The sequence below is a fragment of the Ochrovirga pacifica genome (assembly GCF_000220525.1).
Taxonomy (GTDB): Bacteria; Bacteroidota; Bacteroidia; order Flavobacteriales; family Flavobacteriaceae; genus Ochrovirga; species Ochrovirga pacifica.
In genome coordinates this window covers 1-57,671 of sequence record NZ_AFPK01000062.1, presented here as the reverse complement: position 1 = coordinate 57,671, position 57,671 = coordinate 1, and the positions used below count along the sequence as shown (strand labels likewise).

At 31.8% G+C, this 57,671-nt stretch carries 35 protein-coding genes; all 35 read left to right on the top strand.

The genetic code is table 11. The annotated features are described in order from the left end of the window. Nucleotides 1-116 precede the first annotated feature (116 nt). On the top strand, nt 117-1,241 hold the full coding sequence (locus FS85_RS16165) for a hypothetical protein (RefSeq protein ID WP_139062200.1): 1,125 nt from the start codon (nt 117-119) through the stop codon (nt 1,239-1,241). A gap of 28 nt (nt 1,242-1,269) precedes the next feature. Further along, the gene (locus FS85_RS15565; RefSeq protein WP_010136362.1) at nt 1,270-2,808 is read left to right on the top strand and encodes a sulfatase-like hydrolase/transferase; all 1,539 of its coding nucleotides are present in this window, start codon (nt 1,270-1,272) and stop codon (nt 2,806-2,808) included. Between the two features lie 370 nt (nt 2,809-3,178). Beyond that, the gene (locus FS85_RS0111075; RefSeq protein WP_010136361.1) at nt 3,179-3,430 is read left to right on the top strand and encodes a hypothetical protein; all 252 of its coding nucleotides are present in this window, start codon (nt 3,179-3,181) and stop codon (nt 3,428-3,430) included. Between the two features lie 102 nt (nt 3,431-3,532). Further along, on the top strand, nt 3,533-5,449 hold the full coding sequence (locus FS85_RS0111070; RefSeq protein WP_010136360.1) for a DUF1565 domain-containing protein: 1,917 nt from the start codon (nt 3,533-3,535) through the stop codon (nt 5,447-5,449). Between the two features lie 33 nt (nt 5,450-5,482). Further along, complete coding sequence (locus tag FS85_RS0111065) at nt 5,483-5,665, top strand: hypothetical protein (protein ID WP_010136359.1); 183 nt, start codon at nt 5,483-5,485, stop codon at nt 5,663-5,665. Nucleotides 5,666-5,939: 274 nt separating this feature from the next. Beyond that, a complete protein-coding gene (locus FS85_RS0111055; RefSeq protein WP_010136358.1) occupies nt 5,940-6,278 on the top strand; it encodes a hypothetical protein in 339 nt (112 codons plus the stop codon). Nucleotides 6,279-6,281: 3 nt separating this feature from the next. Further along, nucleotides 6,282-7,448, top strand: a complete 1,167-nt coding sequence (locus FS85_RS0111050) for an alpha/beta hydrolase (RefSeq protein ID WP_010136357.1) — start codon at nt 6,282-6,284, stop codon at nt 7,446-7,448. Nucleotides 7,449-7,787: 339 nt separating this feature from the next. Next, on the top strand, nt 7,788-10,475 hold the full coding sequence (locus FS85_RS0111045) for a T9SS type A sorting domain-containing protein (protein ID WP_010136356.1): 2,688 nt from the start codon (nt 7,788-7,790) through the stop codon (nt 10,473-10,475). 239 nt (nt 10,476-10,714) lie between these two features. Beyond that, nucleotides 10,715-12,952 carry a GH92 family glycosyl hydrolase gene (locus FS85_RS0111040; protein ID WP_010136355.1) on the top strand — a complete coding sequence of 746 codons (2,238 nt, stop codon included), beginning with the start codon at nt 10,715-10,717 and terminating at the stop codon, nt 12,950-12,952. A gap of 24 nt (nt 12,953-12,976) precedes the next feature. Continuing rightward, nucleotides 12,977-15,562 (top strand): beta-glucosidase, encoded by a 2,586-nt coding sequence (locus tag FS85_RS0111035; protein ID WP_010136354.1) that lies wholly within the window; start codon nt 12,977-12,979, stop codon nt 15,560-15,562. Nucleotides 15,563-15,608: 46 nt separating this feature from the next. Next, nucleotides 15,609-17,933, top strand: coding sequence for a glycoside hydrolase family 95 protein (locus tag FS85_RS15560; protein ID WP_050809646.1), 2,325 nt, complete (start codon nt 15,609-15,611; stop codon nt 17,931-17,933). Between the two features lie 355 nt (nt 17,934-18,288). Then, nucleotides 18,289-19,872 (top strand): sulfatase family protein, encoded by a 1,584-nt coding sequence (locus FS85_RS15555; protein WP_033194706.1) that lies wholly within the window; start codon nt 18,289-18,291, stop codon nt 19,870-19,872. A 6-nt stretch (nt 19,873-19,878) separates the two neighbouring features. Then, nucleotides 19,879-21,171: a glycoside hydrolase family 71/99-like protein gene (locus tag FS85_RS0111020; RefSeq protein WP_010136349.1), complete on the top strand. Its 1,293-nt coding sequence runs from the start codon at nt 19,879-19,881 to the stop codon at nt 21,169-21,171. Nucleotides 21,172-21,493: 322 nt separating this feature from the next. Further along, entirely contained in the window at nt 21,494-22,807 is a 1,314-nt protein-coding gene (gene fucP / locus FS85_RS0111010; RefSeq protein ID WP_010136348.1) for an L-fucose:H+ symporter permease, read from the top strand. 12 nt (nt 22,808-22,819) lie between these two features. Further along, a complete protein-coding gene (locus tag FS85_RS0111005) occupies nt 22,820-24,271 on the top strand; it encodes a sulfatase family protein (protein WP_010136347.1) in 1,452 nt (483 codons plus the stop codon). 11 nt (nt 24,272-24,282) lie between these two features. Continuing rightward, nucleotides 24,283-25,917 (top strand): sulfatase family protein, encoded by a 1,635-nt coding sequence (locus tag FS85_RS0111000; RefSeq protein ID WP_010136343.1) that lies wholly within the window; start codon nt 24,283-24,285, stop codon nt 25,915-25,917. 5 nt (nt 25,918-25,922) lie between these two features. Next, nucleotides 25,923-27,503, top strand: coding sequence for a sulfatase-like hydrolase/transferase (locus tag FS85_RS0110995; protein WP_010136341.1), 1,581 nt, complete (start codon nt 25,923-25,925; stop codon nt 27,501-27,503). 9 nt (nt 27,504-27,512) lie between these two features. Continuing rightward, entirely contained in the window at nt 27,513-28,412 is a 900-nt protein-coding gene (locus tag FS85_RS0110990) for a sugar phosphate isomerase/epimerase family protein (RefSeq protein ID WP_010136340.1), read from the top strand. A gap of 6 nt (nt 28,413-28,418) precedes the next feature. Further along, a complete protein-coding gene (locus FS85_RS0110985) occupies nt 28,419-29,279 on the top strand; it encodes an NHL repeat-containing protein (RefSeq protein WP_010136338.1) in 861 nt (286 codons plus the stop codon). 5 nt (nt 29,280-29,284) lie between these two features. After that, a complete protein-coding gene (locus tag FS85_RS0110980; RefSeq protein ID WP_010136337.1) occupies nt 29,285-30,073 on the top strand; it encodes an SDR family NAD(P)-dependent oxidoreductase in 789 nt (262 codons plus the stop codon). Between the two features lie 10 nt (nt 30,074-30,083). Continuing rightward, nucleotides 30,084-31,055: a type I phosphomannose isomerase catalytic subunit gene (locus FS85_RS0110975; protein WP_010136336.1), complete on the top strand. Its 972-nt coding sequence runs from the start codon at nt 30,084-30,086 to the stop codon at nt 31,053-31,055. A gap of 134 nt (nt 31,056-31,189) precedes the next feature. Then, nucleotides 31,190-35,410, top strand: coding sequence for a T9SS type A sorting domain-containing protein (locus tag FS85_RS0110970; RefSeq protein WP_010136335.1), 4,221 nt, complete (start codon nt 31,190-31,192; stop codon nt 35,408-35,410). Between the two features lie 60 nt (nt 35,411-35,470). Then, complete coding sequence (locus FS85_RS0110965) at nt 35,471-38,755, top strand: T9SS type A sorting domain-containing protein (protein ID WP_139062199.1); 3,285 nt, start codon at nt 35,471-35,473, stop codon at nt 38,753-38,755. A gap of 5 nt (nt 38,756-38,760) precedes the next feature. Further along, nucleotides 38,761-40,710: a flavin reductase gene (locus FS85_RS16535; RefSeq protein ID WP_010136332.1), complete on the top strand. Its 1,950-nt coding sequence runs from the start codon at nt 38,761-38,763 to the stop codon at nt 40,708-40,710. A gap of 40 nt (nt 40,711-40,750) precedes the next feature. Next, nucleotides 40,751-42,994: a DUF7133 domain-containing protein gene (locus FS85_RS0110955; protein WP_010136331.1), complete on the top strand. Its 2,244-nt coding sequence runs from the start codon at nt 40,751-40,753 to the stop codon at nt 42,992-42,994. A 262-nt stretch (nt 42,995-43,256) separates the two neighbouring features. Continuing rightward, nucleotides 43,257-44,135 (top strand): TIGR02391 family protein, encoded by an 879-nt coding sequence (locus FS85_RS0110950; RefSeq protein WP_010136330.1) that lies wholly within the window; start codon nt 43,257-43,259, stop codon nt 44,133-44,135. Nucleotides 44,136-44,174: 39 nt separating this feature from the next. Next, nucleotides 44,175-45,122, top strand: a complete 948-nt coding sequence (locus FS85_RS0110945) for a hypothetical protein (protein ID WP_010136329.1) — start codon at nt 44,175-44,177, stop codon at nt 45,120-45,122. Between the two features lie 452 nt (nt 45,123-45,574). Beyond that, a complete protein-coding gene (locus FS85_RS0110940; RefSeq protein ID WP_010136328.1) occupies nt 45,575-47,302 on the top strand; it encodes a type I restriction-modification system subunit M in 1,728 nt (575 codons plus the stop codon). Then, the gene (locus FS85_RS16155) at nt 47,302-48,726 is read left to right on the top strand and encodes a restriction endonuclease subunit S (protein WP_010136327.1); all 1,425 of its coding nucleotides are present in this window, start codon (nt 47,302-47,304) and stop codon (nt 48,724-48,726) included. Before FS85_RS0110940 ends, FS85_RS16155 begins: the two co-directional genes overlap by 1 nt. Nucleotides 48,727-48,733: 7 nt before the next feature. Then, nucleotides 48,734-50,404, top strand: coding sequence for an RNA-binding domain-containing protein (locus FS85_RS0110930; protein ID WP_010136326.1), 1,671 nt, complete (start codon nt 48,734-48,736; stop codon nt 50,402-50,404). Between the two features lie 72 nt (nt 50,405-50,476). Then, complete coding sequence (locus FS85_RS0110925) at nt 50,477-53,488, top strand: type I restriction endonuclease subunit R (protein ID WP_010136325.1); 3,012 nt, start codon at nt 50,477-50,479, stop codon at nt 53,486-53,488. A 65-nt stretch (nt 53,489-53,553) separates the two neighbouring features. Beyond that, nucleotides 53,554-54,030 carry a hypothetical protein gene (locus FS85_RS0110920; RefSeq protein WP_010136324.1) on the top strand — a complete coding sequence of 159 codons (477 nt, stop codon included), beginning with the start codon at nt 53,554-53,556 and terminating at the stop codon, nt 54,028-54,030. Between the two features lie 37 nt (nt 54,031-54,067). Next, entirely contained in the window at nt 54,068-55,072 is a 1,005-nt protein-coding gene (locus FS85_RS0110915; RefSeq protein ID WP_010136322.1) for an IS30 family transposase, read from the top strand. A gap of 43 nt (nt 55,073-55,115) precedes the next feature. Further along, entirely contained in the window at nt 55,116-56,111 is a 996-nt protein-coding gene (locus FS85_RS0110910) for a reverse transcriptase domain-containing protein (protein ID WP_029489424.1), read from the top strand. 386 nt (nt 56,112-56,497) lie between these two features. Next, nucleotides 56,498-57,671: hypothetical protein (locus FS85_RS15545; RefSeq protein WP_139062198.1), on the top strand; the 1,174-nt coding region annotated here is incomplete at its 3' end.

Sequence of the window (57,671 nt, the reverse complement as noted above, 5' to 3'; positions counted from 1 at the left end):
CAATCTGTAGCAGGTTGCCTTTTTTAGTATAAAATCATTGATTTTAATTTAATTTTAATGAAATTTTAAAGCTGTGCTCCTTTTTTTGTTATTGTATTAATTAATAGCAGTTAAAGATGAATAAAATATTACGAGTTCTTACTTTTTTATGTTTGATGTTTTTTATAAACAGTTGTTCAAAAGATAGTGTTGAGAAAATAGATTTTGATAATGATGGAATAGAAGATTCAGTAGATACCGATGACGATAATGATGGGGTGTTAGATGTAGATGATGCTTTTCCTTTTAATAAGAATGAATCTGTAGATACAGATGGAGATGATATTGGTAATAATGAAGACACTGATGATGATAATGATGGAGTGTTAGATGTAAATGATGCTTTTCCATTAAATGAAAATGAGTCTTTAGATACAGATAATGATGGTATAGGTAATAATGAAGATACCGATGATGACGATGATGGAGTATTAGATGTAGACGATGCTTTTCCTTTGGATGCAACTGAGACAGAAGATAAAAACGGAAATGGAATAGGAGATAACGGAGAGTTGTTAGCTTGTACAGATATTCTTTATGTAGAGAAAGATGGTATTGTTAAGGGAGAAATGGAAAGTGCAAAGGATTTAAAAAAATGGACTTTTACAGATGTAACTAGGTTTGCAGAAGTTACTAGTAAATTCTCATCAGCTGCTAATTTATCGGGCTATTCTGGGCAAGGTTATATTTACAATAAAGATCAAGGGCAACATTTTGGGAATCCTGGAGTAAATGTACTGACTTATAAAATTAAAATATCAAATACTGGAGTATATCGTTTTCAATGGAAGTCTATTATCATCAATAATATAGATGGAAATAGTGAGCATAACGATAGTTGGTTACGTTTTAACGATGCAGATGATTTTTATGGTTATAACGCTGGTCAAAATCCAACAACTATCTATCCTAGAGGTAATAAAAATGGAAGTACTCCTTACCCTAAAGGCTCTAGTAAGGATGGTTGGATGAAAGTTTATATAAAAAACGTAGATATTTGGAAATATTCAGGAACTACAAACGATGGTCCTGGTTACGGAGTTTATGTAGTTTTTAATGCTCCGGGTATATATACAATGGAAGTTTCTATGAGGTCTACATATAACGGGTTGGATCAGTTTATATTGATGAAAGCTGGTGTAAATCAAAATATAGCTAAATCAGATATTATTCCTGTTAGTGAAATAGTATGTAATGAGTAAAAAATAAAATAATTTAAAAATAATAACAATGAGGAAGTATAAATTACTAATGATAAGTTTGGTTTTGACTTTACAAAGTCAAGCAACAGTTAAGCCTAAAAGTGAAAAAACAAATAAAAGCAAACCTAATGTAATATTTTTTGCGGTGGATGATATGAATGATTTCATAAATCCACTAGGCTATAACCAAGCTAAAACTCCAAATATGGACAGGTTGGCTAAAAAAGGGGTGCTTTTTACAAACGCACACTCACCAGCACCATATTGCGCTCCTTCTAGAACGGCAATATGGACAGGTTTACAGGCAACTACAACAGGCTGTTATAGAGATGAAGTTTATTTTTATGATTATCCAGATTTAGTATCTATGAATCAAGCTTTTCAAAAAGGAGGATATAAAACGTTTGGAGCGGGTAAATTATTTCACCATAGAGCAGGTTTTATTGATATGAAAGGATGGGATAAATACTATGCACGTAATAATGAAATAGTAGATGTAGGTTATGAAACAGGATATCATGGAGACGATCTACCTCTTCCTAAGCCTTACCCATACAGTCCGTATTATAGAAAGACAAACAAAAAAATAACAGGAGGGAAATTTTTAGAATGGGGACCTATAGAAGGGAAAGACGTAGATAAAATGATGGGAGTTAAGCGTACAAAGTGGATTTGTAAAATGTTACAAAAGAAACATAAAGATCCCTTTTTTATGGCACTAGGTTTATACACTCCTCACTTCCCTAATTACGCTCCCAAAAAGTTTTTTGACATGTATGATTTAGATAAAATTGTGGTTCCAGATTTAGGGAAAAATGATTTAGAGGATTTACCACAGGGTGTAAAAAGACGAATGACAAACAGAAGTAAAATTCAAAAAACCTTAGAAGACATTGGAGCGGTAAAAGAAGCTGTTAGAGCATATCTTGCGGCAGTGTCTTATGCAGATGAGTTGTTAGGAGAGGTTTTGGATGCTTTGGAACAAAGTAGATACAAAAATAACACGATTGTTATGTTGTGGAGTGATCAAGGGTATCATTTAGGGGAGAAAGGAAATTGGGGAAAGCATACCTTATGGAGTGAAACTTCTCGCGTACCATTCATTGTTTCGGGTCCGTCCATACCAAAAAATAAAAAAGTGAAAAATACAGTAGGGTTAATAGATATCTATCCCACATTTGTTGACTTATGTAACTTACCAAAGCAGCATAAATTAGATGGAGAGTCTTTAGTTCCTTTAATGCTTTCTTCAACCAAAAAAGATAGGGATTTATTTATACCGTCACATGAAAGAGGAAATTATTCAGTCGTTAATCAGAATTATAGATACATATATTATAAAAAAGATGGAGGTGAAGAGTTTTATAATATAAAAGAAGACCCTAATGAGTGGTACAATTTAGCAAGTAAAGAAGAATACAGGCCAATCATAAATAAAATGAAACAAGCAGTTCCTAAGCATTTTAGAAAATCGGCTACTCCAAAAAGATCTTTAAAATTAATTTTTGAAGGAACTTCGTATCATTGGGAGAGTAAAAAAGGAGGAAAACCACAAATGAATTTATAAGTTTTGATAATTAAGTCTAAAAATGGGAAAAATATTTTTTTACTATTTCTGTTTCATATAACTTTTCTTTACGCAAAAGAATACCAAGTATCAAAAAAAGGATATAACAAAAATAAAGAATAAAAAATAAAAGGTACATTAGAGCAACCCTTTCTTATCATTCAAAAAGCTGCAAATATTGCCAAAGCTGGCGATGTTATTATACTGTACATTCTGGAATCTATATAGAACAAATTACTCTTAAAAGAGGTGGATTAAATCATCTTTCACTAATTGTTTACAGAGCAGCACAAAACGAAAATGTAATTATAAAAGGTTCAGAAGTCATCAAAAAAAGAAAAAAAAGTAGAAGGAACTGTATGGAAAACTAATGCTAACAATAGCATATTTGGTAGATACAGTCCCTTATACTGATTTGGTTGCTGGAGAGTGGTTTAACCCAAATAAAATAAAACATCATACAAGGGAAATCTACATCAATAGAAAATCTTTGTTTGAACAAAATAGTTTGCAAGCAGTCATCAACGCTAAAGAACACAAACTCGCTTTTGACAAAAAAGCATCTACCTATGGATGGTATGCAGAAGTCAACGAAAAAACAACCGTGATTTTTATGAACTAAACAAAGACTGTTTTGGAACGCAAAGAAATCATCAAAAGCCCAAAGTAGGCTCTTATGAACTTTTATAAACAGGTACAAATACACTAATTTTTAAATAATATTATGAAATATTTTCGCAACTTTTTTTTAGTAGCTCTTACATTAACTACGCTTAATATTTTTGCTACCGAATATCACGTATCAAAAAAAGGAAAAGATAGTAACAACGGAAGCTTAAGTACTCCTTTTCTTACCATTCAAAAAGCAGCTACTATTGCCAAAGCAGGAGATCTTGTTATCGTACATGGAGGAACATACAGAGAAGAAGTTAACCCTATACATGGAGGGACCTCAAATACAAACAGAATTACGTATCAAGCGGCCTTAAACGAAAAGGTGTACATTAAAGGTTCAGAAATTATTAACAACTGGCAACCTTTAGAAAAAGGAGTTTGGAAGGCTGAGGTTCCAAATACATTCTTTGGTAAATTTAATCCTTATGCAGATGAAGTTATTGGGGATTGGTTTGATGGTAAAAAAAGAAAGCATCATACAGGAACCGTTTACTCTGAAGGGATATGGATGATAGAGGCAGAAAAAAAAGAAGATGTTTATTTACCCAAAAGCAAAACCAATAAGGAATATACTAGTTGGTTTGCTTCTGTAAATGATACAACTACTACTATTTGGGCTCAATTTGGAACCAAAAACCCTAACCAAACCCTAACAGAAATTAATGTAAGACAAACAGTATTCTACCCTAGAAAACCTTTTACCAATTACATTACCATAAGCGGCTTCCATTTGATGCATGCTGCTCCAAAATGGGCTCCTCCTACTGCAGAACAAATGGGATTAATTGGTACACACTGGAGCAAAGGATGGATTATTGAAAACAATACTATTACTCACTCTATAAACGCAGGGGTTTCTTTGGGTAAATATGGAGACAAATACGACAACTCTAGAAAAGCTTATAATAAAGTAAAAAGAAAAACTCCAGGTATGAAGTCTTACTATATTGCTTCTATTGAAAGAGCACGCAATGAGATGAAATGGAATGAAAAACATATTGGTTCTCATATTGTAAGAAATAACGAAATTGCTTATTGCGAACAAGTAGGTATAGTAGGTAGTATGGGAGCCTCTTTTAGCACTATTATTGGCAACCATATACATCACATACACACGCAAAGAAGATTTGCTGGAGCAGAAATGGCTGGAATTAAATTCCATGCCCCCGTAGATATGCTTATCAAAGGAAACAGGATTCATCACACGAGTTTGGCCTTGTGGTTGGATTGGATGACACAAGGAACAAGAGTTAGTGCAAACCTATTCTACAAAAATGGGATGGATTTGTACTTTGAGGTAAACCATGGTCCTTATTTAGTAGACAATAATATTTGCTTATCTCCAAAAAGCAGACACTTATCACAAGGAGGAGCATTTGTACACAATTTATTTGTAAACAAATGGGGGAATTGGATTGATTATAGAGAAACCCCTTATTTTAAACCTCACTCTACCATTAAAGTAGACGATCATAAAATAACTATTGGAGACGATAGATTTATGAACAATATTTTTGTAGGTAATGGAAATGCAAAAGACGTACTAGAAACTATAGAAAAACCTAAGAAAAAGAAAACCTTTTATTTTAGTTATGGCTTGCAATGTTACAACTTCAGACCTCAACTTGCCACAACTGAAGGGAATGTATATTTTAACAAAGCACTTCCTCAAGATAAAGAAAAAGCAATTGTTTTAGACGAAAATCCACAATACAAGTTAACAGAAGAAAAAGAAGGTGTCTATTTAACGTTTAACATTTCTCCAAAAAAACTTGATAATAATAAAATCGTCAATTCCAAAAAGCTTGGAAAAGCATCCGTTACTCAACAACGTTTTGAAAACAAAGATGGCAGCAATTTGGTGATTGATCAAGATTATCTAGGAAATAAAATCAGCAAAAAGCATGTGTATGCAGGGCCTTTTCAACACTTAAAAAAAGGAATACAAAAAATAAAAGTTTGGTAAAACTTCCAAATCCATTATAAAATGATATTATTTATGAACAAAACAAGCTATCTAAGAGCAATCGAATATGCTTTGATTTATTCACTTTCTTTTCAGAAATCGCATAGTCAGAACGAACAACAACCCAATGTAATTTTAATATTGGCAGATGATTTAGGAGTTGGTGATTTGCATGTTACAGGGCACCCTTATGCCAAAACACCTCATTATAGATAAATTGGCTGAGAATGGGGGGAGAATAAATTTAAAAAAAGAGCAGCCTAAATTATCTAAAAGTTTAAAAAAGCAATTAACGTCTTGGGTAAATAAAGTTTCTAAGAATTAGCAATCTTTTATTTTTTTTGACAAATTAATTGATAATTAGTTTGTGAAATAGGGGAATACTTGTGTAATTCATATGTTTTTAGAAGTTGTTAATTAAAAATTTAGATTTTATTAACGTAGAGGTCTTTAGTTTGTAGTTACTATTAACTAAAATTTTAATTAAATAATGAAAAAAATTATCATCACATTAACAGTTTTGTTGTGCGGAATTTTAAGTGCAAATGCTCAGGAGTTAAAACCTCATTTTGTAAAAAGAGCTAAAGCAATTATTGCAGAAAGAACAGAACATATGGACTTAAATAAAGAGCAGGTAAAAGCCTTAACTAAAAAACAGAATGAACATTTTATGAACATTCAAAAACTTCATGACAAATATGGAGCAGGTTCAGAGGAATTTAAAACAGAGATTAAAGTAATTCAAAAAAGTTACAATAAGTTTATTGTTGAGTTCTCTACACCAGAACAACGAAAAAAGTGGAATGAGTATACAAAATCAAAAAAATAAGTTATGTATAGTGGTAAGTATACTTTTGTTTTACTATTATTCTGTTTGAGTTTAAATACCTATGCATTCAAAATTGTAGAAGCTATTGCTTTAGAGGTAGATGGATATAAGATACCTATAAAGATATATTTGCCTGAAAACACATCTGATAAACATCCAATCCATTTTTATATACATGGTGGTGGTTGGAATGGAGGAACTAAAACAGAGGTTCCTCCTGCAACCATTTCAGGGGATGCAAATTACTTATGTGACAGGTTGGGGATTATCTATGTTGGTCTAGCGTATAGGTGCAAAGGGAATGATGGAACTTTTAAAAAAGCAATTTCAGATTTAGAGACTTCGGTAAAATGGTTTTTAGACAGAGCTGAATCCTTTGATGCAGATACAACTAGAATTGGTTTTGGAGGTTCTTCAGCAGGTTCTACCTTATCTTCTGTAATGGCACAGAAGTACAAAAATTGTAAGCTTTATATAGGAAATGAAGGAATGTATAATGTGGTAGATTTAGATGAAACGTTATCTCATTTTCCTGATGCAAAATCAAGAGCGGATTATGGGTTATCAGATCTTGTATCTAGAAAAGAAGCATCCGCTTATTATAATCTAAGGAAAAATCCACCAGCAACTTTATTGTTACAAGGAAAACAAGATTGGCTGTGTCATTATTCTCAAAGCAAAAAATTTGCAGATAAGATAAAGAACTCAGGAGGAAAAAGTAAAGTTGTTTATTACGATAGTATCAATCACACCTGCTTAAACCCCAATTACCCCGAGGTCTTTAAGAATAGTGTAATAGAAATTGCTCATCATTTTACAAATGAGTTTCATCTTAAGGGTATTGATTTTAAAGCGATTGAAAAACAGCTGTTCAATGCTCTTAAAAAGAATTATCCACATGAGAATTTTCCTTTAGAAATGATAGTAGGATCATGGAAAGATAAAAGAGGAACTTTTACATTTAAAGAAGATAACACTTGTTCTTATGTTAACAAGCAAGGGAAACAAAAACAAACTTTTACCTATACTAAAAAAGAGGGATGTTTGTTGTTAAAGGGAAAAAAGGGAGTAAGAGTTTTTTATATGAGGAAAAATAATAAAGTAATTTATGAGCAAATTTTACAACAGTCTCGTATAAAAGGAAGAAGATTTAATTATAGAAAAGTTTAAGTTGTTGTACAATCAATTTAAATATGTTTAAAGAGAATTAACAGAAATGTTTTTTCTCTTTTTTTATTAAAATAACTTTTTTCAAGACCTTAGAAATAAAAATAGCTCGTAACTAGAGGTTTAGTTCTATTATTTTTTTAAAAATAAACCCTAGTCTTTACTAAGGCTAAGTTTAGTTTTTAAATAGTTAAAAATGATTTTCCTATTGGAGTTAATTGTTTTTTAATCATGTGTTAATATAGTGTTCGTTTATTTGATGATACAGTATTTTTTGGGTGTTTTTATTAATAATCTTAAATGTGCTGTAACTAAAATTAACTAATCAAATATTAACCTATTATGAAAAAATTACATTTTCTATTACTGTTTGTTTTCTTACTGAAGGTAAATAGTGCTTTTTCACAAACAATTACATTGCCTATAGAGGTTTTAGGACCCGAAGGTTATGTAAAAGAAGTTCAGTTTAATTTGGATGCTAGTCAGCAAAGTCAAGCTGGGAGGCTATGGATTCAAGTTAACAATTTAAGCTATGAAAATAAAGCTTCTGTAAAGTTTAATACTACAGACTGGATTTCTTTAGAACATAGCAATACTAATATATTATACCCTGGTAAACAAAGGGGAGGAATGACTCATGGTGGGCACAATACAATTAGACTTTTGGTAGATGTTCCAACAAACGGATTAGTTGTGGGGCTAAATACCATTAAATTTAAGTTTAATGAGTCTGACGGAATTTCAAATGGTTACAGGGTGATTGCAATGAATCTTAGACCATCTTCTTCTGGAACTAATTTATTACCAAGCAGTACTTTTGTTAACGATGATCCTGCCTTATGGACTGGGGTTTTTAGTGATCCAAATGCAATTACTAAAGGGAAAAATCTTTGGGAGGGTAAAACAGAGGATGGATCAGCCAATAAAGTTTTGTTAAATAATTATTTACCACCAACTAGAAATGTTCATTGGTATGGACAGGATTTAAAAATAAAAGGGAGTCAACCAATAAATGCAAAATGTGCCTCTTGCCATACCAAAGATGGTAGAGATTTAGAAATATTTGCATACTCTAATTTTTCCATTGCACAGCGAGCTAAATTTCATGGTTTAACCCAACATGAAGGGAATTTAATAGCAACCTATATTCGTTCTCTTAAAGATGAAATGGATCCGGGTACAAATATTGGAAGGTTTGGTAGACCTTGGAACCCACCATATCAACCAGGTAAAAATTTAGAAACAAGAACTGTAGATAAGTGGGCAGCAGGAGCTGGTTTAGGAGCTGTTTTGGGGAGCGATAGTGCTATGAAAGAACATTTGTTTGAATTAACAAATAATAGTGAAACGATTACTCAAACAAAAGCTGCTCAAATAATTAATCCAACTAAAAAAGTAGACCAAACTACCATGCCGTTAGCAATTCAGTTACCAGACTGGAAACACTGGTTACCGATGATTCACCCAATGGATGCATTTACAAAAGATGATTATTGGAATAGTATGAGTAAAACATTTAACCCTAAACAAGCTTATGAAGATTTTAGAGACTTTTTAGAGTTAAATAAAACAGATCTTAGAAATGGAACAATTTCGTCTACACTAGCTACACAGTTTTTAGATGAAAGTAGAGAGTTTCATAGACATTTTAGATTTTTTCTAGCAGAAGGAGCACCTGTCAATAATCATTGGAGATCATTAAATGGAACGGCAGAGAGTAAGTTAATGGAGGTTAATGGACAGCCAAATTATGTAATGAGAGAATTTGCAGCTACAAGTTTGGCAAGGTTAATGGCTGTTAAGTATTTTGAAGTAATGCAAGAGTTTGCTTTGCAAGACAAGGCAGATAAGTTTACCAACACAGCAGCTGAAGGAAATAGATGGCAATGGCCTGGAGATGAATATCAAGTTTTTGAAGTTCCTGCACACTTTAACGCAAGTGTAACAAGTCCGGATGGAACTATTACTAAAACAGGAGATAGTAAAGGGCAGTATTTTGAAGGACAGCCTAAAGAAACTGGTCAGTTTGAATCTTCAAATTGGTATCAATTACAAGCAGTTTTAAATGATGGAGATGGTTTAATGAATCATAACTCGCCAGTAGATTATAATTACAGTCCAGAGTTTGTATTAAAAGCAAGTAAATCATCGGGTGTAGACGAGCCTTTACGTTATTATTATGTTTTAAATACTATGTATCAAACCAAGTCTGGTTCGTTTTCAGATTTAGGACCAAATAGCCAAAAAGCTTTTAGAATAAGGGTAATGGGGCCTTGGTACTTTTTTGGAAAAGAAGCAGATGCTGGTAGTTCACAGTTCCATAGTTTTGCTCCAAGAGAATGGCCTAACAAGTTAGAAAGTGTAGAGCCTGGGTTACGAAACAAAGTATTAAATGTATTTGTAGAACGTTTTTTAAATGCCGTAGAAGATGCACCGAGTATAGATACAGATACAAACAAGTATAACGAAGGAAAAAACAGGTTATATAATTTAGATGGAAGTAATTATTGGAAACGTTACGATAGTTCTTTACCAGACAATGGTGTAACCAATAACAAATCACAATTTTTAGATTTTAAAACCAAAAGCAGTGTGGTAGATGTTACAACAGGAGGAACAAGTGCAGATCCTTTGTACGCAGATCATATGTATTGGACTATTGGAGAGGCTATACATTTTAATATTAATAATAATAAAATTATAAGATTAATTAATTGGTCCAAAGCAGCTTGGCCAAATATAAATTGGGATGCATTAACTTCTACAAATGGTGCGGTAATCAATAATGAAGCTTTATTGAGTTTAAAAGCATTTTTAAATCAAGAAGGTGAAAATTTACATATTCAAGGGTTGACAAAGAATCAATATATTGTGAATGTATATGATATAACAGGAAAAAAATATATAACAACTCAATTTGAGGGAGATAGCGTAAAGGATATAGATATTTCAGAACTTCCTTATGGACTTTACATTATAACAGTAGAAGGTAATGGAGAGAGAGAGGTTATTAAGGTCTATAAAAAATAGAAGAGTTTTTAAGTTAGTTGTTTATAGAGAATTAATGATATTTTAATATGTCAAGATTCGTTAAGCCAAAGAGTAGTACTCTTTGGCTTTTTAATTGTCATCATAATTTAGTGGTATAATTTGCTGATTTGTAGTTTTTTTTGAGTTATTATTATAAATCATAGCTTTATTAACTCTTAATTAAGTCAATATTAAGCCTAGTCTCGTTACTTAGTTTTGTAATTAAACTAATTAAAGAGATGCCCTTTAAATTCCATAGAAAATTTTTTCTGTTATCAATTTTGTTTGTAGTTATTGCAAATAGAAGCTTGTATTCGCAAAAAGACTTTACGCAGTATATAGATCCTACTATAGGAAATGTGTCAAAGTTCTTGGTACCCACTTACCCCACTATGCATTTGCCAAACCAAATGTTAAGGATGTTTCCTGATAAGGTAGATTATATATCAGATCAGGTAAATTCTTTTCCCATGCAGGTGCATTCCCATAGAAGAACAGGACTTTTTAAAATAAAAGTAAAAGAAGGTAATATAACCGCTAGTTCTTGGAATTCTAAAATGGCAATAGATCATGATTTAGAAGATATAAAACCTTGGTTGTATAGTACCTACCTAATAGATGATGACATAACTGTAAGTTTTACTCCACATAAAAAGTCTGCAATTTATAAGTTCGAGTTTAACAATGATAAACAGCTAAAAAACATTTTAATTACTGGTAGTTCCAATTTAAAAGCGAATCAACTTAAAAAAGGAGGGTTTTCTTTTAAAGAAAAAGTTAGTTATACAACAAGAGGAACGGAACCTATTACTAGAGAAATGTACGTATATGTATTTGCAAAGTTTGTGGATGAAAATGATCATGAAATAGACTTATCACATTTAAAATTGAATGACGGACGTTTATTGTTTTCATTTAAGAACAAAAAGGTATTTCTAAAATATGCTGTCTCATACATAAACGTTGATAAAGCTAGGGATAATTTTAAGAAAGAACTAGCTAAGAATAGTTTTGAAGATTTGATCATTAATGGGAAGCAAACTTGGAAAGAGGTAATTAACCAAATACAGGTTAAAGGAGGTACTAGTACTCAATTAAGAACATTCTATACTTCTCTTTATCGTACTTACGAGCGGATGGTGGACATAAACGAATATGGTGAATACTATAGTGGTTATGATCAAAAAGTACATAAATCAAAAAGAGCCTTTTATGTAGATGATTGGATATGGGATACCTATAGAGCTCAACATCCTTTAAGGACTATATTAAGTCCTAAGATTGAAAATGATATATTGAATTCCTATGTAGAAATGTACAAACAAAGCGGATGGTTACCAACATTCCCTCAGGTTCATGGAAATCATATGTGTATGAATGCCTATCATTCTTCAGCTATTTTTATTGACGGTTACAGAAAAGGACTAAGAGATTATGATGTTAAAAATGCCTACGAAGGAATTAAAAAGAATTTAACTCAAGGAACTTTAATTCCATGGAGACAAGGATTACCTAAGGTGGCATTAGATAATTTTTATCATAAAGAAGGGTACTTTCCTTCTTTGGCTATTGGAGAAACTGAGAAAGTTAGTTTGGTGGATAGTTTTGAAAAAAGACAACCAGTTCCTGTAACCTTAGGAATGAGCTATGATTTTTGGACCTTGTCTGAATTTGCTTCTGAATTAGGTAAAGAACAAGAATCAAAAGCTTATAAAAAAGTAGCAGAGGGTTATAAGAAACTTTGGCATCCAGATAAATTGTTATTCATACCTAAGGATAGTCAAGGTAAGTGGTTGGATATTGATCCTAAATCTTCTGGAGGCAGAGGGTACAGAGAGTATTATGATGAAAATAATGGTTGGACCTATGCTTGGGATGTACAGCACGATATAGAGGGGTTAATTCAATTATTGGGAGGTAAAAAAAATGCTGAAAAAAGGTTAGATCAATTATTTAGAGAGCCTTTGGGGAAAAGAAAAAGTCAATTTTTTATAGATGGTTCTAATTCTACAGGAATGGTTGGGCAATTTTCTATGGGAAATGAGCCATCTTTTCATATTCCATATCTCTACAATTATTTTGGTGCACCCTGGAAAACACAAAAAAAGACTCGTTTTTTATTAGATGTATGGTTTCAGGATGATATTCATGGAATTCCCGGAGATGAAGATGGAGGAGGAATGAGTGCCTTTGTTGTCTTTACATCCTTAGGATTGTATCCGGTTACTCCTGGTATTCCGGTGTACAACATAACAAGCCCTGTTTTTGAAAAATCATCAATTAACTTAAAAAACGGAAAAACCTTTACAGTAGTTGCAAAAGGAGCTAGTAAAAGAAGAAAATACATTCAAAAGGCATTTTTAAACGGAAAAGAAATTTTTACCCCTTTTATACATAACAAAGAAATCATAAAAGGAGGAATATTAGAACTAATACTTGATGAAAAGCCGAATAAGAAATGGGGAATAATTAAATAATACTGAATCAAAATTATAGAAAAAATGAAACTAAATTTTAGCGTAAAAAAGCTTTTTGTTTTTGCATTGTACTTAATGGTACAAACAGCAAATTCACAGAAAATAACTTACAAAAATCCAGAGGCTCCAATAGAGTCTAGAGTAGAAGACTTGTTACAAAGAATGACTCTTAAGGAAAAAATAGCATTGGTTACAGGAGATAAAATTCCTAAAAAAGGGGTTATTGGTTCGGAGGGAATACCAAGGTTAGGGGTGCCTGGATTTAAAATAGAGCATGGGCCATATGCTTTTAAAGGATGGTTTGCTGGAGGTGAACCTAAGGAGATGGGAACCTATTTTCCTGTTTCTATAGCACAAGCCAGTACTTGGGACAAAGCTTTAATAGAGAAGGTAAATGCGACCATGGCAAAAGAGATGAAGGCTTCTGGTGGACAAGCCAATGCTGGGCCAGCAATGAATATTATTAGAGACCCAAGGGGAGGTAGGAGTTTTGAATATTTTACTGAAGATCCTTACCTAAATGGAGAGGTGGCTGCTGCTTATACAAAAGGGTTGCAGAGTGAGAGAGTAATGGCAAATCTAAAACATTACTTATGTAATAATCAGGAGTATAATAGGCATAGAATTAACATTATTGCAGACGAGAGAACGCTTAGAGAAATCTATTTACCTGGATTTAAAAAAGCCATTCAAAAAGGAGGTGCATGGAGTGTAATGGGAGCTTATAATAAGTTAAATGGTGTGTATAGTTGTGAAAATCCATTTTTATTAACCAAAGTTTTAAGAGAAGATTGGGGCTTTAAAGGTTTTGTTTTGTCAGATTGGGCAGGAACTCATTCTACAGCTGCCTCTGCAAACGCAGGTTTAGATTTAGAAATGCCTAATGAAAGATGGTATGGTAAGAAGTTGCTAAAGGCAGTTAGTAAAGGGGAGGTTTCTGAAGAAACTATAAATAAAATGACAGGTAATTTATTAAGAGGAATGTTTTGGTCTGGTGCATTTGATGAAAAACCTTCTTTGGATAAATCTTTATTGCATAGCAAAAAGCATTTAAAAGTAGCAAGAGAAGCTGCTGCAAATGGAATGGTATTGCTAAAGAATGAAGAAAATGTGTTGCCTTTTGATTTAAAGAAGGTTAAGAAAATTGCGGTTATTGGTCCCAACGGAAATTATGGTAAACATTACAACAATGGAAAATTTGATCCACACTTATTTCAAGGAGGAGGAAGTGCTTTTGTAAATGTTAAAAAGAATCAAATAGTAACACCTTTTCAGGGAATAAAAAACAATGTTCCTAATGGTGTAAAAGTAACTTATTTACCTGGTAGTTATGCCGAATCTGGTTGTGGGGTAATTCCTTCTAAATATTTAAGAACACCATCCGGTAAAGAAGGGTTGTTAGCTACCTACTACAATAATAACAATGCGAATAAAAAAGTGGTGAAAACAGAAATAGATAAAGTGATTTCTGAAGAATGGATTGGAGAAATTGATATTCCAGAAGCTGGAAATGAAAAGGACGATTTGTCTCGTTTTTCTGTTGAATGGACGGGTAGTTTAAAAGCTCCGGAGACTAGAGAGTATACTTTTAGTATTAGAAATTATTCAGGAGCAGCCAAACTGTACATAAATGATAAGCTAATTGCTTCTAATAAAAACGGAAATTGGCTGGATTGGAATGCTATGGGAAGCATTGTTTTAGAAGCGGGAAAATCATATAGTATTAAAGCTCAATATGCTAAAACAGGAGGGAGAGCCGACTTTAGATTGTCTTGGGATTACGAAAACGTAGCTTGGTTAAAAAAAGCGGTTAAGCTAGCAAAGGAATCCGATGCGGTAATTTTAACAGTTGGTCTTTCTGGTCATATGGGAGAAAGAGAAGCTGGGGATAGAAATCATTTAAGATTGTTTCCTGCACAAGAACAATTAATAAATAAAGTAGCCAAAGCAAATAAAAATACAGCAGTTACTGTAATAGCAGGAGGAGCTATAGATATGCGTAACTGGATGGATAGTGTACCTTCTATTTTAATGGGATGGTATCCTGGAGAACAAGGAGGTAATGCTTTGGCAGATGTTTTATTTGGAAAGGTAAATCCTAGTGCAAAATTACCAATTACATTTCCTAAGTCATTAGATCAATACCCAAGTGATTTTCATACGAGAGGGGTTGAAAGTCAGTACAAAGAGGGTATTTATGTAGGGTATAGGTATTTTGATAAATATAAGAAAGAGCCTTTATTTCCATTTGGTCATGGTTTGAGTTATACAACTTTTAAGTATAAAAAAATTAAAGTGAATTCTTTAAAAAGAGAGGTAACCGTAACCATTAAAAATACGGGAGCTTATGATGGAGCAGAGGTAATCCAGTTATATGTAAGAGATGTAAAATCTTCTGTAGATAGACCTTTAAAAGAATTAAAAGATTTTAAGAAGGTTTTTCTAAAGAAAGGAGAGTTGAAAACTGTAAAATTTAAACTTACCGATGAGGCCTTTGCTTTTTGGGATGATATTCAAAAGAGTTGGAAAGTGGAATCCGGAGATTTTGAAATTATGGTAGGAACATCTTCATCAGATATTAAATTAAAAACAGAATTGTATGTTGATTAAATCAAGATTCAATAGTTTGATATGTATTATTTTTATAACATTATCAATGAAGGGGCAGACTTTGTCTGATCCTTCATTGACTTTATGGTATAATCAACCTTCAAATACATGGAACGATGCTTTACCTGTAGGTAACGGAAGGTTAGGGGCAATGGTTTACGGAGGAAAAACAAAAGAGGTTATTCAATTTAATGAGGAAACACTTTGGTCTGGTCAACCTCATGATTATGTTAATCGTAGAGCTTTTAAAAGCTTGGCTAAGATTAAAAACAGCTTATGGGATGGTAAACGTAAAGAAGCAGAAGAAATTGCGAATAAGAAATTCATGTCTAATCCTATAAATCAGTCTAGCTATCAGAGCTTTGCGAATGTATTGATTGATTTTAAAAATCATAGCAATGTAACAGATTATAAGAGAAGTTTAGATTTAGAAAGAGCCATTGCATCAACAGTGTATAAATTAGATAAAGCTGTTATTAAAAGAGAGGTTTTTGCTTCTCATCCAGATCAGGTTATAGTTGTTCATCTTACATCAAGTGTTAAAGGAATTCTAAATTTTGATATTACTTTAGATTCTAATCATTCTGATTATAAGGTTTCTATTGAAGAGAACGAGATAGTTATAAAAGGTAAGGCAGATAACTTTAAACGCGATCTAGATATAAATAAAAATAAGTTCCCGTTAAGTAAGATTAAGTTTGAGGCTCGTTTAAAATTAGTGCAAAAAGGAGGGGAATTAATCTCCAAAAATAATAAGGTAACAATTAAAAACGCTACTGAGGTAACATGCTATTTAGTTGGAGCAACAAACTTTGTCAATTTTAAAGATATAAGTGGAAATCCACATAAAAGGTGTAAAGAATATTTTAAAAAACTAAATAACAAACCATACAATTTAGTCAAAGAAAACCATATAAAAGATTTTCAAAAATATTTTAATCGATTGCATATAGATTTAGGAGAAACCAAGATTTCCAGAAGACCTACAAACGAAAGGTTGATGTCTTTCTCTCAAGACATGGATCCAAATCTAGTTGCTTTACTATATCAATATGGGAGGTATCTGTTGATTTCTTCATCTAGAAAAGGAACACAACCAGCAAACTTACAAGGTATATGGAACGATAGAATAAGTCCACCTTGGGGGAGTAAGTATACCCTTAATATCAATCTTGAAATGAATTATTGGATAACAGAAGTAACAAATTTATCGGAGTTATCAGAGCCACTTATCAAGTTGATTGATGATTTATCTAATACGGGTGAAAAAATTGCTAAAGAGCATTATAATATGCCAGGATGGGTAGCACATCATAATACAGATATATGGAGAGGAGCAGCACCAATTAATAGATCGAATCATGGAATTTGGCCAACAGGTGGAGCTTGGTTGTCTCAACATTTGTGGTGGCATTATGAATTTACTCAGAACAAGGATTTTTTAAAGAAAATGGCTTATCCTATTTTAAAGAAGGCATCTTTGTTTTTCTCTAATTATCTTTTAGAGTTTCCAGATAATAAAGAATTGTTAATTAGTGGGCCAAGTAATAGCCCAGAGCATGGAGGGCTGGTTATGGGACCAACAATGGATCATCAGATTATAAGAAATTTATTTAGGGTGACCATAGAAGCTTCTAAAATACTGAATGTTGATAGAGGGTTTAGAATGAAATTAGAAAAAAAAATGAACAGAATTATGCCTAATAAAATAGGTAAGCATGGTCAATTACAAGAATGGGTTAAGGATATTGATAACCCTAAGGATAAGCATAGACATATTTCTCATTTGTGGGGATTACATCCAGGTAGTGAAATTCATCCATTAACCACACCTGAACTGGCAGAAGCCTGTAAAATTACTTTGCAGAATAGAGGTGATGGTGGAACTGGCTGGTCAAAAGCATGGAAAATAAATTTTTGGGCAAGACTTTTAGACGGAGATCATTCTTTTCAATTATTAAAAGAGTTAGTTGTACCTGTAAAAAAATCGGTAGATAAGAATAAAAAAGGAGGATTATATCTGAACCTGTTTGATGCACATCCACCTTTTCAAATAGATGGAAATTTTGGGATTACATCTGGAATTACAGAAATGATTTTACAAAATCATTTAAAAAACAGTAAGGGAGAAACAATCATTGATATACTTCCTGCTTTACCATCCAGAATTTCAAAGGGGGAAATTTTTGGATTAAAAGCCAGGGGGAATTTTGAAGTTTCTATTTTATGGAAAGAAAGAGAATTAAGCAAGGTAGTAGTAAAGTCAATTAATGGGGGGAAGTTGAACCTACGATACAAAAAAAATGTTATCACAAAAAATACAAATAGAGGTGATGTTTTAACTTTTAGTCCTAATGATTTTAAAAAATAATGGTTGTATAACCATTAAAATAACCTAGTAGAATATGAATTGTATTCTAATTAGATTCATAAAAGAGGTTGTCTTAAATATTTAGATAACCTCTTTTTTTATAGTAATAACTTCTGTTTACTTATTGAAAACACACTATTTCAGAACTTTAAAAACTTTATACAGTAAGTAGTATTTACCCTTCTTAAGTAATTAATTGATTATTAATTTAAAATTAACCCTGTTGTGATTATTTAGCTTCCTGTGCTAAATAGTTTACAATAACATTAGTTGATTCATTTTTTCGACGTGTTACAAATATTTAGAACTCTATATCAAAGACGTGATTAAATAGAAAGACTTTTAAATAAATAATATGATAAAGAGGTTATTATTACTAATAGTTATTAGCATCAGTTTCGTTAATTGTAAAACAACCAAAGAAAAAACAATAGAGAAACCCAATATCCTATTCATTATGACAGATGACCATGCACTCTCTGCTATAAGTGCATACAATGGTTTTTTGGCAAAAGTAGCACCTACTCCCAATATAGATAGGATAGCAAATGAGGGAATATTATTTAAGAATATGCTGTGTACCAATGCTATATGCGGACCTTCTAGAGCATCAATTTTAACAGGGAATTATAGTCATATAAATGGTTTTTACAAAAACGAAGGAGGAGGAGATTTTAATGAAAATCAACAAACGTTTCCTAAACTATTTCAAAAAGCAGGTTATAAAACAGCAGTTATCGGAAAATGGCATTTAGGAACTGCTCCAACAGGGTTTGACTATTATAAGGTGCTGTTTAATAAGGAAGGGCAGGGTTCTTATTACAATCCTGTTTTCGAAACTACAGGTAATAAACTAGTAAAAGAAGAAGGTAAATATTCCACAACTGTAATAAAGAATAATGCTATTTCTTGGTTAAAAAAGCAAAAGGATGCCAAAGAACCTTTTATGTTATTGTACCAGTTTAAAGCACCGCATAGGCCATGGGAACCAGGACCAGGATATGAAGATTATTTAAAGGATGTGGAGATTCCTTATCCAACAACTTTTAATGATGATTACAAAGGAAGAAGAGCTGCAGAAGAAGCCTGGATGAGAATTGATGGTCATATGAATAGGAAAGATGTTAAGATTAAACCACCAAAAAGCCTTACAGAACAAGAGTTAATTGATTGGAACAAGTATGGTAATGAAGATGGAGAGTTTTGGACACCAGATGATTCAATGAGTGATCAGGAAAGGAAAAACTGGAAGTACCAACGTTATGTAAAGGACTATTTAAGATGCGTAAAAGGAGTAGACGATGCTATAGGTGAGATGTTGAATTATTTAGATGAGAGTGGTTTGGCAGAAAACACTATTGTGGTTTATACTTCAGATCAAGGTTTTTATGTAGGAGAACATGGTTGGTTTGATAAACGCTTTATTTATGAAGAGTCTTTACACATGCCATTATTAATGAGATATCCTAAAAAAATAAAACCTGGACTCAGTAGTGATAAACTAGTCTCTAACATAGATTTTTCCCCTACTTTATTGGACTTAGCAGGTGTGGAAGTCCCTAAAAATATACAAGGGAAAAGTTTTACAAAGCTTTTGTCTAATCCAGAAGAGGAGATAAGAGATGCTGTGTATTACCATTATTATGAATACCCGTATTGGCATCATGTTCAGCCACATTACGGAATGAGAACATCCAGATATAAATTAATTCACTTTTATTATGATATGGATAGGTGGGAACTTTATGATTTGAAAAAGGATCCTAATGAACTTGAAAACATTTACGATAAAAAAGAGAATGTACAGTTAGTAAAAAGCTTGAAAAAAAGACTAAAAATCCTAAGAGAAGAAGTAGGTATGAATAAAAGTTTAGACGAGCTCAGATTAATGACAGATGCAAGAATTAAGAGAAGATATAAAGTTGAACCCGCAAATTAATTAAAAATGAAATTAAAGAAATTAGTAGTATCAGGTGTTGTGTTATGTTTAGTAACAACACTATCAGCCCAAACTAAACATGGTGTAACTAGTAAGTATAAAAGTTACAAAGGTTTGGTAATGGCAGGTTACCAAGGATGGTTTAGAGCTAAAGGTGATCCTGTAAATAAAGGCTGGGGACATTATGGAAATGGTAATAAGTTTAATGCAGATAACAATACCATAGACATTTGGCCAGATGTTAGTGAATACAAAAAGACTTATAAAACAGAGTTTAACTATAAAAATGGAAAGTCAGCAGAGGTATTTAGTTCTGTAGATAAAAGTACCACAGAATTACATTTTAAATGGATGAAAGATTATGGGGTGGATGGAGTTTTTATGCAACGATTTTTTGGAGTAACTAAAAATAAGAATACCAGTAAACCACAAGATATAATCTTAAAAAATGCTTTGGTAGAGGCTAAAAAGAATGGGAGAGCTATTTCTTTAATGTACGATTTGTCAGGGCTCCAACCAGGAGAAGACTGTTCTAGTGTGATTGAAGATTGGAAAATGTTGGTTGATAAGCTGAAAATAACAAATCAAGGAGAAGGGCAAACATATTTATACCATAATAACAAGCCTCTTGTCGCTATTTGGGGGGTTGGTTTTCCTGATAGACCTTATGATACTAGAAAAATAGGAATTAATAAATTGATTGATTTCTTAAAAAATGATCCTTTTTATGGTGGATGTTCTGTTTTATTAGGGGTTCCAACTTACTTTAGGGAGTTGAATAAAGATTGTTTGCCAGATCCATATCTTCATGAAATTATAGAGTCTGTAGATATTGTATTGCCATGGATGGTGCAACGTTTTACTCCTTTGGTACATAATGTAACAGATCATTTAAGAGATCATATTATAGAAGATATCAAATGGACAAAAGAACGTAATTTAGACTATGTTCCAGTAATTACACCAGGTTTTAGCTGGAGAAATTTATCGTTAAACCATCCTGATTTAGCAAAATATACTGCCTATGGAGCTATTCCAAGATTGGGAGGTAGGTTTTATTGGGATCAAATGACCACTGCAATTAGTGCCGGTTCAAAAATGATTTATGTTGCAATGTTTGATGAGGTGGATGAAGGGACAGCAATTTTTAAAGTTTCTAATACACCTCCTAATAGCGATAAAGCTCATTTTATCAACAATGATGATATGCCTTCTGATCATTATTTATGGCTAACAGGTTTAGGAGCTAAAATGTTAAGAAATGAAATTCCAGTTCAGTTTGAGATGCCTAAAAGATAGATATCTAAAGATTTTTTGAATTTTAGTGAGGAAGGAGAGTGTTAAAGCTCTCCTTTTTTTATGGGATAATTTTATTAGTAAGGGTATAAGAGTTAGTAGTTGTTTGCTAATGTGTTGACAGATAGTGTTTGTGAATAGTTTTAAGCTTGGGAGATAATAATGATGAATCCTTAATTAACACTAAAGATTATGGAAATTTTAATAAAAAATTAACCAACGCTCTTAATATTGCTAAGATAATTTTAGGTCTAAGAAACCATTTTATTAAACTAAATTTTAAAGAAATAATTAAAAAAGACATTACAAATTACAATTAACACAAATGAAAAATCAGAAAAAAATACCAGTGGTAGCTAAAAAAGATTTAGTTCCTTTTATCTTAATAACTTCATTGTTTGCATTATGGGGGTTTGCAAATGCTGTTACAGACCCTATGGTACAAGCTTTTAAAAAAGTATTAGAGTTATCAAATTCAGAAGCGGCTTGGGTACAAATGGCATTCTATGGAGGCTATTTTTGTATGGCATTGCCTGCAGCAATGTTCATGAGAAAGTTTTCCTATAAAGTAGGAATTCTAATAGGATTAGGATTGTATTCTGTAGGAGCTTTACTGTTTTATCCTGCTGCTATAACAGAAGAATTTTGGTTTTTTTGTATGGGTTTATACATACTTACATTTGGTCTAGCTTTTTTAGAAACAGCAGCAAATCCATATGCATTGGCTATGGGAGCAAAAGAAACGGCTACACAACGTTTAAATTTAGCTCAAGCGTTTAATCCTGTGGGGTTAATTGGAGGGTTGTTTGTAGCACAACAGTTTGTGTTAAAAAACTTACAATCAGATGATATTGAAGACTTTTCTTCATTAGAAGAAGCTTCTAAAATTTTAATAAAAACATCAGATTTAATGGTAATTAGAAATCCGTATGTAGTTTTAGGATTGGTGATAATAGGTGTTTTTGTATTGTTTCTAATTAGTAAAATGCCACAGTCTAAAGAGGAAGGGGGGATGCCTAAGATAGGTGAAACTTTTTCGGTTTTAGGAAAAAATAAAAAGTATGTACTTGGTGTGGTATCTCAAGTCTTATATGTAGGTGGTCAAATTATGTGTTGGACTTATATTTATCAGTATGCAGAAGGAATTGGGGTTGATAGTGTGACAGCTGGTTATTATCAAATGGTTGCTTTTATATTGTTTACAGTGGGTAGGGCTGTAGGAACTTATTTATTGAGATTTATGAGTTCTGGTATGTTGTTAATGATGTTTGCATTACTAGCTATGGCATGTGTCTTAGGAACTATCTTTATTCAGAATGTTACAGGTTTGTATTGTTTGGTAGGTGTTTCTTTTTTTATGTCTTTAATGTTCCCAACAATTTATGGTATTGCTTTAGGAGATTTAACAGAAGAACAGTCCAAGGTTGGATCTGCAGGTTTGGTTATGGCAATTGTAGGTGGGGCTTTGATGCCGAAATTACAAGGAAAAATAATAGATATAGGTGGGTCAGGTGTTGCAGACACAACAGTTATGGGGGTTTCAGAGGTAAATATTTCTTTTGTATTACCTTTTATATGCTTCTTGTTTATTGCATGGTATGGTAATTTAATGAATAAAACTTTTTTAACAGAAAAATAAAAATAGAGAATAATGAAAATTAATAGATTAATAAAAGGACTAATTCTTATAGTTTGTATTGGGTTGGTATATAGTAAGGCGAATTCACAATCTAAAAAACCAAATGTAATCGTTTTCATAGCGGATGATTTTGGTTTTGGTTCAACAAATGTGTATGGAGCATCTAAAGAATTAATAAAAACACCAAATATCAATAAGTTAGCAGATCAAGGTGTAAGGTTTACCAATGCATATACAACAGGATCTGTATGTACACCAACACGTTATGCATTTATGACAGGTGAATATTCTTGGAGGTCAAAGTTAAAGAAAGGTGTTGTAAATATGAATGATCCAGCCTTAATTGACGTGAATAAAAAAACGTTACCTAAATATATGAAATCATTAGGGTATCAAACAGCAATGGTTGGTAAGTGGCATCTAGGTTTTAAAGAAAAGCAATTCGAAAACTTATTGGGAACCATTTATCCAGCTCCAACTGATTATGGGTTCGATTATTCATTTGCACTCCCAAACAATCTTGATGATGGACACAAGGTGTATATTGAAAACAATAAAATATACGGTTTAAGATCGGATAAAATATGCGCATATGGGAAATCGTTTTATGGAAAGCAATACACGGGGTATGATGCACCTCAAAGAGTTACAGAAAATGTAACTGATGATTTAACAAACAAAGCTCTAGAGTGGTTGGGAACAGTAAAAAAAGACGAACCTTTTTTCTTGTATTATGCTGCTGCTGCGGTGCATCATCCAATTGTTCCTAGCCCAAAAATGAGAGGGAAGAGCAATGCTGGAGCCTATGGAGACTTTATTCAAGATATTGATAGGTCCCTAGGTGACTTAATCCAATTCCTAGAAGAGAAAGGTATTAGAGAGAATACAATTATTGTTTTTGCGAGTGATAACGGAGGAGATATTCCTAATAAAAAAGACATAATGCCAGAAAATTTTGCTGTAAACAAAGGATTAAAAATTAATGGTGATTATAAAGGTGATAAGCATACTATTTGGGATGGAGGATTCAGAATTCCTTTCATTGTTAACCATCCTAATGTATTAAAAGGGAATGAAATATCAAATGTTACTGTGTCTACCGTAGATATTTATGGGTTTTTAGCTGACTACATTGGAAATAATAAAGGGTTAGAAAAAAAGGATGCTCCTGATAGTTACAGTTTTAAAAAAGCAGTTTTAAAACCTACAAAATTTTATGAAAGACCCCCATTGGTACATAGAGATGCCTCGGGTAGAAAGGCGATTCGTTTTGGGGATTGGAAATATATAGAATCTGCTAATGGAGGACCTATGGATATAAGAGAACAAATGTTATTCAATCTTTCTACAGATGCTGGTGAAGCTACAAATGTGATTGATACACAAGAAAAAATAACAAACAAAGCAAAAGGGTATTTAGAAAAAGTAATAAATACACCATCAAAAGGTATTTGGAAAAAATAAATTTAAGAACAATGAAACTAAATATAAAATACCAATTATTGGCACTGTTCATATCAATAAGTGCTTTTTCACAAAATAATAAAAAACCAAATATTGTATTCATTTTAACAGATGACCAAAGTTCAATACCTATTAACAAACCACATTCAGCTGGTGAGTCTCGACCTTTTGGTTTTAATGGGGATAAATATGTACATACACCTATAATAGATGAATTAGCTAAAAATGGGATGATTTTTTCCAACGCAACAGTTTCAACACCAGTGTGTTCAGCAAGTAGATATTCTATTTTAACAGGACGTTATGCAGGAAGATCTAAGGGAAGTGTTTTTATGAAATTACACCCTAAAGGGAAAATGACAAGAGTAGAAAATAATGTTGAACTTGAAGAAGACCAAGACAACCTTGCTAAGTTATTACAAAAGGCGGGTTACAAAACAGGTTTTGTAGGTAAGAGCCATATTATAGATCATAATTTGTTGCACAAACAAGAAAAGCAATTGCCTCCTTTTAAAAGTTATGATAAAAAGGCGAATCCAAAAGACCCAGAGGTAAATAAAGCAATACATCACAATCATGAGATTTGGTGTAAAAGAATTCAAGATTTTGGTTTTGATTATGCCAATGGTGTATACGCAGCCAATTTAAGAGAACTATTCAATGACTCTATAAATGTACATAATGTTGAGTGGAAGAACAAAGCTGCATTAGATTTTATAGATCAAGTAGATAAAGAAGAACCTTTTTTCTTGTATTACAGTGAAACCATTCCTCATGGACCTGCCCCATGGATTAGAAGAGGGGGTAAATATCCTTACGGTTTGGATTCAAATCCTTCTTTCAATGGAGAGGGGTATGATAATAATGATTATAGCTATTTACCATCTAGAGATAAAATAAAAGAAGAGGTAAAAAGGCTTAATAAAGATGTTGATCATGCATGGTTAACTTGGTTTGATTATGCAGTGGGTGCTGTAGTAAAAAAATTAAAAGAAAAAGGAGTATATGAGAACACGTTAATTGTAATTACTTCAGATCACGGAAATTTTGATTATGAAAAGGCAACTTTATATGAAGGTGGTTTAGAGGTACCGTTAGCAATGCACTGGCCAAATGGAATTAAGCCTAATTCTACTTACGATGGGATGGTGCAAAATATTGACTTTACACCTACATTTTTAGAACTAGCAGGGGTTACAAAAGTAAAAGATTCAATAGATGGTCTTAGTTTAACAAATGTTTTAGCTGGAAAAGAAAAAAAAGAAATACGTGATTATTTATTCTTTGAAATAGGTTTAGCTAGAGGGGTTAGAACAAAAGATTGGAAATACATTGCCGTTCGATATGACGAAGCAAGCCAAAGAATCGTAGATTCAGGAAAAATGTTTAAAGGATATAAAGGTCATGATCATAAATTACCACATTATGTAAGAAATGGACATTTAGGATATTATGGTGCCAAAGATCATCCTCTTTACTTTGATAAAAATCAGTTGTTTAATAGGGTTACTGATCCAGAGGAAACCAAAAATTTATACAATATAAATAGTAAAAAAGCTGACGAAATGAAAAAGAAGTTGCTAGAAAAATTGGTAACATTTCCTGATAGACCTTTTGGAGAATTTATTAATAAAATGAAAAAATAAAATAAATGAGACAAACAATTTTTTTCCTATTAACTATAGTAGGCTTAATTTTTCCCGTAAACTCAAAAGCACAACAGAAGAAAAATTTACTTTTTATCATTGTGGATCAACAAAGGTCCGATGCTTTAAGTTTTGCTGGAAATAAAGTGTTAAAAACACCTAATTTAGATCGTTTAGCAAAAGAAGGTGCTTATTTTAGAAATGCATATACACCAATGGCTGTTTGTGGTCCTGCTAGATCATCTATTTTAACAGGTATGACAGTTGAAAATACAGGGGTAAACACCAATGATAAAACGTACTTCTACGACAAAGAACCAGTAATGACCTCCTTAACATTTGATGAAATTTTAGCTAAGAATGGATATCACAGTGAATATTATGGAAAGTGGCATTCGATGACAAATCACACCAAAGTGTATAAAAATCCAAAGAAAGTAGCTTCTAATGGAAAATCGATGTTTGAGCATGGTGGACAAAGTCACATGTATGCAGATTATTTAAATAAAAATTATCCAAAAAGGAAATTAAAAAAAGGAGAGCATTTAGATAAATTTACCAATAGAGCATACATTCCAAATCAAATGGATATTAATTATAATCTAGAATATCAACATTCCGATAATAAACAGTCTCAACCAAACTATCATGGTAAGTCATTAATTCCGAAAGAACATACCTTAACAGCTTATCAAGCCAAACAAACAATCAATGCTATTGAGCGTTTAAAAGATAAACCGTTTAATATAACAGTTTCTTTTCATTTTCCCCATGCACCAATGATTGTATCTGAACCATACTATAGCAAATATCCTGCAAAAGACATGGAACCTCCAGTAAGTATAAACGATTCGATGAAAAATAATCCATACAGTAATGCAAATGGTAGAAAACAGTTAACTTCTTTTGCTGACAAAGAAAAAATTAAACATATGATTTCAGAATATTATGGTTTAATTTCAGAGTTAGATGATTGGTTAGGTAAAATTTTTAAAAAGCTTGACGAAGAAGGTGTTGCAGAGAATACTTTGATTATATACACCAGTGATCATGGAGAAATGTTGGGGGCTCATGGAATGAGAGAAAAGAATGTTTTTTATGAAGAGTCTTCTCATATTCCTTTAATTATTAAAGATCCTCAGTCCATAAAACCTAAAACAAGAGTAGATGGATATGTATCAACAATTGACTTGTTTTCTACAATTTTAGATTATTTAAAAATAGAGGGAACCTATCCATCTGATGGGAAAAGTTTAAGAGGACTGATTGAAGGTACAGATAGGAAACATGGTAAATATGTAGTGACAGAATGGGATTATAGAGGAGATGTTTCTCCTAATTACATGATTGTAAAAGATGGTTGGAAAATGTACATTCCCAAAACATCAACTTCTAATGTAATAGATGTTTTATATAATCTAAAAGAAGATCCTTATGAAATGAATAATTTGTTAGGAAATAACCCAGATAGATTTAAATATCAAGAAAAAGTTGAGGAATTAAGAAGTGATTTATTAGAGTGGCTAAAGAAAAATAAATCTAAAAATTACCAAGGAGTAAAAGATAGAATTATAGTTAAGTCATAACCATATAAAATGAATACTCTAAAAAAAATAAGTCTCGTAATAGGTTTATTACTTAATTTTTCAAGTTGTACCTTAATAAAAGAAAAGATTATAAGTAGTGAAAAAGAAGAAAGGCCGTTTTATGCTTATAATTTTGGGTTGTTAGAAAAACAAACTCCAGAAGAACAAATTACCTCGTTGTATAGATTTGGTTATAGTGGAATTACATTTCCTATAGCCAATTTAACTGATATTAGAGAGTTAGATAGATATATACCTAAAGCAAATTCATTAGCAGACTTTAAGATATACAGTGTTTTTTTTAGATATAATTTCAATCAACCAGTAAGTTTTAAAGAAAGTTGGAAGTTAGTGATAGATAAAATACAAAATAAAAATATTGATTTATGGTTTGTGTTTGGAAAAATGATTCAAGGTGTTAATCAAGAGGTTGTAGAAGCAAAGTTGCGTGAAGTGGTAAATTATGCAACAAAAAAGGGGGTGACTGTTGTTTTATACCCTCACAGTAACTGTTATTTCTATGCTGCAGAACAAGCATTGCCGTTAGTTTCAAAAATAAATAGTCCAAATTTGAAATTAGCAGTGCATACTTGTCATGAGATGAGAGCTGGGAATGGATTCAGGCTAGATGAAGTAGTAATGAATGTGAAAGAATATATTGGAGCCATAACAATTGCAGGAGCAGATAAAACAGTGGACAGACGAACTTTTGGAACTATGGATAGCAGTACAATACAACCACTTGAAGTAGGGAAATTTGATTATGCTCCTTTTTTGAAAGCTTTAAAAAAAATTAAGTACAAAGGTCCTGTTGGTTTTATCAACTTTAATATTAAAAGTAAACCTGAAGATTATTTACCAAAGTCTTTAAAAGTTTGGAGAGAATGGGAATCGAAATATTTAAATTAAGTAGTGATGGAATTGATTAGAAAAAGTACAATACTGTTTTTTTTAACAGTGAATTTAGTTTATTCACAAACGGATGTGATATACGATGCTCCAGATCAGGTGGTATGGCACAAGCAATCACAAACGTGGTTTGTATCTAATTTAGGTGGTGGAATTTCTTTAGCAGAGGATGAAAATGCTTGGATAACTAGACTTGACAAAGATGGTAAGGTTTTGAATAAAGTGTGGATAGGAAAGAAAGAAAAGATGCATGCAATATCTGGAATGACAATTACAAAAAATTATCTATTTGCGTGTGATAGAAATGGAGTTTACAAGATTAATATTAAAGAGGCAAAGGTAGATGAGTTTTACAAGTTAGAAGGGGCTAAGTTTGTTAATGACATTGTAAGAGCCAAAAATGGAGATTTGTACGTGTCTGATTTTTTCGGAAATAAAATTTACAAGATAACTGAAAAAACAAAAGAGATTGAAGTATGGTTGGAAACCTCAAGGTTGGAATCTCCAGATGGTTTATACATGGAAAAAGACAAGCTTATTGTTGGTTCATGGGGTGTTTTAAAGACTCTTAATACTTTTGAGACGACAAAGTTTGGGGATTTATTGAGTATAGATTTAAAAACCAAAAAAATTACATCATTAGTAAAAGAAATCGGAAATATTGAGGGGATTACCAAATCCGGAAAACATTATTATATAACAGATTGGGCTTCTGGAAAAGTGCTAAAAGTAGATGCAAAGAAGAAAACCGTTGAAGTTTTTATCAGTGGTTTGAGTCACCCTACGGATCCTAACTACTCAGAAGAACTGAATGTTTTAGGTTTTCCACAACATGGAACTAATCAAGTGTTATTTATTAAACTTTAAGTATTATGGATTTAGGTTTACAAGATAAATTAGTTTTAGTAACAGCCTCTTCAGGAGGCATAGGCCAAGCAATAGCTACTACATTTGCGGAAGAAGGTGCAAAAGTTATTGTAAACGGAAGAACTACTGAAAAGGTAGAAAATGCAATTCTTTCTATAAAAAAAGAAGTACCCAATGCTCAGTTAGTTTCTTTAGTAGCAAATAATGCCACCAAAGAAGGATGTGATAAAACAATTGCTAAATTTCCAGAGATAGATATTTTAGTAAACTGCTTAGGTATTTACGAAGCCCCAGGTTTTTTTAATGAAATGGATGAAAATTGGCAAAATCTTTTTGAAACTAACGTAATGAGTGGAGTACGTTTGGCAAGACATTATTTAAAATCAATGTTGGTGAAAAAGAAAGGACGAATTGTGTTTATTTCAAGTGAATCGGCTATTTCTCCAGCTCCAGAAATGGTTCATTATAGTGCTACAAAAACGATGCAATTAAGTATCTCTAGAGCTTTAGCTGAAATGACTAAAAATACAGGAGTTACAGTAAACAGTGTATTACCAGGGCCTACAAAAACAAGTAATGTAGAAAAATTTGTGGGAGATTTGTTTCCTGAATTATCTCAAGAAGAAGCTGAGAAAAAATTTATAGAAGAAAATAGACCAACCTCATTAATACAACGCTTTATAAATCCAAATGAAATAGCAAATACAGTTGTTTTTATTTCTAGCAATATTGCTTCAGCTATTAATGGATCAAATATAAGAGTTGATGGAGGGTTAGTAAGAAGCGTTTTTTAAATTATTAAATATGAAATTATATCCATTAAAATTTAATCCTTTATTTAAATATAGAATTTGGGGAGGAGAAAAATTAAAAAAAACATTAAACAAAGAATATCAAGAAGAAAATATAGGAGAATCTTGGGAGATTTCTGATGTCAAAGGTGATAAAACGTTAATTGCAAATGGAGAATTTGCAGGACTAAGTTTAAGAGAGCTAACTAAAAAGTATAGGGGGGATCTTGTTGGAGATTTAGTGTATGACATTTTTGGAGAAGAATTTCCTCTATTAATTAAGTTTATAGATGCTAAGACTCCACTTTCTATTCAAGTACACCCAAGTAATGAGATAGCCAAGGAAAGACATAATTCTTTTGGAAAAAACGAAATGTGGTACGTAATGCAGGCAGATAAAGGTGCTGAGTTAATTGCGGGTTTTTCATCTGAGTTAACAAAAGAAGAGTATACCAAGCATTTAAATAACAATACAGTTTTAGATGTAATGCATCACGAAAAAGTAGAAAGTGGAGATACGTTCTATATTCCTACAGGACGAGTACATGCTATTGGAGCTGGGGTTTTATTGGCTGAAATTCAACAAACATCAGACGTAACTTATAGAATTTATGATTATGATAGAGTAGATGCTAAAACTGGAGCAAAGAGAGAGCTACATAATGACTTAGCCTTAGATGTTTTAGACTTTAAGGTACAGGATAACTATAAAACAGAATACAAACTAGATAAAAATGTATCAAACAAATTGGTACATACTCCTTACTTTAAATCTAATATTCTAGATATAGAGGGTGTTGTTAAAAAGGATTACGCTAAAATAGATTCATTTGTAATTTACATATGTGTTGATGGAGTGTTGGCTGTGGAAACAGAAGAAGATACTATAGTAATTAAAAAGGGGGAGACAATATTAATTCCAAATGAGTTAAATAAGATTAGCTTGTCATCCAATAAAGCAAAAATATTAGAAGTATATTATTAAGACTAGAAACTATTAAACTTCTAAGAAACTCTTACGTTAACGTAAGAGTTTCTTTTTTTATGAGATTAATTTTTTTTTAATTAAAAATTAAGTGTGTAGCGTTTTATTTGTTTTTGAAGTTAAAAAAATGTGAAATGAATAAAATTAGTCTTTCTTTATTATTAATATTTTGGTTTGCATATGTGAGTGTTAATGCCCAAAATATAGTCTTACCTGTGGAAGTTTTAGGACAAGAAGGAGTGGTAAAAGAGAGGCAATTTTATTTAAGCAACCAGCAAGTAAGTTTAGTAAACAAAGTATGGTTTCAGATAAATAATTTGAGCTATCAAAATAAAGGGTCTATTCAAATTAACAACGAAGATTGGATTTCCTTGAACCACACGAACTGTGCTATTCTAAGTCCAGAGAAAGAAAGAGGAGGAATGGTACATGGAGGACATAATACAATTCGATTTACCATACCTGCTGAAGGTTTATTAGAAGGGGTAAACAACATTAAATTCAGATTTGATTTGTCTGATGGAATTTCCAATGGTTATAGGGTAGTGAGATTTAACTTGTTGGATGTTAATAAAAATGATATTCTAGAAGAAAGCGTGTTCGAAGAAGATGATCCAGAACTATGGACAGATCCTTATACGGAGGATGGAGAAGCCTTAACAATAAATCAGTTAAAAGATAGTGTAAGTAAAGGAAAAAGTCTTTGGTATTATGGAAGAGGAGGAGATTTTGAAACAAAGAAAATGGGACAAGACTTATGGAGTAATTATTTACCGTCAACTAGAGATGGTTTCTGGTATGGACATAATTTAGGGAAGAGAAAAACGATTAGCGCAAAATGTGCTAGCTGTCATACACAAGATGGTAGAGACTTAGAGATTTTTTCGTATTCCAATGAATCTATTATTCAACGATCTGAATTTCATAGTTTAACTAAAGAAGAAGGTAAGTTGATAGCAGCTTATATAAGGTCTTTATCCAATTCAGATGGAAATACTACGGGAGGTAAGATTCATAGGTATGGTAGACCATGGAATCCACCTTATCAACCAGGACAACAATTAAAGGATAAACCTATTGAACAATGGTCTGCCGGAGCTGGTTTAGATGCAGTATTGGAAAAAGATGCAGATATGTTAGAACATATGTTTCCTAATGGTGTCAATCAAGAAGAGGTGTACAAAAGGTTTGATTCTAAAAAAATGTATGACCGAACTTTAATTCCATTGGCTATTCAATTTCCAGACTGGAAACATTGGTTGCCCATAATACACCCAATGGATGCATACACAAAGAATGATTTTTGGAACAATCCTTTTGCAAGTGTTACAAAAAGAACGTTAAAAGCTTTTGATAGATTTCCAAGAGATGAGGATTTTTTTAATCCCAAAAAAGGATACGAAGATTATAGAGATTACTTAGAAAACAATTTTTCTAAATCAGCGAAAACACTAGATGATTATCAATTATTGCATAAATGGAATCAGTTATTTCATCATCATTACAGAGGTTTTTTGGTACAAGGGACAGCTAGTGATGAATTTCCACATTGGAGAACTTCCGATGGAGAAGCAACTAAGAGTTTAGGAGAGGGGGTTCCTAGAGAATTAGCAGGGACTAGTTTAGCTAGGTTAATGGCGGTTCAGTTTTTTGAATTGTACAATGAATTTGACCTACAAGACAAAGCAAAAAAATTTATGAGACCCGATCAGGTAGATGGCTACAAACCTAACCCCAACAATAGACAGTGGTTTGGTAAAGATTATCAGGTGTTTGAAGTCCCTCCTCATTTCCAAGCATGTGTAAAAGATACTTATACCCCTGAAGGTGAAAAAATAATTGGAAACTGTCAATTTTTTCATGGGCAGCCTGAAGAAGTTGGCCAATTTGAGTCGACAAATTGGTATCATTTACAGCTAGTTTTAAATGGTGGAGAAGGAGGTTTTGTTCAAGGTAATGGACCAACTGATTATAATTACCATCCAGATTTTATAATGAAAGCGAGTTCTTCTTCGGGGATTTATGAACCCTTAAGATATTATCACTCTATGAATGCTAAATACCAAATAAGAGATTGGGAAGATGCAGGAGGACCAAATAATGACAGTAAAGGCTTTAGAATTAGAGTACAAGGGCCTTGGCATATTATAGGAAGGTCTGATAGCCATCAATTAAATAAAATACCAGAGAATGCTTGGCCAAAGTTTTTAGACAAGATTCAACCTGGTTTATCTGTTTGGATCTTAAATGCACAGTTAAAACAATTTTTAGAAGCAGTAAATAGTCCTGTGAATAGCATAGAAAAGTTTGAAAGATCTGAAAATGGTAGTAGCGATGGCTTAGATGCTGTTAGTAAAAAAACGAGTGATTTAAAAACGGATATGGACACTTTTGTAGGTTTAGATTACTGGGCAGATAAGATGTATTATTTAATACCTCAATTTATAGATCTAGGAGTAGATTGTAATATTATAGAGGACTTAATTTCATGGTCTAAAAAAGCTTGGCCTAATATAGACTTTGAAAAGTATAGAAATACAACGGAATTAAAGCTATTGATTGATTTGGAAGATCAAAGCGAGTGTAACACCAATCAGAATGTGCTGATAGCTCAAACAACTGGAGATGTAGAAAATTTAAAGTACGAATGGTGGATAGATGACCAAGAAATAGAAAATAACACCAATAAATTGTCTACAGAGAATATAAATACAGGAGCCCGAGTAAAGTGTAGGGTAACTTTAAAAGATGCCGTTTGTACGCTAAATAATTGGGCAGAAAACAACTTTATTTTACCATCTGAGGGACTGAACATTAAAATGAAGAAGAATGCTGGTGAATGGTTAGATTTTAAAAATAATATTGCTTGTCTTGATGATGTTTTTGAGCTAAAATTAGAAGCTTCTACCCAACCGTTGTTATGGCTTGATGCAACAAAGGTGAAAGAGACGAATGAGCCTACTAATAGATCATTTGTAAATCATTGGTACAATAAAGCAAATAATGGTTACGCTATACCAGTGCTTACTAATAATAATCTAAGACCAAGGTATGATAATGAAGGGTTGAATGGTTTGCCTGCTGTTGTATTTGGAGAACGTAATGCAGATGGTCTAGAATTGTTTTCTACATCAAATGATGAGTTTCTAAATAATGACTGGACGATGATAGTTACAGGTAAAGGGTATAGAGTGTCAAATAAATGGGGAGATTTAATGGGGAATTTTACGAACAATAAAGGGTTTGGGTTTAAGTTTAGTAAAGACGGTAGAAGTCAGACTGTTTATAATGACGAGAAACATTATGGGAAGTATTTTAAAGATGGAAATAATTTTATTATTACTACAGTTAAAAAAGGAGATAGAGTTCAGGTTTTTATTAATGGAAAATTGGAAGAGGATTTTAAAATAGATAATACCAATATGAGAACCTCTAGAGCTTTTTATTTAGGTCAAATATCAGGAGGAAATGCAAATGCTAATTGGTATCATAAAGGACCTATTTCAGAAGTATTGGTGTTTGATTACAGTATTCCAAAAAATCATCAAACTTATCTAGAGGGGTATTTGGCTCATAAGTGGAGAATGTCACAAGAGTTACCTTTAGAGCATGTGTATAAAAAACACTCACCATTAGATATTTCTTTAGAACAACCTGATGGAACTACAGTTTTATTGAATAATAATAACTTAAATCATACAATAAAATTAGATGAATCCAACAAATTTGGAAAGTTTACATTTTCCAAATTAGCCTGTTCTGATACAGTAAGTAAAATAGTTAGTATATCTAATAGTCAGAATATGGAAGAAAATTTTATCAAATACAGAATAGACAATGGGATATTTAATACTTCTGATGAAATTATTTTAGATACAGAAACCCAAATTACATTAAAACCAAATTATATTTTAGAAGGAAGGTATCAATGGGAAACACCTAGGGGGGATAAATTAGCGTATAATAAAGACCCAGAAATATTTTCTATAATCGATGAGGATAGTGACTATTTAGGTGAATGGAAACTACATATACTAACGGATCCTAATTGTTTAACGAATCCTCAGGTATTTAGTCTGCAAATAAAATATAACAAAGATTTAAGTACTCCTGAAGTAGAGGGAACGGAAATTTCCATACAGAATAATCCTTTTGGTAATGTTTTGAAAATAAATGGGATGACTGATGAAACCTATCAATTTGTGATATACGATATGTACGGCAAAGTACATATAGATAAAGAAATAAAAAAATCGAGTTCTCAAATAGATATGTCAAGTTTTAATTCTGGAGTTTACCTTCTTAGGATTCAGGACGATAATAGTACAGTGGTCTTTAAAATTATTAAAGAATAATAAGCAATCGTCACTGTATTAATCAATTCTTAAGATTGTATTAATACAGTACGTATTATTTTGTCAATATGGAAAATTATAAGAGTGGTTTTTTGGGATTTTGTTTTGTTTGTAACTATGGTGCACGCACAAAAAGTAAAATTACCAATAGAGGTTTTTGGCTTGCCTGCAAACATTTCAGTCAATACACCAGAATTACAAGGCTTAGGCTTAAAGTTAGGTGTGTCAGAAAGAAGGTTTACCATAGACGAAACGATGTTTAATAACATTGGTGTTGTTGATAATTTGTATTTACAAATAAATAACGCTAGTTACCAAGATAAAATAGCTGTTAGTGTAAATACAGCGGCTTTTGAAAGTTTAAATCATAGCAATACAGAGATTTATCCACAAGAAATGGCTAGAGGAGGTATGGTACATGGGGGCTATAATACAATTAGATTAAAGTTTACAAGTAATGCTTTTAAGGTTGGACAGAATAAAATACGTTTTCGTTTTGAAAAAACAGATGGTATCTCTAGTGGTTTTAGAATAATTGATTTGGATATTTTAGATCATTCCGGAAATAGAATTTTAAAGGGAAACTCTTATTATTTACCAGCTAATAAAACAGCATTAGCAGATCAGCAACCAAATGTAAGTTATTATACAGAAGATAACCCAGAAGAATGGAAAGATCCATATACAGAGGATGGAGTTGTATTAACTAGTTCTCAATTAAATGATAGTATTAATAAAGGAAAGGATTTATGGTATTATGGAAGGGGTGGAGATTTTGAATCAAAAACGATGGGGCAAGATATGTGGAATAGTGTTATACCCGAAGGACAAGAGGGATTTTGGTATGGTTACAATTTAGGAGGTCCAAAACTAATATCGGCTAAATGTACACATTGTCATACACAAGACGGTAGAGATTTAGAAATTTTTAGTTATTCAAACTTTTCAATTATAGAAAGAGCTAAATTTCATAGACTAACAGAAGAAGAAGGTAAGCTGATAGCAGCATATATAAGGTCTTTATCAGACAAAGATGGAGATAAAGGGAATATTCATAGATATGGTAGACCATGGAACCCACCTTACCAACCAGGGCCAGATTTGGAAACAAAGTCTGTCGAAGAGTGGTCTGCCGGTGCAGGCTTGGAAGCTGTTTTGGAAGACGACAAAGATATGGCAATCCAACTTTTTGGAAAAACATCAGGTTTTACACAAGAGGATATGGATACTTATTTCGATTCTGATAAGTCTCCAGAGACATTTACGTTAAAATTACCAATACAATTTCCAGATTGGAAACATTGGCTACCAATGATTCACCCAATGGATGCCTATTCTAAAGACAATTTTTACCAAAGAACCTATGAGGATAAAACACCTTTTGTAAGTATTAAAAAGAGTTTTTTAAACCCCCAAAAAGGGTATGAGAAGTATAGAGATTTATTGTTGAGTTATGTAGATGCCAATGGTAAAGTTAATTTGAAGAATTTACCAAGTTCAGATATTGATTTGTTAAAGGAGGGACACATAGAGCAAAGACTACATTATCGATTTTTTCAAGCACAAGTTTTAAGTAGTGATACTGAGGATATGGGGGGGCATTGGAGAACAGATACAGGTGATGGACTTAATGCAGTTACAACAGGAGTTCCTCAGGTTTTTGCAGCAACAAGTTTGGCGAGGCTAATGGCGGTAAAAAACTTTGAATTTATGAATGAGTTTGGACTTCAAGATCAAGCTCCTAATTATTTAAATCCTATCGATAAACCCTCAAGCAGACAATGGTTTCTTTCTGATGAGGATGGAAAACATGTATTTGAGATACCTGCTCATATTACAGGATGTCAAGATGGTAATTGTCAAAATTTTTTAGGACAACCTAAAGAAACGGGACAATATGAATCAACAAACTGGTATCAATTACAGATGGTGTTAACACCAGGCTATGGAGTAAATTCACACAATGGACCTGTAGACTTTAATTATCAGCCAGAATTTATTTTAAGTTCAAGTAAGTCATCGGGTATTATGCAGCCATTAAGATACGTTCATACTATTAACAATATGTATCAGACAAAAACATGGTCTGGAGATACAAATCCTAATGATGCCAATGGTTTTAGAATAAGAGTCATGGGGCCGTGGTATTTTCTAGGAAAAGAAGCAGATGCAGGAGCCTCTCAACTAGCAGGTTTTCAACCATTGGAATTTATAAAGTCTTTAAATGATTACGATTCTAATTTGTTGAAATATGTTTTAAACGCTCAGTTTAAGCAGTTTTTAAAAGAAGTAAACAAGCCTCAGAATAAATTTTATTTGAGTGATAATGATTTTTCTAGTTCCAATGAAAATTGGTGGAGGTATGACAATTTATTACCTGAAGTTCCAAGTAATGCCAACAATTTAAGAGGGCAGAATGGTTCGCAAAATTTAGACTCGTGGTATAAAACACAAATTTATGATGTAACAAAATCTGTAAATACAAAAGAACCTATGTATGCAGATCATATGTATTGGATGTTGAAAGAAGCTCAGAATTTAGGAGTAGACTGTGAAATTTTATATCAGGTTAAAGATTGGGCAAAAGAAGCTTGGCCTAACATTAACGAATTGATTGTACAGCATAATAACGTAGTACAATCTACAGAGACAATAAGTTGGGATAATATTTTGATAAGTTGTTCTGCTGCTAGTTTTATTGATGGAGATATGGTTTCTTTAAAATCGAAGAGCTTAAATGAGTATATAAGTATAGAAAATGGAATTTTAGCTAGTTTGTCGGAGAATGAGGAGCCTACACATAACGAAGCCTTTCTTTTAGAAGTAAATGGGAATGGTTATAATATAAAAGGGATGAATAATTTATACATGAGCTCTGAGAATGGAAACAACCCTATTAAAGTGAATAGAACCAATAAAGGAGTGTGGGAGTTAATTTCTTTAGTAAACCTAGGAGGTAATGAATATGGATTAAAAGGGAACAATGATAAATATTTATCTGTAGTAAACGGAGAAAATAACATGAGATTTAATGCCGATTTAATTAGTGACAATGAAATATTTACCATAGAAAAAATAAATAATTCTTTATCTAACGAGGAACAAAATTCTTATAATCAATTAGTTTATGTGTCTCCAAACTCAGTAATAAATACTTTAAAAATTAACGGACTCTTTGGTAGTACAAAAGTACACGTTTACGATTTCTTAGGAAGAAGACAAATAAATACTGTATTAATTGTTGAGGATGAATTATTGGATGTATCTAAGCTATCTTCAGGAATTTATATTGTAAATATTGAAAATAAAGAGAAGGTATATACACTTAAGTTTTATAAGAAATAGATTGAATGAAAGATTTGAAAGGCATTAAAAAGAAGGTGTTAAATTTTTATAATAATCCAAACACCTACAAAGTCTCTCTAATATTTCTCTTATTAATAGCTATTGCTATTCAAGGAGGAAAAGATTTTACATTTTTTAATAACAAATTAAAAACTGAGCCTAGCGTAGAATTAAGTCATATTAAGGACATTTTTCCATTGGCTCATAGTTTCTCTGTAAAGAATAAAAAAGGATTTCAATTTGTATTCTCAAGTAAAAATGATACCATCGGGAAAGTAATTTCTTCTTTTGCTTATGCCAAAAATATAAAAGGTTTTGCAGGATACGTTCCAGTACTAATAGGTATAGATAAAAATAACATTATTAAAGGAACTACACTTTTAAAGCATCATGAGTCGCAAGAGTATATGGAATATATTATAGATGATAAGCTTTTGTATAAGTGGAATGCCAATACCATAGAGCAAGCATATCAAACTAAGGTAGATGCTATTACTGCAGCAACCGAAACGAGTCATGCTATTATCCAAGGAGTCAATAATACATTGTCCTATTTAACAGAGAATGCAAGCTTAGGACAAGCTTTAAGTTTGAAAGAAATTATTCAGTATATACTAACTTTAGTAACAATACTATTTGCTTTGTTAGTATGTTATGTTAAGAGTTTAAAACAATATAGAACTTACATGCTAATTGCAGTGGCATTAGTAATGGGGTTTTTATATAAAACCATGCTATCTGTAGCATTGCTATATGGATGGCTTGTTAATGGCTTACCATGGAATAATAGTCCAGTAATAATATTGCTGTTACTGTTGTGCATTGTACTTCCTTTTACAACAAAAAAACAATTCTATTGCCATTATATGTGTCCGTATGGGGCTGTTCAAGAATTGGCAGGTAAAATTTCACCAATTAAAAAGAAAAAATCTTTAAAATGGTTAAAATGGAAAGGTATAGAAATTCAAACAATTCTTTTTACCCTACTATTAGTAGGGTTACTAATAGGTTTCTTTCCAGAATTATCTTTTATAGAACCTTTTACCTCCTTTTCGTATGAAATAGTTTCTTGGGCAATGATAGTCTTTGGAGTTATTTTTATTATTCTATCCTTCTTTTATTCTAAACCTTGGTGTAGAATATGTCCTACAGGGTTCATATTTGATTCCTGTAAAAAACAAACCAAATCATCTGATAAAATAATCTTATTAAATATGAAGAAAAGTGAAATTATGAACCTCTTGTTGATTTTAGTAATCATCATTTTACTATTAAAGATTGATCCAAAAACTACAGATAAGCTAGATCATCACAATACCAACCCTGAAAAAATAGTACAACCTAAGGATAGTATAACAAGTACAGAAAAGAAATCTATAGGAAAGAGACCTACTATGTTTCCTTTACCAGCTGTTGTTATTGGTTCTTATTCAAAAGATGGTACTCCCAACATAATGACAGCTTCTTGGAGCGGAATCGTGAATTCCAGCCCCTTAAGTATGAGTGTTTCTTTACGAGAAGCCACACAAACATATAAGAATGTAATGGAGTCTAAAGCGTTCACTTTAAACTATGCAAGTGAGGATTTATTACCCTATGTAGATTGGGTTGGTGAACATTCTGGTAAAGATTATAATAAGTTTAAAACTTTGAATTTAACTCCTATTAAGTCCTCAATAGTAAATGCTCCTTATGTAAAAGAATTTCCTGTAGTAGTAGAGCTAAAGGTCATAAAAATAGAAAAGTTAGGAAGACATACTCAGTTTATAGGTGAGGTAATAGATACCAAGGTAAACGAAGGTTTGTTAATAGGAAATAAAAAAAATAAAGTGGATATAAAGAAAATGAAACCAATTATTGTAGGCTCAGGAGGAGGGTATTTTGGTTTTGGTGAGTGGTTGGGGCAACCTGGAAAAGTAAATAAGGTTTTAGGGATTGAATTAGAACAAAAGTAAGTCTCTTGTCTTTTTGAATAATATATTGAAAATGATGACAATGAATTTAAATAGAAATAAAGTAGTTATAATAATCAGTTTAGCTATTACTGCTGTAGCTTGTAAAAAGGAAGGAAGAAAATATTTCGATACTAAGTATACAAAACCTGAAATTGTGAAGGAAGCTCCTTCTACGGTTCATCCACCAGAGGAAAGTTTAAAAAGCTTCTATTTGCCAAAAGGGTATAAAATTGAGTTGGTAGCAAGTGAGCCTATGATAGATGAACCTGTAACTCTAGCTTGGGATGGTGATGGAAAAATGTATGTAGCTGAAATGAATACCTATATGCAGGATGTGGATGGTACAGGAACGAATAGATCTATTAGTAAAATAAAACAATTAGTTGATACTGATGGAGATGGTAAAATGGATAAGAGTACTGTTTTTATAGATAGTTTATTACTTCCTAGAATGATTTTACCACTAGAAGATGGAGAATTAATTGTAAATGAAACCTACTCTTACGATTTGTGGTTGTACAAAGACACTGATAAAGATGGAGTAGCAGATACAAAGAAAAGAGTTTATTATGTACCTAAACGTAGAGGAGGAAATTTAGAGCATCAGCAAAGTGGTTTGTTATGGAATCTAGACAATTATGTCTATACTACATACAATCCAATGAGGTTTAAATTTAAAAAAGGTGGAGTAGTAGAGGTAGATACTTTAGACTATATGCCATCTGGACAATGGGGGTTAACACAAGACGATATGGGGATAATGTATTACTCTGCAGCTGGTGGTGAAAATCCAGCTTATGGTTTTGGTCAACATGCGCAATATGGAGATTTTAGTCCTAAAGAAAGATTAGAAAAAGGTTTTAATGAAACTTGGCCAATTGTAGGTACTCCAGATGTACAAGGAGGCCCTAGAAGATTAAAAGAAGACGGAACATTAAATCACTTTACAGGAGTTGCTGGGCAAGAAATATATAGAGGTCACAGACTACCAGAAAATACGTATGGAGATTTATTTATACCAGAGCCAGTGGGTAGATTTATAAGAAGGGCTAAGGTAAAAAATATAGAAGGTCTAAGGGTTTTGGAGAATGCTTATTACCAAACAGAATTTTTAGCATCTACAGATTTAAACTTTAGACCTGTTTGGTCTAAAACGGGCCCAGATGGAACCTTGTATATAGTAGATATGTATAGAGGTATTATTCAAGAGAGTAATTGGACAAGAAAAGGAAGTAAAATTAGACCTGTAATTAAGCGTAAAAAGTTAGATAAGAATATTGGGAGAGGAAGAATTTATAGAATTGTTCATGAGGATTTTAAACCAGATGATCAGCCACAACTATTAAATAAATCAGCTAAAGAGTTAATTCCGTACTTAGGTCACCGTAATGGTTGGTATAGGAATACTGCTCAAAAGCTAATTATACTAAAAGAGGATTTGTCAGTGGTTCCTCTATTAAAAGAAATTGCTACTCAAAATCAGAGTGTATGGTCTAAATGGTTTGGAGATGACAAAAAGGATTATGGGTTAGAAAGAATTCACGCTTTATGGACTTTAGAAGGACTAGGTGTTGTAGAAAAAGATTTTATAATAGAGAAATTCAAAGATGAAGATCCAAGAGTTCGTATGAATGCCATAAGGTTAAGCGAATGTTTTATAAAAAACGAAGAGATAGATTTGTTTAGTGAATATAAAATTTTATCGGAGGATGCTTCTATTGAGGTTATAAATCAACTGGCTTTAAGTTTAAGGTATAGCGATACGAAACAAGCTAGTTCTTTATTGAAAAAAATAAAAAATCAGTATCAAGATAATATAGTGATATCTCATTCAGCAAAAGAAAGTTTAAAGAAAGATGATTTAGCACTTTTAGCACTACAAAATAAAATTAAAGGTTGGGCACCAGGAGATAAATCAAGTATTATTAGAGGTTATAATATTTATAATGGATTATGTATTACTTGTCATGGGGCTGATTTAAAAGGGGTACCTAATGAAGATGGCTCGTTGGTTGCTCCTCCATTAGTTGGAAGTAAACGTGTTAAAGGCGATAAAAAACGCTTGGTTAAACTGGTTTTAAATGGGTTAATAGGAGAGGTAGATGGAGTTGATTATGGAGTAATGATGTCTTTAAAAGATAATCACAATGGATGGATTGCAGATGTGTTAAGTTATATAAGGGCAATGAACGGTAAAGGTGTTGTAAAAGGACATGAGGTAGGAAAAATAAAAGTGAACAATAAGAGGAAAGACTATTGGACCTTAAAGGAGTTGAATAAGTAATTTTTCAGCTATGAAAAGAGAAAAGACGAAGTTTTTATGCTTGTTGTTTTTACTACTAATAGTTTTTTGAAAATCAGAAAAATAGCTGGTTAAAATTAGGGGAAAGTAAATAGAAATTAAACCTATTCATATGATTTATGGAAGTGTACAGATACTAATTTCATTAGAAAATGTGCCAACAGTACAAGAGGTATTAATACAAGATGATTTAGGAAATTACAGAAGTGATAACGAGAATTAAATTACTTCATGAAACAAGTGGATGAAAAGCATTCAAGAATTAAAAACTTCAATTGTTCAAAAGATAAATATTCAAGATTTACGAATAACAATTCCTGAAATACTTGAATATGCTGAACGTACTAAAAACAATGTCCTAAAAAAAAGATGTATAAATGAATTGTATGGATATTCAGAAGAGGAAGAATTACCCGATTACAGAAAAATACCTGTTACCTTTTATAATAAATCCCAAAAAGAAATTAGACTATATCCACAAGGAAGTATAATAACAGCAAATCAAATTTTTCATAAAAAGCGCTTTCATCATAAAGGGCCTATTGAAAAATTTGAAAGATTAGCAATTGAAACAGGAATAACCTCAATAATAGCACTTCGAGAACCTTTTGAGGTCGAGGTAAATGGGCAGATTCAAGAAGCACATAGTTTTCAATATTTTGCGAGTGATGTAAAACCATCAATATTAAAATTAAAACAGATACTCTTAAAAGAAGTAGACAAAGAATTACCCGTATATAAAGAGGATACCGATGATGAAATCAATTCATTGCATCATACAGTGGTAAAACTATCATCTCAGCTTTTTAGAAACAAACATTACAGACAAGCAGTGTTAGATGCTACAATTGAATTAGTCAATCAAGTAAAACAAAAATCAGGAATTGAGACATTAGACAATACACCATTAATACAAAAGTCTTTCTCTCAAAACAATCCCATCATAAAACTTTCAAACGATAAAGATTTACAATTAGGGTTTATGTGGTTGTTTTCTGGAGCAGTGATGACATTAAGAAATGTTAATGCACACAAGTTAAATCCTAATATGACTAAACAAGAATGCATAGAACAACTTTATTTTTTAAGTTATTTATTTAGAGTTTTAGATCAAGCTACCTAAAACTTTTTTATCTTTTTATAAATAAATCTCCTACTACAATTGAGTAAAAAAAAAGAAATAAAAAAACTAAGAAAAAAGCTTCAAAAAAATGTAGATCGCTTATTAAAAAGTTTAGTTGAGGTAAAAACAAAGGAACTAAACTCTTTAAATTTTGATATAAAAATTGAAGAAGTTAATTTGATAGAGGATGCTAATGAAATGGTAGAGCTATTATACAATAACAAGGAAAATACAAAAAAACTAAATGGAGAACTTTATCTGTCTAAAAAAGTATTTGAATTATTAATCTATGAATATTTTGTACTTCAGTATTTAATAAGTCAACCTACCTGGCAAGAAAAAATAAAGATTGATTTAACTTCTGAAACAAAAATTCGATTGAATAACTTTTTGTTATTGCTAAACAATCAAATTAATGGTTTAAAATCAATATTACTTTTATTAGAAAAAGGCTTAACACAGTCATCTGATGTGCTATTTAGAAATTTTATGGAAACTTCAGAAAAGGGATTAGCTATTTTAATAGATGATGAATATTACAAAGCGTACACAACCCAAACAACATCTCATGAAGAGAGCTTAGAAATTTGGAACAAAACCAAGCCTTCTAAAACGTGTAAAATCATTGAGCGTAGATTTAAAAATTTAGATAAAAATCAATTTTACGAGACTTTCTTTAAATTAAGAAAAGATTTCTATAGTCAAACATCCAAAGCGGTACATGCGGAGCTCCACTCAACAGTTACCCAGTCTTTAAATTTTAATAAAAATGATACAGTAAATTTATCTTTTGGTGGCAAAGAAGATGATATGGTAAATCAAGCATTTCAAAACTATATACTCTATATCAAGACCATGTCTCAAAAAATGCTCATTGTTTTGGTTTCAGACTACAAGTTAAATATGAATAAGTTTGGAGAAGATGGAATGCATTATACCTTAGTTTACAAAGTCACCGAAGAAGCTTTTAAACTATGTTTAAAATAATTCAATTCTTTTAGACTTTCATCAACAACTGTCGTTTCGAGAGAAATCGAATGAGTGCAACGAATATGTTCCTAATAAAACTTTTACCTGTTACTTTTTATGCTCTACTCAATATTAGATACTTGCTACTTTTTACCAACAATTGTCATTTCGAGTGAAATACGAAACGTAGTGTAGTATTTTGTATCGAGAAATAGTATCCTACTCTATAATATTTAATTTTACTCACTACTCACCGAATATCGATCAACGGTTATCGGTCATCGAGCGTGGTCACTGAGCATAGTCGAAGTGAAGTCGAGATGCACCAACCAATTGCCTATTACCAACAAATAACCCAAAACCCTAAAAACATACCAAAGGACTTTGTATATTTATCCATCATTAATGTTTGCTAACATTAATAGCAAAACAATTCACAAACATTACACAAGCCGTTTAAAAAAACATACATGAAGAACGTTAAAGAATCTGCAAATTTTATATGGTCTATAGCCGATTTGTTAAGAGGAGATTACAAACAAAGTGATTATGGTAAAGTAATACTTCCGTTAACAGTACTTCGTAGATTAGATTGTGTGTTACATAGTACCAAAAAAGATGTATTAAAAAAATACGAGCAATTAAAGCTTACAGATATAGAAGATGTAGATGTTTTGTTAAACAAAGTATCGGGATACAAATTTCACAACAGAAGTAATTTTGATTTCCAAAAATTAATAGCAGACCCTAATAATATTGCCCTAAACCTTAGAAACTACATCAATGGATTTTCAGAAGATGCAAGGGAAATTATAGAGCAATTTGAATTTGACAATCAAATAAATAAAATGGACGACAACAATTTGTTGTTCATGGTAGTAAAACGCTTTCAAGAGGTCGAATTACATCCCAATAATATTTCTAGTATGGAAATGGGATATATGTTTGAAGAACTCATCCGTAAGTTTGCAGAAATTTCTAACGAAACAGCTGGGGAACACTTTACCCCTCGTGAAGTCATCAAATTAATGGTAAACATTCTATTCTTAAACGATAGAGAGATTTTAACCAAAAAGGGAATTACCAAAACCATTTACGATTGTTGTGCAGGTACAGGGGGAATGCTTTCTGTAGCCGAAGAATATTTGGTAGAGTTAAACCCAGAGGCACGATTAGAAGTATTTGGGCAAGAATTAAACCCAGAGTCTTATGCCATTTGCAAGTCAGATTTAATCATCAAAGGACAAAATGCAGCCAACATTAAAAAAGGAAATAGTATTTCTGACGATCAATTAGAACATCAAAAATTTGATTATCTAATTACCAATCCTCCTTTTGGTGTAAAATGGAAAAAGATAGAAAAATTAGTCAAAGAAGAACATGCCAGTTTAGGTCATGGAGGTCGTTTTGGAGCAGGATTACCCTCTGTGAGTGATGGTTCTTTTTTGTTTTTAATGCACTTAATGAGCAAAATGAAACCAAAAGAACAAGGCGGTTCTCGTTTGGCTTTGGTCTTTAATGGTTCTCCTTTGTTTTCGGGGGCTCCTAGTAAATCTAAAAACGAAAGTAGCATTCGTCAATGGATCATAGAAAACGACTTGCTAGAAGCGGTCATAGCATTGCCAAATCAGTTGTTTTACAACACGGGTATTGCTACCTATATTTGGGTAATTTCTAACCACAAACCCAAGGAACGAAAAGGAAAAGTACAACTAATTAATGGAGTAGATTTCTACAAAAAAATGAGCAAATCTTTGGGAGACAAACGTAACGAATTGTCCGAGGAGCACATTGCAGAAATCACCAACACCTATGGAGCTTTTACAAATAATGATTATTCCAAAATTTTTAACAACAAAGACTTTGGTTATGCCAAAGTAACCGTAGAAAGACCTGCTAGAGATAAAAATGGAGACATAATAACAGACAAAAAAGGAAACCCAAAACCAGATGCTTCTTTACGTGATACTGAAAATATTCCTTTAACTATGGATATTCAAGAGTACATGCAAAAAGAGGTATTGCCTCATGTACCAGATGCTTGGGTAGATCCTAACAAAACCAACATAGGCTACGAAATTAACTTTACCAAATATTTTTACCAATACAAACCTTTACGTTCTTTAGAAGAAATCCGTAAAGACATTATGGCCATTGAGCAAGAAACAGAAGGCTTACTTAAACAGGTAATTGCATAATGGAAAAATATAAAAATTACAAAGATTCTGGTATTGAATGGATTGGGGAAATTCCTGAGCATTGGAAACTTGACAAAATCAATCGTTTATTTAAAATAAATACGGGTTTTACTCCTCCAACAGGAAATGATGGTTATTATAAAGATGGTCAACACGTTTGGATTACCATTAGGGATTTAGAGGGGAAATATGTATCTGATTCTAAAACTAAACTAACAGACTTAGCTGTAAGAGGAAAGACAAAAGTTCCTAAAGGGTCATTACTATATAGTTTTAAATTAAGTGTTGGACAAATGGCTTTTGCCATTAAGGATTTATATACAAACGAAGCTATTTTCTCAATATTTCCAAATGATAATATTAACTTAAATTATTATTATTATTTATTAGATAGAATTTTAATCCACAATTCTAACGAAAATATTTACGGTGCTAAAATATTAAACCAGGAATTAATTAAGGCTGCCAAATTAGTGATTCCATCTAAAGATGAACAAAACCAAATTGCTAACTATCTAGACTATAAAACCACACAAATAGACCGTTTAGTAGCTAAAAAAGAGCAACTCATAAAATTACTACAAGAAGAACGTACGGCCATCATCAACCTAGCGGTAACCAAAGGAATTCCCCAAAGCAGGTCATCGAGCGTGGTCACTGAGTTTAGTCGAAGCGGAGTCGAGACGTGGTCATCGAGCGGAGTCGAGATGGGGTTATCGAGCGGAGTCGAGATGGGGTTATCGAGCGGAGTCGAGATGAAGGACTCTGGCATAGAATGGTTAGGTCAAATTCCGAAACATTGGGAGTTTTGTAAAATTAAAAATGTTACTCAGAAAATAGGTAGTGGTGTTACTCCTCGTGGTGGTGCTGAGGTTTATAGATCTTCAGGGGTTCCACTTATAAGAAGTCAGAATGTATATTTTGACGGATTTAAATTAGAAAATGTAGCGTATATTACTAAGGATGTTCACAACCTAATGATTAATAGTAAGGTTTTAAGAGGTGATGTTTTATTAAATATTACAGGAGGTTCTATAGGAAGGTGCTATTTTGTTACAGATGAGTTTAATGAAGCTAATGTAAATCAACATGTTTGCATAGTTAGACCTAATGAAAGAATATCAACTGAATTTATATATTATATTTTGAGTTCGAAAATAGGTCAATTACAAATAGATTTGTGTCAAACAGGAGGTAATAGAGAAGCTTTGAATTTCGAACAATTAAAAAGATTCTTATTTGGATTACCTCCAATTGAAGAACAAAAACAAATAATCAATTTTATTGAGAGTGAAGAAATTAGAATAAACACCATCATCACCAAAACCCAACAAGAAATAGCCTTGTTAAAAGAATACAAAACAGCTTTAATTAGCGAGGTAGTAACAGGTAAAGTAGATATAAGAAACGTTGTTTTAAACTAAAATAAAGATGACACAAGCAGAGCTAAAAACACAAATAAATCATTTTCGTAATTTAATTTCGGAAACAGAATGTGTAGAGTTTAAAGAAGCCAAAACTAATTTTGATACCAGAAAATTAGGAAAGTATTTTTCTGCCTTGGCCAACGAAGCCAACTTAAAACATCAGCCCGCTGCTTGGTTGCTTTTTGGAATTAAAGACAAACCTGTTCCTAGACCTATTGTAGGAACTACTTACCGTAATAACAGAGCAGATTTACATAGCTTAAAAGCCGAAATCGCAAACAAAACAACCAACAGAATTACCTTTACCGAAATTCACGAACTTACTTATCCCGAAGGAAGAGTAGTAGCTTTTCAAATTCCTCCTGCTCCTAAAGGAATTCCCATTGCTTGGGAAGGACATTACTACGGTCGTGATGGTGAAGAAATAGGAGCTTTAAATTTGGTAGAAGTAGAAACCATCAGAAACCAAAGCAACAAAGTAGATTGGTCTGCTCAAATCATTCCTACAGCAACACTACAAGATTTAGACCCCAAGGCAATTACCAAAGCACGTGAAGAGTACAAAGAGAAAAACCCTAGAAGAGCTACCGAATGTGATACTTGGAACGATAGTACTTTTTTAAACAAAGCAAAAATCACCATCCAAGGTAATATAACCAACACCACTATTTTATTGTTGGGAAAAGAGGAAGCAGTACATTTTCTAAATCCTGCCGTGGCAAAAATCTCATGGATTTTAAAAGATAAAAACAATGTAGAATTAGATTACGAACACTTTACCGTTCCTTTTGTGCTAAACTCTTCTGAAGTTTTTTCTAGAATAAGAAATCTAACCTACCGTTACATCAAAGACAATTCTTTGTTTCCTACAGAAATTAAAATGTACGATGCTTTTGTAATTCGTGAAGCTTTACACAACTGTATTGCGCATCAAGACTATAGTTTACAAGGCAAAATAACAGTAGTAGAAAAATCAGACGAACTGGTGTTTTCTAACTTAGGTGCTTTTTTACCACAAAATGTAGAAACAGTGATAGAGCAAGATGCTCCGCCAGAATATTATAGAAATGCTTTTCTGGCCGATGCAATGGTCAATCTAAACATGATAGACACCATAGGAAGTGGGATCAAACGTATGTTTTTAAAACAAAAAGAACGTTTCTTCCCAATGCCCGATTTTGATTTATCGGATGCCAACAAAGTAATTGTAAAAATTCCAGGAAGAATTTGGGATGAAAATTACACCAAGTTGTTAATGAGCAAAACAGACTTGGATTTAAAAACAGTGGTTTTGTTAGATAGAGTACAAAAAGGCTTACCGCTAAAGGATATAGAAATCCGTTTTCTAAAAAAACAAAAATTAATAGAGGGGAGAAAACCCAATTTGTACATCTCAGAATTGGTTGCTAATGTGACTGGAGAAAAATCGGATTATATAAAATTAAGAGGTTTTAAAGACGAGCATTACAAAAAAATGATTTTAGAGTATCTTGAAAAATACAACACGGCTTCTAAACAAGATATTGAAAAGTTAATTTTAGATATACTTCCCGATATTTTAGATGAACAAAAGAAAGCAAACAAAGTCAGAAATATTATTTACGCAATGTCTAAAAAAGACCAAACCATTGTAAATAAAGGGACTACAAGGTACCCTAAATGGCAAAAAGTATAACTAAAACTACAATACTTTTTAGTTATACTTTAGTTATACTTATAGAAAATTAGACAGGTTAACAGATTAAAAATGGCAAAAGGAATACATACAGAATTAACTTTTGAAGTAGCAATAGAAGAAGCTTTACTCCAAAATGGAGGATACACAAAAGGAATAGCAAAAGACTTTAATGCAGATTTGGGCTTGTTTCCTAATGAGGTCACTAATTTTCTAAAATCTTCTCAACCTCTACTGTGGAAAAAACTAGAGACCATTCACAAAGAAGAGGTAGAAAAAAAGGTCATTACCAGATTAATCAAAGAAATAGAGCTGCGTGGTGTCTTAGATGTCATTCGTAAAGGATTTACAGATTATGGAGTAAAATTTCAAATGGCTTTTTTCAAACCTGAAAGTACGTTAAATCCCGAAGCCGAAAAATTATATGCAGCCAATAACTTAACCGTAACTAGGCAAGTATATTACGAGAGAGTGGGAAAAAACTCTTTAGACATGGTTTTGGCTCTAAATGGAATGCCCATAGCAACCATTGAACTTAAAAATCAATTTTCAGGTCAATCGGTAGACAATGCAAAAAAACAATATGTGTACGATCGAGAACCGAATGAGCCTATTTTTAAATTTAAAAAGCGAGCCTTAGTTCATTTTGCAGTAGACACAGATGAATGTTATATGACCACTAAATTAGCAGGAAAAAACACAAGATATCTTCCTTTTAATTTAGGACATAACAACGGAGCAGGAAATCCTCCAAATAAAAAGGGATACAAAACAGCTTATCTGTGGGAACAAGTGTGGGCCAAAGATAGTTTTATGGACATTATTGGTAAATTCTTACACTTAAGTGTTGAAGAATTTGAGCTAAATGGTGTAAAAAAGAAAAAAGAAACCATTATTTTTCCTCGTTTTCATCAAATGCAAGTAGTTCGTAAAGCTACCGAAGATGCTAGGTTGCATGGAGTGGGTAAAAACTATTTAATACAACATTCTGCAGGTTCTGGAAAATCAAATTCCATTGCCTGGCTGTCTTATAGATTATCGAGTTTACACAATACTAAAAATGAAAGAATATTCGATTCTGTAATTGTAATTACAGATAGAAAAGTATTAGATACTCAGTTACAAAATACCATATATCAATTTGAACACAAAGAAGGTGTGGTTCAAAAAATTGACAAAAATTCTCAACAATTAGCAGATGCTTTAGCCTCAGGATCAAACATCATCATTACCACACTTCAAAAATTCCCGTTCATATTAGAGAAAATTGACGAAATCCCTGCTAAAAAGTATGCCGTCATCATAGACGAAGCACATTCTTCTCAAGGTGGTGAAGCAACAAAAAAAATGAAAGAAGTACTGTCTGCAAAATCATTAGAATCAGCAGAACTAGAAGAAAATGAGTCAGGCTTAGAAGAAGATGCAGAGGATGAAATCAGAAAATCGATGTTAGCACGTGGGAAACAAGAGAATTTAAGTTTTTTTGGTTTTACAGCGACTCCAAAACCAAAAACAGTAGAAGTCTTTGGTACCAAAGGAGCCAATGGAAAGCCAGTTCCTTTCCATTTATATTCTATGAAACAAGCCATAGAAGAAGGATTTATTTTAGATGTGCTAAAGAATTACACCACTTATAAAACCTATTACAAACTGTCCAAACAAATTGAAGATGACCCTAAAGTAAATAAGAAAAAAGCAGCCAGAGCTATTGGTCGATTTATGTCTTTACATCCGCATAATTTAGCTCAAAAAACCGAAGTAATGGTAGAGCATTTCCGTCAAGTAGTTACTAATAAAATTGGTGGTAAAGCCAAAGCAATGGTTGTGAGTAGTTCTAGGTTACATGCCGTACGTTACAAAGAAGAATTTGATAAATACATCCAAGAAAAAGGGTACAAGGATATCAAAACAATAGTAGCCTTTTCAGGAAAAGTAATACATAGCAATGCACCAGAAGGTGTTACAGAAGTGGAGTTAAATGGCTTTGCTGAAAAAGAAGTGCCCAAAAAATTTGCTTCCAATGATTATCAACTACTATTAGTAGCAGACAAATATCAAACAGGTTTTGACCAACCTTTACTACATACCATGTATGTAGATAAAAAACTTTCTGGAGTAAAAGCAGTACAGACCTTATCTCGTTTAAACCGTATGTGTGCGGGAAAAGATGATACTTTTGTCTTAGATTTTGCAAATGATACAGAAGAAATATTAAATGCTTTTCAGCCTTATTACGAACAAACATCCATATCCGAAAATTCAGACCCCAACCATTTATACGATTTAAAAGTACAAATAGAAGTAGCTCAAATCATTTGGCCGTCCGAAGTAGATAATTTTTGTAATATCTATTTTAAATCTGTAAAAACCCTAACGGCTTCTCAACAAGGAAAATTAAATGCTTTCATAGATCCTGCAGTAGAAAGATTCAAACAATTACCTAAAGAAAATACAAAAGAAGATACTATAGGAACGGTGGTAACTCAAGAAGATTTAAAACATACCTTACAAGTATTTACCAGAGCATATTCTTTCCTAACGCAAATCATGCCTTTTACAGATGTAGATTTAGAGAAATTGTTTACCTATGCTCGCTTTTTAATCAAAAAGCTTCCTAGAACAAGTCAAGATGACAAGTTCAAGTTAGGAGATGAGGTTTCTTTAGAGTATTATAGACTTCAAAAAATTTCAGAACAAAATATTGTGCTAGAGGATAGTAGTGTTTATGAGTTAGATAGCGGGGGTGAAGCAGGTATAAGAATGACAAAAGAAGAAGAAACGGCTTTATCAGAAATTATCAACGTGTTAAACAAACGTTTTGGGACAGAGTTTAGCGATGCTGATAAATTATTCTTTGACCAAATATATGAAGAGTTGATAGGTGATGCCGATTTAGCTGTACAAGCAAAATCTAATTCAATGGATAATTTTAAGTTTGGTTTTGATGACAAATTCTTAGATACAACCATCAACCGCATGGAACAAAATCAAGACATTTTTACTAAAATGATGAACGACAAAGAGTTTGGAAACATTGTTAAAAATTACATGCTCAAAAAAGTATATCAAGAATTTAGAAGGTAAGGAATGAATAGATTAGTGATTATAGGGAATGGATTTGATTTAGCACATGGTTAAAAAAAATAAAAATGAAATACACTAAAAAAGAGATTGAAAAGGTATTTAGAAAATTAAAAAGTTATTCATACTACGACAACTTTTTCCTTTTTTTAAGAGAACGTATAGCTTCTTTTGAAGCAGAAAATAATTTTGAGTCTAAATTAGATGAATTAGTAGCTTTTTTAAACACAAATACTCCTCTTGAGGAATCAAATTATTTTAAGGAATTACTTTCTAATATAGACTATGTTGTAATTCCAAAAAAGTTTGAGCATGATAAAATTGATGATTCAGAAGATTTTATTATTACAAATAAATTTTCTAATGAACACTATAATGTTGAATCTTGTAATTACTTGATTGATGCACCAATAGAGATTCACCTAGTTTCATTATTATGGATATTAAATGAAGGGGTGTGTTTAAATGATACATATAAAAAAAATAATTACGCATATGCTTTAGAGTTAGATGAGTCGAAAAGTAAAGTAGGCTCTATTCAATAACTTAACGCAACAAATCTAATTTTATAGATTTGTTATAATGGAAGTAAAAAAACATAGAAGACTTACCTTAAAAGAAAGGGTCCAAATTGAGACTCTTTTAAATGAAAATAGATCCAAAGCTTACATCGCTAAACAGCTCAATAGATCAAGATCAACAATCACCAGAGAAGTAAATAAATTAGTTATTAATTCTAATGATAAATATGATGCTCATTTATCTCATTGGTGCGCTAAAGATGATTACTTAAACAAAAGAAATCTAGATAAAATCAGTACACATAAACCTTTAAAATATTTTGTATATAAAGGTCTTTTGTCTGAATGGACTCCTGAGCAAATTGCTGGAAGAATTAAGGAACTTTATCCTAATGATCCTATCATGTCTATTTCTCATGAAGCCATTTATAGACACATTTACACTAGACCACAAGCTAGTTTAAACAAAAAACTTATCAAACTACTAGTGCGTAAAAAAACAAGACGTAGACCTGTTAAAAAGAAACGTGGAACTGGTAGTAAAATAATCAACCAAGTCAGTATTGACAATAGACCTAAGCATATTGAACTTAGAGAAGAAATAGGACACTGGGAAGGTGATTTAATGATTGGTAAAAATCAAAAATCTGCTATTGGAACCATTGTAGAACGAAAATCTAGGTATACTTTAATCGTAAAACTAAAAGCTAGAAATTCAAAAGAAGTTGAGAAAATGTTTTCCAGAATATTAAATAAACTAAACCCTATATTCAAAAAAACGATGACTTATGACAACGGAATTGAAATGGCTAGACACGAAAAAATAACACGTAATACAGGTATGAAAATATACTTTGCTCACCCCTACTCTTCATGGGAAAGAGGTACTAATGAAAACACTAATGGACTCATCAGAAGATACCTCCCAAAAGGAACAGATTTTAATCTAATTGATGAAAAATTACTCCTCAAAATTCAAGATAAACTTAACAATAGACCTCGAAAAATAATTGGTTATAAAACGCCTAATGAAATTATGGATTTTGAACTAAAAAATGTAGCTTAGTATCAAACTAAAAAAGGCAACGTTTGTTGCGTTACAACATTGAATGCAGCTAGTTAATGGTTTACGTTTATTTAAACCTTATTTCGAGCAATATCAAAAGTGGAGAGATAATGCTATAAATAAAGCTCAAAACTTTATAGAAGAAGGAACGGATATACTTATGATAAGTGTTGATGTAAAGCAATATTTTTATAATATTAATTTAACTAATAAGTTATCAAATTTTAAAAAAGACCTTAAAAAAAAATCTTCGAATAAAAGTTTACCATTAACAAGTATGCTTTTAAAAATACATGAAGTGTATCAATTAAAGTTAAAAGATAATATACCTAACAATATTGATTACAAAAATTGTATTCCAATAGGTTTATTATCATCAGGTATAATAGGGAATTGGTTTTTAAAAGATTTAGATTTAAAAATAATAGATAACTTATCACCTGTGTATTATGGTAGGTATGTTGATGACATTATTATTGTTTTATCAAATGCCTCTGTTAATGAAAATGAAAAGAAGCCCAAATCAGCAATCTTAAAAAAGTTTTTTATAGATCGAAACATACTAATTAATAAAGAAGAAACTCCAAATGTTTATAGCTATTCAGATGATGAAAATATAATACTACAGAAAGATAAAACAACTGTATATGCATTTGACAGTAAAGAATCACATGCAGTATTAGAAAAGTTTAAAAAAAATATAGAAAAAAATAGTAGTGCCTTTTGGTTTTTACCAGATGAAGAAAATGCAGATGAAGATTTTGATGATAATGTATATGAGTTAACTTATTCTGATACTTCTAATAAATTAAGGAGTATCAGTGAAATTAAACAGAGTAAATACGGTGCTTCAATTTATTTAGCAAAAAAAATAAAATTAGCTTTATTATCAGATGATAAGAAAGATTTAAAAACAACCAAACAAATTTTAACCTTTTTTAAAGGGCGTATAAATTTAGAATTTAATTCAATTTGGGAAAAAGCACTTACCTATTTTATAATTCAAAATAACACCAAAGCTTTTTATAGAGTTTATTAATGAAACTCATAAATCAATAAAGAAAATAAAAGTAATTGAATTAGAAAAGTCTTGTAATATAAACAAACTTCGTGAAAGTCAATATAGTTATTTATTCAATTCAATAGCACTATCGTTATGTTTAAATCCAAAGTTTTTAAACAAAGATATTAAGTCACATATTGATCGTTTAGAAAACGAAATTATTACTGTAGAGCGTTTAGATCAAATAATATTAAATTATAAAAACACAAATCTTTTTAGACATTATTTTGTAATTCAACCTTTATTAAATTTTGCGATTTTTAATTTAGAAACGAATTTATTAAAATTTGATATTCAAAAATATAAAGATTTAAAATTGTCAAATGATAATTTTAAATATGCTCCTAGATATATCTATCTACATGAGATTGTACATTTTTTTGACTTTTCAAAAATTATATAATTCATCACAAAATATTAATGAAGTAAATAATACTGTTTTAATAGAAAATCTGTTTTTAGAAGAAGAAAAAGTAGTGGATAATAATGAAAATATAACAAATTATTCATCAAACAAAATTATAGAGGATGCTTTAAAATTATATTATAAATTCAACTATGAACTAAGGAATTCAGGTACATTTAATCAACTAGAATTTGAAAGTATCAAATCTGCATATTTTAAAAATACACTTAAACATAATCATGCTGATACTATCAAATATGATGAGGTGTCATGCAGTAATCAAGAACAAAAAGATATTGTTAAAATAGCTGTTGCTAACATGATAGTGTATAAAGAAAATATTCAAGCATCTTTATTTTATAAGCCTATTTTATCAACAGATAGAAGAAAAAACTTTATTGATATATTAAATCAAACAGAAAATTGTAAGGCTGATTTTCTAGTACTTCCTGAGGTAAGTATACCATATCAATGGTTACCTTTAATTGCAGATGAATCAAGAAGAAAACAGAGAGTTATAATAGGTGGTTTGGAACATATTAGAATCAATAATATTTGTTATAATATTATGGTAACCTGTCTGCCAGTTGAAAGAAATGGTATAAAAGATGTAATCACGGTATTTCGTTTAAAAAATCACTATTCACCTCATGAATCTAAGTCAATAAGAAATCAAAATAAAATTGTTCCAGTACCTTCTCCATATACATACAATAAATTTATCTGGAAGAATATTCATTTTAGTGTATATAATTGTTATGAGTTGGCTGATATAACTCACCGATCTATTTTTCGTTCTGAAGTAGATTTATTATTTGCTTCTGAATACAATAAAGACATTAATTATTTTTCTAATATAACAGAAACGATTAGTCGTGATGTACATTGTTATTTTGTACAAGTGAATAGTTCTGATTTTGGAGATTCAAGAATTACAAAGCCATCTAGAACTGAAATTAAAGATATCATAAGATTAAAGGGAGGTATAAATTCTGTTGTATTATATGATGAAGTTAATTTAAAAGAATTAAGAGAGTTTCAAAAAACACATATAGACGGTCAAAAGACGATTAAATTTAAAAATACACCTCCTAATTATAAACATAGTAGAGCAGAAGATAGAATTAATA

Excerpts from the sequence above, each read along its gene's own strand:
- FS85_RS0111045 (WP_010136356.1), top strand. The coding sequence starts at position 7,788 with ATGAAAAAATTACATTTTCTATTACTGTTTGTTTTCTTACTGAAGGTA.
- FS85_RS15565 (WP_010136362.1), top strand. The coding sequence starts at position 1,270 with ATGAGGAAGTATAAATTACTAATGATAAGTTTGGTTTTGACTTTACAA.
- FS85_RS15555 (WP_033194706.1), top strand. The coding sequence starts at position 18,289 with ATGATAAAGAGGTTATTATTACTAATAGTTATTAGCATCAGTTTCGTT.
- FS85_RS0110930 (WP_010136326.1), top strand. The coding sequence starts at position 48,734 with ATGACACAAGCAGAGCTAAAAACACAAATAAATCATTTTCGTAATTTA.
- FS85_RS0111000 (WP_010136343.1), top strand. The coding sequence starts at position 24,283 with ATGAAACTAAATATAAAATACCAATTATTGGCACTGTTCATATCAATA.
- FS85_RS16165 (WP_139062200.1), top strand. The coding sequence starts at position 117 with ATGAATAAAATATTACGAGTTCTTACTTTTTTATGTTTGATGTTTTTT.
- FS85_RS0111035 (WP_010136354.1), top strand. The coding sequence starts at position 12,977 with ATGAAACTAAATTTTAGCGTAAAAAAGCTTTTTGTTTTTGCATTGTAC.
- FS85_RS0110915 (WP_010136322.1), top strand. The coding sequence starts at position 54,068 with ATGGAAGTAAAAAAACATAGAAGACTTACCTTAAAAGAAAGGGTCCAA.
- FS85_RS0110975 (WP_010136336.1), top strand. The coding sequence starts at position 30,084 with ATGAAATTATATCCATTAAAATTTAATCCTTTATTTAAATATAGAATT.
- FS85_RS0110985 (WP_010136338.1), top strand. The coding sequence starts at position 28,419 with ATGGAATTGATTAGAAAAAGTACAATACTGTTTTTTTTAACAGTGAAT.
- FS85_RS0110910 (WP_029489424.1), top strand. The coding sequence starts at position 55,116 with ATGCAGCTAGTTAATGGTTTACGTTTATTTAAACCTTATTTCGAGCAA.
- FS85_RS0110925 (WP_010136325.1), top strand. The coding sequence starts at position 50,477 with ATGGCAAAAGGAATACATACAGAATTAACTTTTGAAGTAGCAATAGAA.
- FS85_RS15560 (WP_050809646.1), top strand. The coding sequence starts at position 15,609 with ATGAAGGGGCAGACTTTGTCTGATCCTTCATTGACTTTATGGTATAAT.
- FS85_RS0111070 (WP_010136360.1), top strand. The coding sequence starts at position 3,533 with ATGAAATATTTTCGCAACTTTTTTTTAGTAGCTCTTACATTAACTACG.
- FS85_RS0111055 (WP_010136358.1), top strand. The coding sequence starts at position 5,940 with ATGAAAAAAATTATCATCACATTAACAGTTTTGTTGTGCGGAATTTTA.
- FS85_RS0111020 (WP_010136349.1), top strand. The coding sequence starts at position 19,879 with ATGAAATTAAAGAAATTAGTAGTATCAGGTGTTGTGTTATGTTTAGTA.
- FS85_RS0111040 (WP_010136355.1), top strand. The coding sequence starts at position 10,715 with ATGCCCTTTAAATTCCATAGAAAATTTTTTCTGTTATCAATTTTGTTT.
- FS85_RS0110980 (WP_010136337.1), top strand. The coding sequence starts at position 29,285 with ATGGATTTAGGTTTACAAGATAAATTAGTTTTAGTAACAGCCTCTTCA.
- FS85_RS16535 (WP_010136332.1), top strand. The coding sequence starts at position 38,761 with ATGAAAGATTTGAAAGGCATTAAAAAGAAGGTGTTAAATTTTTATAAT.
- FS85_RS0110920 (WP_010136324.1), top strand. The coding sequence starts at position 53,554 with ATGAAATACACTAAAAAAGAGATTGAAAAGGTATTTAGAAAATTAAAA.
- FS85_RS0111075 (WP_010136361.1), top strand. The coding sequence starts at position 3,179 with ATGCTAACAATAGCATATTTGGTAGATACAGTCCCTTATACTGATTTG.
- FS85_RS0111065 (WP_010136359.1), top strand. The coding sequence starts at position 5,483 with ATGAACAAAACAAGCTATCTAAGAGCAATCGAATATGCTTTGATTTAT.
- FS85_RS0111005 (WP_010136347.1), top strand. The coding sequence starts at position 22,820 with ATGAAAATTAATAGATTAATAAAAGGACTAATTCTTATAGTTTGTATT.
- FS85_RS0111050 (WP_010136357.1), top strand. The coding sequence starts at position 6,282 with ATGTATAGTGGTAAGTATACTTTTGTTTTACTATTATTCTGTTTGAGT.
- fucP (WP_010136348.1), top strand. The coding sequence starts at position 21,494 with ATGAAAAATCAGAAAAAAATACCAGTGGTAGCTAAAAAAGATTTAGTT.
- FS85_RS0110990 (WP_010136340.1), top strand. The coding sequence starts at position 27,513 with ATGAATACTCTAAAAAAAATAAGTCTCGTAATAGGTTTATTACTTAAT.
- FS85_RS0110970 (WP_010136335.1), top strand. The coding sequence starts at position 31,190 with ATGAATAAAATTAGTCTTTCTTTATTATTAATATTTTGGTTTGCATAT.
- FS85_RS0110955 (WP_010136331.1), top strand. The coding sequence starts at position 40,751 with ATGAATTTAAATAGAAATAAAGTAGTTATAATAATCAGTTTAGCTATT.
- FS85_RS0110940 (WP_010136328.1), top strand. The coding sequence starts at position 45,575 with ATGAAGAACGTTAAAGAATCTGCAAATTTTATATGGTCTATAGCCGAT.
- FS85_RS16155 (WP_010136327.1), top strand. The coding sequence starts at position 47,302 with ATGGAAAAATATAAAAATTACAAAGATTCTGGTATTGAATGGATTGGG.
- FS85_RS0110995 (WP_010136341.1), top strand. The coding sequence starts at position 25,923 with ATGAGACAAACAATTTTTTTCCTATTAACTATAGTAGGCTTAATTTTT.
- FS85_RS0110950 (WP_010136330.1), top strand. The coding sequence starts at position 43,257 with ATGAAAAGCATTCAAGAATTAAAAACTTCAATTGTTCAAAAGATAAAT.